Annotated in this window: 57 protein-coding genes (1 of these 57 only partly in view); 29 read left to right on the top strand and 28 right to left on the bottom strand. The window is 64.7% G+C overall.

Features of this window, described 5'->3' with window-relative positions:
- Positions 1–38 precede the first annotated feature (38 nt).
- The 3 genes from moaA to AC07VL_RS16695 form a co-directional block, all read right to left on the bottom strand.
- Positions 39–1160: a GTP 3',8-cyclase MoaA gene (moaA, locus tag AC07VL_RS16705; RefSeq protein WP_494806833.1), complete on the bottom strand. Its 1122-nt coding sequence runs from the start codon at positions 1158–1160 to the stop codon at positions 39–41.
- Positions 1161–1195: 35 nt separating this feature from the next.
- Positions 1196–2536, bottom strand: coding sequence for a chromate efflux transporter (chrA, locus tag AC07VL_RS16700; protein ID WP_494806832.1), 1341 nt, complete (start codon positions 2534–2536; stop codon positions 1196–1198).
- A gap of 89 nt (positions 2537–2625) precedes the next feature.
- Complete coding sequence (locus AC07VL_RS16695) at positions 2626–5814, bottom strand: Rne/Rng family ribonuclease (protein WP_494806831.1); 3189 nt, start codon at positions 5812–5814, stop codon at positions 2626–2628.
- Between the two features lie 699 nt (positions 5815–6513).
- Here AC07VL_RS16695 and AC07VL_RS16690 point away from each other — a divergent pair.
- The 4 genes from AC07VL_RS16690 (at position 6514) to AC07VL_RS16675 (ending at position 9670) form a co-directional block, all read left to right on the top strand.
- Positions 6514–7509, top strand: a complete 996-nt coding sequence (locus AC07VL_RS16690) for an RluA family pseudouridine synthase (protein WP_077407877.1) — start codon at positions 6514–6516, stop codon at positions 7507–7509.
- Between the two features lie 88 nt (positions 7510–7597).
- Positions 7598–8257: an HAD-IIIA family hydrolase gene (locus AC07VL_RS16685; RefSeq protein ID WP_494806830.1), complete on the top strand. Its 660-nt coding sequence runs from the start codon at positions 7598–7600 to the stop codon at positions 8255–8257.
- On the top strand, positions 8254–8631 hold the full coding sequence (locus AC07VL_RS16680) for a Rieske (2Fe-2S) protein (protein WP_290604340.1): 378 nt from the start codon (positions 8254–8256) through the stop codon (positions 8629–8631). The genes AC07VL_RS16685 and AC07VL_RS16680 overlap by 4 nt, the downstream gene beginning before the upstream one ends.
- 40 nt (positions 8632–8671) lie before the next feature.
- Complete coding sequence (locus AC07VL_RS16675) at positions 8672–9670, top strand: S49 family peptidase (protein ID WP_494806829.1); 999 nt, start codon at positions 8672–8674, stop codon at positions 9668–9670.
- A 374-nt stretch (positions 9671–10044) separates the two neighbouring features.
- Here the strand turns inward: AC07VL_RS16675 and AC07VL_RS16670 are convergent, their stop codons facing one another.
- A complete protein-coding gene (locus AC07VL_RS16670) occupies positions 10045–10422 on the bottom strand; it encodes a hypothetical protein (RefSeq protein WP_494806828.1) in 378 nt (125 codons plus the stop codon).
- 256 nt (positions 10423–10678) lie between these two features.
- Between AC07VL_RS16670 and AC07VL_RS16665 the strand changes: the two genes are divergently transcribed.
- From AC07VL_RS16665 to AC07VL_RS16615, 11 genes are all read left to right on the top strand, one after another.
- Positions 10679–11389, top strand: coding sequence for a pseudouridine synthase (locus AC07VL_RS16665; protein ID WP_290604346.1), 711 nt, complete (start codon positions 10679–10681; stop codon positions 11387–11389).
- Between the two features lie 89 nt (positions 11390–11478).
- Positions 11479–12477, top strand: a complete 999-nt coding sequence (locus tag AC07VL_RS16660; RefSeq protein ID WP_494806827.1) for a fumarylacetoacetate hydrolase family protein — start codon at positions 11479–11481, stop codon at positions 12475–12477.
- A gap of 139 nt (positions 12478–12616) precedes the next feature.
- Complete coding sequence (gene flhB / locus AC07VL_RS16655; RefSeq protein ID WP_494806826.1) at positions 12617–13810, top strand: flagellar biosynthesis protein FlhB; 1194 nt, start codon at positions 12617–12619, stop codon at positions 13808–13810.
- The gene (gene flhA, locus AC07VL_RS16650; protein ID WP_494806825.1) at positions 13807–15903 is read left to right on the top strand and encodes a flagellar biosynthesis protein FlhA; all 2097 of its coding nucleotides are present in this window, start codon (positions 13807–13809) and stop codon (positions 15901–15903) included. Before flhB ends, flhA begins: the two co-directional genes overlap by 4 nt.
- Before the next feature lie 326 nt (positions 15904–16229).
- Positions 16230–17558, top strand: a complete 1329-nt coding sequence (gene flhF / locus AC07VL_RS16645) for a flagellar biosynthesis GTPase FlhF (protein WP_494806824.1) — start codon at positions 16230–16232, stop codon at positions 17556–17558.
- Complete coding sequence (locus tag AC07VL_RS16640) at positions 17551–18414, top strand: MinD/ParA family ATP-binding protein (protein WP_290604356.1); 864 nt, start codon at positions 17551–17553, stop codon at positions 18412–18414. The genes flhF and AC07VL_RS16640 overlap by 8 nt, the downstream gene beginning before the upstream one ends.
- A 45-nt stretch (positions 18415–18459) precedes the next feature.
- Complete coding sequence (locus AC07VL_RS16635; RefSeq protein ID WP_071322371.1) at positions 18460–19191, top strand: RNA polymerase sigma factor FliA; 732 nt, start codon at positions 18460–18462, stop codon at positions 19189–19191.
- Positions 19173–19919 carry a flagellar motor protein gene (locus AC07VL_RS16630; protein WP_494806823.1) on the top strand — a complete coding sequence of 249 codons (747 nt, stop codon included), beginning with the start codon at positions 19173–19175 and terminating at the stop codon, positions 19917–19919. The genes AC07VL_RS16635 and AC07VL_RS16630 overlap by 19 nt, the downstream gene beginning before the upstream one ends.
- Positions 19920–19935: 16 nt before the next feature.
- A complete protein-coding gene (motD, locus tag AC07VL_RS16625) occupies positions 19936–20718 on the top strand; it encodes a flagellar motor protein MotD (protein ID WP_494806845.1) in 783 nt (260 codons plus the stop codon).
- Between the two features lie 50 nt (positions 20719–20768).
- The gene (locus AC07VL_RS16620) at positions 20769–21131 is read left to right on the top strand and encodes a translation initiation factor Sui1 (RefSeq protein WP_494806822.1); all 363 of its coding nucleotides are present in this window, start codon (positions 20769–20771) and stop codon (positions 21129–21131) included.
- A 72-nt stretch (positions 21132–21203) separates the two neighbouring features.
- On the top strand, positions 21204–22058 hold the full coding sequence (locus AC07VL_RS16615) for a hypothetical protein (protein WP_494806821.1): 855 nt from the start codon (positions 21204–21206) through the stop codon (positions 22056–22058).
- Between the two features lie 53 nt (positions 22059–22111).
- Here AC07VL_RS16615 and AC07VL_RS16610 read toward each other — a convergent pair whose 3' ends face one another.
- From AC07VL_RS16610 to flgA, 3 genes are all read right to left on the bottom strand, one after another.
- The gene (locus AC07VL_RS16610) at positions 22112–22579 is read right to left on the bottom strand and encodes a flagella synthesis protein FlgN (RefSeq protein WP_290604364.1); all 468 of its coding nucleotides are present in this window, start codon (positions 22577–22579) and stop codon (positions 22112–22114) included.
- Between the two features lie 7 nt (positions 22580–22586).
- The gene (gene flgM / locus AC07VL_RS16605) at positions 22587–22895 is read right to left on the bottom strand and encodes a flagellar biosynthesis anti-sigma factor FlgM (protein ID WP_290604366.1); all 309 of its coding nucleotides are present in this window, start codon (positions 22893–22895) and stop codon (positions 22587–22589) included.
- Between the two features lie 122 nt (positions 22896–23017).
- Positions 23018–23713 (bottom strand): flagellar basal body P-ring formation chaperone FlgA, encoded by a 696-nt coding sequence (gene flgA / locus AC07VL_RS16600; protein WP_494806820.1) that lies wholly within the window; start codon positions 23711–23713, stop codon positions 23018–23020.
- Positions 23714–23904: 191 nt separating this feature from the next.
- Here flgA and flgB point away from each other — a divergent pair, with 191 nt between their 5' ends.
- The 13 genes from flgB to AC07VL_RS16535 all read left to right on the top strand — a co-directional run bounded on the left by flgB (position 23905) and on the right by AC07VL_RS16535 (position 36727).
- Positions 23905–24345 carry a flagellar basal body rod protein FlgB gene (flgB, locus tag AC07VL_RS16595; RefSeq protein WP_290604369.1) on the top strand — a complete coding sequence of 147 codons (441 nt, stop codon included), beginning with the start codon at positions 23905–23907 and terminating at the stop codon, positions 24343–24345.
- Between the two features lie 2 nt (positions 24346–24347).
- Positions 24348–24749, top strand: coding sequence for a flagellar basal body rod protein FlgC (gene flgC, locus AC07VL_RS16590; RefSeq protein ID WP_196854753.1), 402 nt, complete (start codon positions 24348–24350; stop codon positions 24747–24749).
- 15 nt (positions 24750–24764) lie between these two features.
- Positions 24765–25460, top strand: coding sequence for a flagellar hook assembly protein FlgD (locus AC07VL_RS16585; protein ID WP_494806819.1), 696 nt, complete (start codon positions 24765–24767; stop codon positions 25458–25460).
- Positions 25461–25511: 51 nt separating this feature from the next.
- Positions 25512–27059 (top strand): flagellar hook protein FlgE, encoded by a 1548-nt coding sequence (locus AC07VL_RS16580; RefSeq protein ID WP_494806818.1) that lies wholly within the window; start codon positions 25512–25514, stop codon positions 27057–27059.
- Positions 27060–27116: 57 nt separating this feature from the next.
- Positions 27117–27860, top strand: coding sequence for a flagellar basal body rod protein FlgF (locus AC07VL_RS16575; protein WP_494806817.1), 744 nt, complete (start codon positions 27117–27119; stop codon positions 27858–27860).
- Positions 27861–27932: 72 nt separating this feature from the next.
- Complete coding sequence (gene flgG, locus AC07VL_RS16570; RefSeq protein WP_071322383.1) at positions 27933–28715, top strand: flagellar basal-body rod protein FlgG; 783 nt, start codon at positions 27933–27935, stop codon at positions 28713–28715.
- Positions 28716–28764: 49 nt separating this feature from the next.
- A complete protein-coding gene (locus tag AC07VL_RS16565; RefSeq protein WP_494806816.1) occupies positions 28765–29415 on the top strand; it encodes a flagellar basal body L-ring protein FlgH in 651 nt (216 codons plus the stop codon).
- A gap of 2 nt (positions 29416–29417) precedes the next feature.
- Positions 29418–30533 carry a flagellar basal body P-ring protein FlgI gene (locus AC07VL_RS16560; protein WP_494806815.1) on the top strand — a complete coding sequence of 372 codons (1116 nt, stop codon included), beginning with the start codon at positions 29418–29420 and terminating at the stop codon, positions 30531–30533.
- 10 nt (positions 30534–30543) lie between these two features.
- Positions 30544–31458: a flagellar assembly peptidoglycan hydrolase FlgJ gene (flgJ, locus tag AC07VL_RS16555; protein ID WP_290604378.1), complete on the top strand. Its 915-nt coding sequence runs from the start codon at positions 30544–30546 to the stop codon at positions 31456–31458.
- Positions 31459–31546: 88 nt separating this feature from the next.
- On the top strand, positions 31547–33514 hold the full coding sequence (gene flgK / locus AC07VL_RS16550; protein ID WP_494806814.1) for a flagellar hook-associated protein FlgK: 1968 nt from the start codon (positions 31547–31549) through the stop codon (positions 33512–33514).
- A gap of 47 nt (positions 33515–33561) precedes the next feature.
- On the top strand, positions 33562–34803 hold the full coding sequence (gene flgL, locus AC07VL_RS16545) for a flagellar hook-associated protein FlgL (protein ID WP_494806813.1): 1242 nt from the start codon (positions 33562–33564) through the stop codon (positions 34801–34803).
- 159 nt (positions 34804–34962) lie between these two features.
- Entirely contained in the window at positions 34963–35415 is a 453-nt protein-coding gene (locus AC07VL_RS16540; RefSeq protein ID WP_494806812.1) for a MarR family winged helix-turn-helix transcriptional regulator, read from the top strand.
- A 52-nt stretch (positions 35416–35467) separates the two neighbouring features.
- Positions 35468–36727 carry an MFS transporter gene (locus tag AC07VL_RS16535; RefSeq protein WP_494806811.1) on the top strand — a complete coding sequence of 420 codons (1260 nt, stop codon included), beginning with the start codon at positions 35468–35470 and terminating at the stop codon, positions 36725–36727.
- 8 nt (positions 36728–36735) lie between these two features.
- Here the strand turns inward: AC07VL_RS16535 and fliR are convergent, their stop codons facing one another.
- The 13 genes from fliR to fliF all read right to left on the bottom strand — a co-directional run bounded on the left by fliR (position 36736) and on the right by fliF (position 48025).
- Positions 36736–37590 carry a flagellar biosynthetic protein FliR gene (gene fliR, locus AC07VL_RS16530; RefSeq protein WP_494806810.1) on the bottom strand — a complete coding sequence of 285 codons (855 nt, stop codon included), beginning with the start codon at positions 37588–37590 and terminating at the stop codon, positions 36736–36738.
- A gap of 22 nt (positions 37591–37612) precedes the next feature.
- Positions 37613–37882, bottom strand: a complete 270-nt coding sequence (gene fliQ, locus AC07VL_RS16525) for a flagellar biosynthesis protein FliQ (protein ID WP_290604388.1) — start codon at positions 37880–37882, stop codon at positions 37613–37615.
- 9 nt (positions 37883–37891) lie between these two features.
- A complete protein-coding gene (gene fliP, locus AC07VL_RS16520) occupies positions 37892–38671 on the bottom strand; it encodes a flagellar type III secretion system pore protein FliP (RefSeq protein ID WP_494806844.1) in 780 nt (259 codons plus the stop codon).
- Between the two features lie 7 nt (positions 38672–38678).
- Positions 38679–39254 (bottom strand): flagellar biosynthetic protein FliO, encoded by a 576-nt coding sequence (gene fliO / locus AC07VL_RS16515; RefSeq protein WP_494806809.1) that lies wholly within the window; start codon positions 39252–39254, stop codon positions 38679–38681.
- Positions 39251–39685, bottom strand: a complete 435-nt coding sequence (fliN, locus tag AC07VL_RS16510; RefSeq protein WP_034754038.1) for a flagellar motor switch protein FliN — start codon at positions 39683–39685, stop codon at positions 39251–39253. The genes fliO and fliN overlap by 4 nt, the downstream gene beginning before the upstream one ends.
- A 50-nt stretch (positions 39686–39735) precedes the next feature.
- The gene (gene fliM / locus AC07VL_RS16505) at positions 39736–40722 is read right to left on the bottom strand and encodes a flagellar motor switch protein FliM (protein ID WP_034754035.1); all 987 of its coding nucleotides are present in this window, start codon (positions 40720–40722) and stop codon (positions 39736–39738) included.
- Positions 40723–40728: 6 nt separating this feature from the next.
- Positions 40729–41241 carry a flagellar basal body-associated protein FliL gene (fliL, locus tag AC07VL_RS16500; protein WP_290604400.1) on the bottom strand — a complete coding sequence of 171 codons (513 nt, stop codon included), beginning with the start codon at positions 41239–41241 and terminating at the stop codon, positions 40729–40731.
- A gap of 186 nt (positions 41242–41427) precedes the next feature.
- A complete protein-coding gene (locus tag AC07VL_RS16495; protein ID WP_494806808.1) occupies positions 41428–42675 on the bottom strand; it encodes a flagellar hook-length control protein FliK in 1248 nt (415 codons plus the stop codon).
- 19 nt (positions 42676–42694) lie between these two features.
- The gene (fliJ, locus tag AC07VL_RS16490) at positions 42695–43135 is read right to left on the bottom strand and encodes a flagellar export protein FliJ (RefSeq protein ID WP_494806807.1); all 441 of its coding nucleotides are present in this window, start codon (positions 43133–43135) and stop codon (positions 42695–42697) included.
- Positions 43136–43167: 32 nt separating this feature from the next.
- The gene (gene fliI / locus AC07VL_RS16485) at positions 43168–44484 is read right to left on the bottom strand and encodes a flagellar protein export ATPase FliI (RefSeq protein WP_494806843.1); all 1317 of its coding nucleotides are present in this window, start codon (positions 44482–44484) and stop codon (positions 43168–43170) included.
- 89 nt (positions 44485–44573) lie between these two features.
- On the bottom strand, positions 44574–45275 hold the full coding sequence (locus tag AC07VL_RS16480) for a flagellar assembly protein FliH (protein ID WP_494806842.1): 702 nt from the start codon (positions 45273–45275) through the stop codon (positions 44574–44576).
- 43 nt (positions 45276–45318) lie between these two features.
- Positions 45319–46317, bottom strand: coding sequence for a flagellar motor switch protein FliG (fliG, locus tag AC07VL_RS16475; RefSeq protein ID WP_101482390.1), 999 nt, complete (start codon positions 46315–46317; stop codon positions 45319–45321).
- The gene (gene fliF / locus AC07VL_RS16470; protein ID WP_494806806.1) at positions 46310–48025 is read right to left on the bottom strand and encodes a flagellar basal-body MS-ring/collar protein FliF; all 1716 of its coding nucleotides are present in this window, start codon (positions 48023–48025) and stop codon (positions 46310–46312) included. The genes fliG and fliF overlap by 8 nt, the downstream gene beginning before the upstream one ends.
- Before the next feature lie 297 nt (positions 48026–48322).
- On the opposite strand from fliF, the gene fliE reads away from it, so the two are divergent.
- Complete coding sequence (gene fliE, locus AC07VL_RS16465) at positions 48323–48664, top strand: flagellar hook-basal body complex protein FliE (protein WP_494806805.1); 342 nt, start codon at positions 48323–48325, stop codon at positions 48662–48664.
- Between the two features lie 140 nt (positions 48665–48804).
- On the opposite strand, the gene AC07VL_RS16460 is transcribed toward fliE, so the two are convergent.
- The 8 genes from AC07VL_RS16460 to AC07VL_RS16425 form a co-directional block, all read right to left on the bottom strand.
- Positions 48805–49551: a flagellar brake protein gene (locus AC07VL_RS16460; protein ID WP_494806804.1), complete on the bottom strand. Its 747-nt coding sequence runs from the start codon at positions 49549–49551 to the stop codon at positions 48805–48807.
- Between the two features lie 25 nt (positions 49552–49576).
- Positions 49577–49903 (bottom strand): EscU/YscU/HrcU family type III secretion system export apparatus switch protein, encoded by a 327-nt coding sequence (locus AC07VL_RS16455; RefSeq protein WP_494806803.1) that lies wholly within the window; start codon positions 49901–49903, stop codon positions 49577–49579.
- A complete protein-coding gene (gene fliK / locus AC07VL_RS16450) occupies positions 49896–51092 on the bottom strand; it encodes a flagellar hook-length control protein FliK (protein ID WP_494806802.1) in 1197 nt (398 codons plus the stop codon). The genes AC07VL_RS16455 and fliK overlap by 8 nt, the downstream gene beginning before the upstream one ends.
- 26 nt (positions 51093–51118) lie before the next feature.
- Positions 51119–51445 carry a flagellar protein FliT gene (locus AC07VL_RS16445; protein WP_494806801.1) on the bottom strand — a complete coding sequence of 109 codons (327 nt, stop codon included), beginning with the start codon at positions 51443–51445 and terminating at the stop codon, positions 51119–51121.
- A 3-nt stretch (positions 51446–51448) separates the two neighbouring features.
- Positions 51449–51895 (bottom strand): flagellar export chaperone FliS, encoded by a 447-nt coding sequence (fliS, locus tag AC07VL_RS16440; protein ID WP_290604420.1) that lies wholly within the window; start codon positions 51893–51895, stop codon positions 51449–51451.
- Positions 51896–51917: 22 nt separating this feature from the next.
- A complete protein-coding gene (gene fliD, locus AC07VL_RS16435) occupies positions 51918–54599 on the bottom strand; it encodes a flagellar filament capping protein FliD (RefSeq protein ID WP_494806800.1) in 2682 nt (893 codons plus the stop codon).
- A 252-nt stretch (positions 54600–54851) separates the two neighbouring features.
- Positions 54852–55220: a flagellar protein FlaG gene (locus AC07VL_RS16430; RefSeq protein WP_494806799.1), complete on the bottom strand. Its 369-nt coding sequence runs from the start codon at positions 55218–55220 to the stop codon at positions 54852–54854.
- 84 nt (positions 55221–55304) lie between these two features.
- Positions 55305–55573, bottom strand: the 3' portion of a protein-coding gene (locus AC07VL_RS16425; RefSeq protein ID WP_494806798.1) for a flagellin N-terminal helical domain-containing protein. 1204 nt of this gene lie beyond the right edge of the window; only the last 269 of its 1473 coding nucleotides appear in the window; its start codon lies beyond the right edge, outside the window; its stop codon occupies positions 55305–55307.

The following is a 55573-nucleotide window of genomic DNA, read 5'->3' as shown; positions in this document are numbered from 1 at the left end:
CGCCATGGTAGCAGCGGCGGGCGGGCGCCGTGCCCGATTCAGCCGCCGATGTACGACATTTCCACTTTCTTTTTACCGCGCTCAAGCGTGCCGCCCGTCAAGTCCGTCTGGCTGGTGCGCAATGCCGAATAGCGGTCGCCGCGGCCGCGCCACAGCTGCGCCACCACGGTGGAAATTTCCAGGTCGCTATTGCCGCCGCGCAGCAGGCTGCGCAGGTCGTGGCCGCTGGTGGCGAACAAACAGGTGTACAGCTTGCCTTCCGTCGACAGGCGGGCACGGCTGCAGTCGCCGCAGAATGCTTGCGTGACGCTGGAAATGAGGCCGATTTCGCCCTGGCCATCCGCGTAGCGCCAGCGCGCCGCCGTCTCGCCCACATAGTTCGGGTCAATGGGCAGCAGGGGCATGTGGGCGGCGATGCGCCGCACGACGTCGGCCGAAGGGATGACTTCCTGCAAGTTCCAGCCGTTCGAGGCGCCCACGTCCATGTATTCGATGAAGCGCAGGATGTAGGGCGTGTCCTTGAAGTGGCGCGCCATGGGCACGATTTCCTGCTCGTTCATGCCGGCCTTGACGACCATGTTGATCTTGATGGGTCCCAGGCCCGCCGCGTGCGCCGCGTCGATGCCGTGCAATACGTCGGCCACGGCAAAATCGACGTCGTTCATGCGCTTGAAGGTGGCGTCGTCGAGCGAATCGAGCGACACGGTGACGCGGTTCAGCCCGGCCTCCTTCAAGGCTTGCGCCTTGCGCGCCAGCAAGGAACCGTTGGTCGTCAGGGTCAGGTCCAGCGGCTGGCCCGATGGCGTGCGCAGGGCGGCCAGCATGGCGATGAGCTTTTCGATATTCTTGCGCAGCAGCGGTTCGCCGCCTGTCAGGCGGATCTTTTCCACGCCGTGGGCGACGAACAGGCGCGCCACGCGCGTGATTTCCTCGAAGGACAGCAGATCCGTGTGCGGCAGGTAGACGTGGTTCTTGTCGAACACGTCTTTCGGCATGCAGTAGACGCAACGGAAATTGCAGCGGTCGGTAATCGAGATGCGCAGGTCGTGCAGGGGCCGGCCCAGGCGGTCGGCGACGCTGCCGCTGGGGCTTTCCAGCCGGTCGGGTATCGCCAGGGCCCCATTGCGGGCCTCGGCGAGGTAGATGATCTTGTCAGCCATAAAAGTGATGCCAGTTACTAGTTACGTTAGGTCGTTCAAGGCAGATACGATAGCACGAGGCCGAAGATGGCACAGGCGAGCAGCAATTTGATGGTGCCCGTTTGATACCGGATCAGCGCCACGCCGGCCGCCAGCGCGATGGCCATGGCCAGCCAGTCCCAGTGCGGCAGCGGGTTTGCCTGCCAGAAGACGTGGCGGCCAAAGAACAGGGCCAGGCTGGCGATGACGCCCACCACGGCGGCCGAAATGGCGTTCAGGGGGCCGCTCAGGCGCAAATTGCCCCGCGTCGCTTCCACCAGCGGCGCGCCGGCCAGGATGAAGATGAACGAGGGCAGGAAGGTGAACCACGCCGTCACCAGGGCGCCGCACACGCCCGCCAGCCACAGGTTGCTGCCCAGCACGGCCTGGCTCCAGCCGCCGACAAAGCCGATGAAGGCGACGATCATGATCAGGGGGCCGGGCGTCGTCTCGCCCAGGGCCAGGCCATCCATCATCTGCGTGCTCGTCAGCCAGTGGTACTGGTCGACGGCGCCCTGCACCAGGTAGGGCAGCACGGCATACGCGCCGCCGAACGTCAGCAGGGCCGCCTTGCTGAAGAACACGCCCATTTGCGCCAGCGGCTGGTCTGCCCCGCCTGCCAGCGCCAGGGCCAGCCAGGCGAGCAAGGCCAGGGCCAGGCCCGTGGCGGCCGTGGCCAGCAGGCGCGTCCATTTGAACTGCGCGTGGGCCGGCGTGGGCGTGTCGTCATCGATCAGGGCGGGCGCGTGCCGGGCGGCGGCGCCGTGTGGCGTGCCGGCGGCCTGGAAGTGGCGGGGCAGCCAGTGGCCGCCCGCCATGCCGAGTACGGCGGCGCCGAGCACGATGAGCGGGAATGGCAGACGTAGCGCGGCGATGGCGACAAATGCGGCCACCGCGATGGCGATCAGGCCGGCACTACGCAAGGTGCGCCTGCCCAGCCGCCAGGCGGCCGCCACCACGATGGCGACGACGGCCGGCTTGATGCCATAGAGCACGGCGGCGATGGCGGCCACGTGGCCGTAGGCCATGTACAGCCAGGACAGGGCAATCAGCAGCAGCAGCGAGGGCAGCAGGAACAGCAGCCCCGCCACGATGCCGCCGCGCGTGCGGTGCAGCAGCCAGCCGATGTAGATGGCCAGCTGGGTCGCTTCCGGCCCCGGCAGCAGCATGCAGTAGTTCAAGGCATGCAGGAAGCGCTGCTCGGAGATCCAGCGCCGCCTTTCCACCAGTTCTGCATGCATCATGGCGATCTGTCCGGCCGGTCCGCCGAAGCTGACGCAGCCCAGCTTGAGCCAGTACCAGAAGGCGCTGCGCAGGCTGACGGGGGCAGGGCGGGGAAGGTTGGTGTTCTCGTGCATGGCGGCGGGCTGGCAAAAGGTGGGGACGTAAAAAAGGGGAAGCCTGAGCTTCCCCTTTCATCATGGACGGCTGGGCGAACCCGGCGCGCTTATGGACGCTGCGTGTTGACCTGGATCAACGGCTCGTCCGATGGCGGCGGCAATGGCTTGCGTTCGCGCGGCTTGCGGACCGGGGCGACAGCCTTGGCGGCAGCTTCCTGCGCCAGGCGCAGTTTTTCCGGATCGGTGGCGGCCAGGGTCAGGCCGGCCGAACCGAGCACCGCGTTCAAGTCCAGCGGCGCGGCCACGGGAGCCGGTGCAGGCGCCGTCACCGGTGCAGGAGCAGCCACGGGGGCGGCTTCGGCAACGGCCGGGGCGGCTGCGGCCGGCGCTGGCGCTGCTTCCACGACGGCAGGCGCCGCTTCAGCCGCCGGTGCGGCCACTGGCGCTGCGTCTTCGATCACGGCGATGGCTTCGACCAGCGGCGCCGCTTCCACCACCGGGGCGGCTTCCACGATGGCGACCGGCACGGCTTCGACGATGATTTCCGCTGGCGCAGCAGCGGGAGCCGGTGCAGGAGCAAGGGCTTCCGGCGCGGCTTTCTCCGCAAAGCTGTACTCGGCGGCTGGTGCCGGCTCGGCAGCGGCTGGTTCAGCTTGCGCTGCAGCAACGACTGCTTCGGCCGGGGCTTCCGGTACGACCACTTCGGCGGCCGGTGCGGCAACTGCTTCCACCTTGGCGATGTCTACCACCTTGGCCACTTCCACCACTTCGACCACTTCCACGACGGCCGCTGGTGCGGCGTCGGCGGCAGCTTCCACCGGCGCGGCGACGGCGACGACCGCGGCGGCTACTACGGCCACAGGCGCGGCAATGCCTTCGGCTTCCGGCGCCGGAGCGACCGTAAAGCTGATGACCGGCGCGTCCTGGCCTTCGTTCTCACCGTTTGCCGATTCGATCAGCTCGCCCGTTTCGCGGTCGCGGCGGTTGCGGTTACGGCCACCGCGGCGGCGGCGGCGGCGCGGTTCTTCGCCTTCGATGTCGTTTTCCGTCTCTTCGCCTTCAGGACCGGCATTCGCCGGCGCTTTCAGCAAGCTCGTTGGCGCGGCGTCGGCGGCAGGACCGCTGGACGGCACGACGACATTGACGGCGGTGGCGGTAGCGCCGACCAATGCCAGCTCTTCCGTTTTCACTTCAGCAACAACAGCCTTGTCGGCGCGTGGTTCGCGCGCTTCGCGTGGCTGGCGTGGCGGACGCTCGGCGCGCTCGGGACGTTCCGCGCGTTCAGGACGCTCGCCCCGTTCGCGTGGTGCTGCCGTGGCGTCGCCGGCTTCGCGCGCTTCACGCGGTTCGCGTGGCGGACGCGGCGGACGTGGCGGACGGGCCGCTTTTTCCAGTGCTTCCGCTTCTTTCGCGGCATCGTCCTGGGCTGGACGGCCCTGGCCAGGTTCGCGCTCTTCGCGGCCAGGCTTGCCGTTGCGGCCACGGCCACGGGGACCACGGCTGTTGCGGTCGCCACGGTCGGCAGTGCCGGCCGGCTTGACGGGCGCGACAGGCGCTGGCGCCGGTGCCACGGGGGCAGGGCCGCCCGTGAAGAAGCTGATGATCTTGGCGATCAGGCCTTGCGGCGCGGCGGGTACGGGCGCCGGGGCGGCCTTCACTTCCACGGGCTTGCGCTCGACCAGCGGTGCCGGCTGGTCAGGGGTGATCGTCTTGACGACGGCTTCCTGGCGCGGCTTGGCTTCTTCCTTCTGGCGCTTGCTGTAAGCCATGTCGGTTTCCGCGTGTTCGGCCAGGTTGTAGCTGGCCTGGCTGTCTTCCAGACGCGGATCGTCGTGCTTGATGCGTTCGAGCTTGTAGTGCGGCGTTTCCAGATGCTTGTTCGGGATCAGGATCACGGCGATGCGGTGGCGGTTCTCGATCTTGAGCACTTCGCCGCGCTTTTCGTTGAGCAGGAAGGCGCCCACGTCCACGGGCACCTGCACGTGGATGGTGGCCGAGTTTTCCTTCATCGCCTCTTCCTGGATGATGCGCAGCACCTGCAGGGCGGACGATTCCGTATCGCGGATGTGGCCCGTGCCGGAGCAGCGCGGGCAGGTCACGTGCGAGCCTTCGGACAGCGAAGGGCGCAGGCGCTGGCGCGACAGTTCCATCAGGCCGAAGCGGGAAATCTTGCCCATTTGTACACGGGCACGGTCATGGTGCAGCGCATCCTTGAGGCGCTGTTCCACTTCGCGCTGGTTCTTCGCCACTTCCATGTCGATGAAGTCGATGACGATCAGGCCGCCCAAGTCGCGCAGGCGCAGCTGGCGGGCCACTTCTTCGGCCGCTTCGCAGTTGGTGTTGAAGGCGGTCGTCTCGATGTCCGAGCCGCGCGTGGCGCGGGCCGAGTTGACGTCGACGGAGACCAGGGCTTCCGTGTGGTCGATGACGATGGCGCCGCCCGATGGCAGCGGCACGGTGCGGCTGTAGGCCGTTTCAATCTGATGTTCGATCTGGAAGCGCGAGAACAGCGGCACGTCGTCGCTGTAGCGTTTCACGCGGTGCACCATGTCGGGCATCACGTGGCTCATGAACTGGTGCGCCTGGTCGTAGATCTCGTCGGTGTCGATCAGGATTTCGCCGATGTCGGGCTGGAAGTAGTCGCGGATGGCGCGGATGACGAGCGACGATTCCTGGTAGATCAGGAAAGCGCCGTTGGCCGACTTGCCGGCGCCTTCGATGGCGCGCCACAGTTGCATCAGGTAATTCAAGTCCCACTGCAGTTCATCGACGTTGCGGCCGATGCCGGCGGTGCGGGCAATGACGGACATGCCAGCAGGCAAGTCCAGTTTATCCATGGTTTCGCGCAATTCCTGACGCTCTTCCCCTTCCACGCGGCGCGATACGCCACCGCCACGCGGGTTGTTCGGCATCAGGACCAGGTAGCGGCCGGCCAGCGAGACGAAGGAGGTCAGGGCGGCGCCCTTGTTGCCGCGCTCTTCCTTTTCCACCTGGACCATGATTTCCTGGCCTTCGCGCAGCGCTTCCTTGACGGAAGCGTTACGCACGTCCACGCCTTCGCGGAAATACGTGCGGGCAACTTCCTTGAAGGGCAGGAAGCCGTGGCGGTCTTCGCCATAGCTGACGAAGCACGCTTCGAGCGATGGCTCGATGCGCGTGATCACGCCCTTGTAGATGTTGGATTTGCGCTGTTCGCGCCCGGCTGTCTCGATATCGATGTCGATCAGTTTTTGTCCGTCGACAATCGCTACGCGCAGTTCTTCTTGCTGCGTGGCATTAAACAACATGCGTTTCATTTTTATAACTCCGCGACCCGTAGGCCATCTCAAAGCCGCTTCCGGGGAAGCGGCGAAGTACAGGGATATATGCGAGAACGGGAGTGCTGGCGGGGGAAATGCCTTAGCGTGCGGAGCAACAACGCGTACGAGGTATACGTTACGGCCGCAACAGGCGCGGTGAGGTCGATCGTCATGCCGAGTGCACAGGACACTTGCAACTCATCTGAAACAGCCCGAATGGGAATGAACTGCATCGGGGGCAGAGAATGCAAGTGGTCAGCAAATTCAGAGCCAAATCGTAAGCCGGCTTATTACAGGGATCGCGATGGCGAGGCTTGGCCTCAGCCTATTCATCGACAACCCTCAGTATTGTGGCCGCATACGGGGTTTGGCGAAAACGGCAAGCGTTATCAACTTCATCAACCCGCGAGCCCGACTCGATAAGTCGCGCTAACGGGTACTTATCCTTATAATCCAATACACTCACTTCAGCATCTCCACGCGTTATCCGATTACAACTACGGTGCAACCTTGATTCGCGCAGGGATGGTGCATATACATTTTTTTCCACCGAATTTGCAATTTGGCGAGGCCGGTGGAGACGCCCCTGTGTAAAATGTGCTTTTATTCTTACACTCGCAGCAGCCAGGGCCGCAGCAAAAACAATTATATATTCAAAATGAAGGACTTAGAGAGATTTCTGGGAAGACATAGTAAATGAAGAGTCAAAATGATGTTGTTCCCCCTTCAACACCCCCGGTTCAGCCGCAAGCCCAATTCGTAACGATCGCCGAAGAAGAAGCAGGCCAGCGCATCGACAACTACTTATTAAGAGTGTGCAAGGGAGTGCCTAAAAGCCACATCTACCGGATCTTGCGATCGGGAGAAGTGCGGGTTAATAAAGGCCGTATCGATCAGCTGTACCGTCTCGCCGCCGGCGACGTGGTGCGCATTCCACCCGTGCGCGTGGCCGAAAAGGCCGCCACGGGCGCGCCGGCGGCCGAATTCAAGATCATCTTCGAAGACGCGCAGCTGCTCGTCATCGACAAGCCGGCCGGCGTGGCCGTGCATGGCGGCTCGGGCGTGTCGTTCGGCGTGATCGAGCAATTGCGCGCCTCGCGCCCCGACGCCAAGTTCCTGGAACTGGTGCACCGTCTGGACCGCGACACGTCCGGCCTGTTGTTGCTTGCAAAGAAACGTTCTGCCTTGACGAATCTGCACGAGCAGATGCGCGACGGCGTCACGGACAAGCGCTACCTGGTGCTGGTGGCCGGCGACTGGAAGAATGCGCGCCAGCATATCAAGTTGCCATTGCACAAATATACGACGGCCGAAGGCGAGCGCCGGGTGGCCGTGCAGGCCGATGGCCTGGCCTCGCACACGGTGTTTTCACTGTTGCATAAATATCACAACTTCGCCTTGCTGGAAGCGGAATTGAAGACGGGACGCACGCACCAGATCCGCGTGCATCTGTCCTCGTCCGGTTTCCCCATCGCCGGCGACGATAAATATGGCGACTTTGCCCTCAACCGTGCCCTGCTGAAAGCGGACAGCACGCGCGGCGCCCTCAAGCGCATGTTCCTGCATGCGCACCAGATCACGTTTACGCATCCGGAAACGGGCAAGACGATGACTTTGAATGCGCCGCTGGCTGCCGAATGCGAGCGTTTCTTGGTAAGCTTGGGCAAACCATTGGCCGTTGCCGCACGCTAAATAGTCACCGTGCGCGCGACACTACCCACAAGGTAGTCAGTCGCCATCATTCATTCTCAAGGAGCCGGCGGCTATGCCGTCGGGAAACATGGCAAGAAAGCAATTTGATCTGATCGTCTTCGATTGGGACGGTACCCTGATAGACAGTACCTCGACCATCGTCAAGTGCATCCAGGCGTCAGCCAAAGACCTGGGCTTGCCAATTCCCACCGAGTTGCTGGCCTCGCACGTGATCGGCCTGGGCTTGCAGGAAGCCATGCAACTGGTGATGCCCGACGTGGAGCCGAAATACCATGCGCGCATGGCCGAACGCTACCGCTATCACTATCTGTCGCGCGACCATGAGCTGGCCCTGTTTCCCGGCGTCTACGAGATGCTGCAGGAACTGTCGCAGCAGGCGTACTTCCTGGCGGTGGCCACGGGCAAGAGCCGTGTCGGCCTCAATCGTTCATTGAACGCCGTCAAGCTGCTGTCCCTGTTCGATGCGACGCGTTGCGCCGATGAAACCTTTTCCAAGCCCCATCCGGCCATGCTGCAGGAGCTGACGCGCGAACTGGGGCAGGATATGCGCCGTACCGTGATGATCGGCGACACCAGCCATGATTTGTTGATGGCAAGCAATGCCGGCGCGGCAGGTATTGCCGTAGAGTATGGGGCGCATCCCGTGGAGCAGCTGCAGGCTTGCAACCCGCTGTATTCGGCCGCCACGGTGGCCGACCTGCATCAATGGCTGAGCGAGCACGCATGATGAACGATGTTGTCGATGTCTTCATTTGTGCCGCCGATGCCGTGGCCGACGGCGGCAAGGGTGTGCGCTTTCCCGTCCTGGCCGGCGGTGAAACCACCACGGGATTTGTCGTGCGCCATGGCGGCAAGGCCTACGGCTATTTGAACCGCTGCGCCCACGTACCCATCGAACTCGATTGGGCCGAGGGCGAGTTTTTCGAGTCCAGCGGCCTGTACCTGATGTGTTCCACGCATGGCGCCATCTACGTGCCCGAGAGCGGCTATTGCGCGGGCGGTCCCTGCAAGGGCGGCCGGCTGCGTCCGATTCCCGTGGACGAGCGCGATGGCCAGCTGTACTGGCAGCCCGATGACTATGTCAGGCCCGTGCCGGCCTGATCCCCGGTGCGGTCTTGTTGTAATTTAAGCAAAGTGAACTATGAGCGATAACACGAATGACAAGGTGGACGGCGGCGTAGCCGGCAGCGGCGGCGCGCCCGCCGGCAACTGGGAACGCGACGTGCTGGAAAAGCTGGTATTTGCCACCTTGCAGGAACAGCGCGCGCACCGCCGCTGGAGCGTCTTCTTCAAGGTCTTCAGCCTGCTGATCGTGCTGTTCGCCCTGTGGGTGTTCTATGACTACAACTCGGCCGACGACAGCGAGACCCTGGGCCGCCACACGGCCCTGATCGACATCAGCGGCAGCATCGAGTCCGAAGGCAGCGGCTCGGCCGCCGTCGTCATCCCCGCGCTGGACAAGGCGTTTTCCGATGCCGGTTCCGTGGCCGTGGTGCTGCATATTAATAGCCCTGGCGGCAGTCCCGTGCAGGCGGGCATGATCGTCGACGAAATGCAGCGCCTGCGCAAGGGCTATCCGGACAAGCCTTTATATGTGGTGGTCGATGAAATGTGCGCCTCGGGTGGCTATTACATCGCCGCCGCCGCCGACCGCATCTACGTCAACAAGGCCAGCGTCGTCGGCTCCATCGGCGTGCTGATGGATGGCTTCGGCTTTACGGGCGTGATGGAAAAGGTGGGCGTCGAGCGCCGCCTGCTGACGGCGGGCGAGAACAAGGGCTTCATGGACCCGTTCAGCCCCCTCACGGAAAAGCACAAGGCATATGCGCAGGGCATGCTCAATGAAATCCACCAGCAGTTCATCGAGGTGGTGCGCGCGGGACGGGGCAAGCGCCTGAAGGAAACGCCGGACACCTTCTCCGGCCTGTACTGGACGGGGGCAAAAGCCGTGGAAATGGGCCTGGCCGACGACTTCGGCACGGTCGACAGCGTGGCGCGCGACGTCGTCAAGGCGGAAGACATCGTCGACTATACGCAGCACGAAGGATTGCCGGAGCGGGTGCTGAAGAAATTCGGCGCGGCCATGGGCGCCGGCGCCATGAAGGCGGCCGTGCAGCAGTCACAACCGGCGTTGCGCTGAAGCTATTTCTCGTAATAACTTGGCAAGCCAATCGAGAATGATTTTCAATAAGGTGGGGATTTGCCTTGAAAATCGACCCCCTTGGGCTATAGTGAAAGCGTAGTTCTTTTCAAGGAGGGGCGATATATCTACTATGTTGTCAGTACTAACTTGATTGGCAGGTCCTGGAACTACTCGCCGCATCGCAGATGTGGTTTTGAGTGAATTTACATTCCTCACTGAAGTCCCGTTGGGGCTTGGGAACGGCGGCGCAATGCCGCCGTTCCCTTTTGCGCGCCGTGTTGGCGCGGGGGACGTGGGGCGGCGTGGCGCGGGCCGGCCGGCATTGGTGGACAGGCATGCAAGGGCAGGGCATGGTGGCCGGGTGTGGCGCCTCAGGCGGCGCAGTCGTTGCAGTGCGCAGGCAGGATCGGGGTGGCGGATGGCCTAGCCTGCGCAGTTGCCCCCTTTGCGGCGGGCGCGGCGGGAGCCAGCGGTGCCGCCTGTTCCAGCGGCTCTTCCTCCATCAGGGCAAAGCCGCCCTGTTCCAGCCAGCACATGAAATGGCATTGGGCTTCGGCATGCCAGCGCACCTGGCTTGCGGGGGAGGGGGCATCGCCCGGCAGCAGCCCATCCCCGTCCTGCGGGGGGAGGGCGCCGCGCCAGCGCGCCATGCCGAGTTGAACTTTATGCATGGCGCTCTGTTCGGCGGCGATGCGGCTGCGCATGTCGGCGATGCTGCCCTGTAAGGCAATGGTGTCGATGTGCTTCATACAATGTCCTTGTGAGTCGTTGCCTGGTTATTATTCCTAAAGCTCGTTAGGTGGATTCCTAACGAAGTTTCAGTCTATCAATGCGATATTCCGAGCGCTTGATATATCTCAAAGGAATCAGCCATTTGTCGCCAAATCTCACCTTGTTCTTTTTGGTATTTCTGCCTGCGCCATGGTTTCGCGGGGCGCACACCGTCGCGCAGGGCGCGCGGGCCGCCGCTTCACGCTGCCGGCCGCTTCTGGTAAAGTCACGCCCATGAGTAAATTATCCCTAGACCGCATCCTGCAATCGCAGGGTTTTGGCACCCGTAAATATTGCCGTTCCCTTATCGACGATGGCGATGTCGTCATCGATGGCGTTACCCAGACCAATTACCGCACCACCGTCGAGACCGACGGCCTGGTACTGCACGTGTTCGAGGAAGAGTGGGTGTACCGCCAGCACCTGTACCTGGCGCTGTACAAGCCCGCCAACTTCGAATGCTCGCGCAAGCCCAGCCATCATCCGGGCGTGCTGACCCTGCTGCCGGAACAGTTCACCTGGCGCGAAGTCCAGCCCGTCGGCCGGCTCGACCACGACACGACCGGCATGCTGCTGATGTCCGACGATGGTCCGTTTATCCATGCGCAATCGTCGCCGAAGCGCCACGTTCCGAAGATTTACCAGGCCACTACGCAAGAGCCCGTGACCGATGAACTGGTCGCATTGCTGCTGGCCGGCGTGCAATTGCACGACGAACCGGCCCCGCTGGCCGCCCTCGTCTGCGTCAAGCGCGGCGAGCACCAGCTGGAAATCGTGCTGGAACAGGGCAAATACCACCAGGTCAAGCGCATGCTGGCCGCCGCCGGCAACCATTGCAGCGCGCTGCACCGTTCCGCCATCGGCAGCCTGACCCTGGAGTCGCTGGGCATCGCCGAAGGCGAGTGGTGCTACCTCACGCCGGAGCAGATCGCACTGCTGGCCTGACCCTCTCGCTGACCGCCAAAGCCGGGGATTTCCCGGCTTTTTGGCGTCTTTGGCTCCCTATTGCCTGCATTTGACGAAGTTTCCCCGACATGAAATTAGCTACACTGAAGGATGGCACGCGCGATGGCCAGCTGGCTGTCGTCTCGCGCGACCTGAAAACGGCGCACCTGGCCGACGGCATCGCCCCGACCCTGCAAAGGGCGCTCGACGACTGGAGTTTCATCGCGCCCCAGCTCGATTTGCTGTACCAGACCATCAATAGCGGCCGCGGCCACCGCGCCTTCGACTTCGACCCCGCCAACTGCATGGCACCCTTGCCGCGCAGCAGCCTGCGCGTGGCTGGCGTCTCCTACCTGCAGCAGGTCGAACGGGCCTGCAAGGCGGCGGGAACGGCGGTGCCCGCCAATCTGCGCGAATCGCCGCGCCTGTACCAGGGTGCCAGCGACGACTTCCTCGGCGCCCACGACGACATTGCCCTCGCATATGAGCAGTGGGGCATCGACTACGAGGCGGGCATCGCCGCCATCACGGACGACGTGGCCATGGGGGCCACGCCGGACCAGGCGCACCTGAACATCAAGCTGTTGATGCTGGTCAACGACATCACCCTGCGCAACTTGGCGCCCGACGAGCAGGCCGGCGGCTACGGCTTTTTGCAGGCCAAGCCGGCCATGGCGTGCTCGCCTGTCGCCATCACGCCCGACGAACTGGGCGACGCCTGGCGCGGCGGCAAGGTGCATTACGCCGTGCGCTGCAGCCTGAACGGCAAATTGACGGGCCAGCCCCACGCGGGCGCCGACATGGCCTTCAATTACCCGCAGCTGCTGGCCCACCTGTGCCAGACGCGCAAGGCGGGCGCCGGCGCCGTGGTGAGCGCGGGCGGCATCGCCAACAAGGAAATCAAGAAGGGTTTTTCCAGTATCGTTGAGCGACGTAACCAGGAGATGATCGCCGATGGCGTCGCCAGCACACCGTACCTGCTGTTTGGCGATGTCGTCCGCCTGGAGATGCTGGGCGATGACGGCAAGTCGCTGTTTGGCGCCATCGAGCAGGTGGTAAAACAGGCCGAAGCGCGCAAGTCCCGCTAAGGTTTCTGGAGAGCAAAGGAAAAGCAGGGGATTCGCCCCCCTTTTCCCTTGATGGCGTTGTGCTGATTGAACCGATAATGCTCCATGCCCAGTCCGTATTGCGCCTAGCCAGGCCGCAGGACTTCACCGGAGTTGATTGATGTCGGAAGACAGCGACGCAGAAAAGACCGAAGCCGCGTCACCGAAGCGCCTCGAGCAGGCGCGTGAGGAAGGCGACGTTCCGCGATCGCGTGAAGTGGCGACGTTCACGGTGCTGATGGCGTCCGGCTGCTGCCTGTGGTTTGCCGGCGATGCCATCGTGCGCCGGCTGACGGCCGTCATGGTCTCCGGGCTGACCCTGGACCGCGAGCAGATACTCAATCCCGATGCGATGATGCTGCGCATCGGCTACGACGTGGGTTCCGTCCTGCTGACCTGCCTGCCGTACGCGCTGGCCATCATGCTCGTTGCCCTGGCCTCGCCCGTGCTGGTGGGCGGCTGGCTGTTCAGTGCCAAGGCGTTCACCCCCAATTTTGGCAAGCTCAACCCGATTCGCGGCCTGGGCAATATGTTTTCGAAGAATGCGCTGGTGGAGTTGCTGAAGGCCATCGCCAAGACCCTCGTCGTCGGCATCGTGGCGTGGATGGTGATGCAGCACCAGAAGGACGCCGTGCTGGGCCTGTCCGTGGAATCCTTGCGCGCCGGTTCCGCGCACCTGATCAGCCTGCTGATCACGGCCTTTTTGCTGATCGTCGGCGCGCTGGGCTTCATCGCCGCCATCGACGGCCCCTACCAGATGTGGCATTACGCCAACAAGATGAAAATGACCTTGCAGGAAGTCAAGCAGGAATCGAAGGAGTCGGACGGCAATCCGCAGATCAAGGCGAAGATCCGCCAGATGCAGCATGAGATGTCGCGCCGCCGCATGATGGCCGACGTGCCCACGGCCGACGTGGTGGTGACCAACCCGACGCACTATGCGGTGGCGCTGAAATACGGCGAGAATTCGCGCGGCGCGCCGCAGGTGGTGGCCAAGGGCGTCGACGAGGTGGCGGCGAAGATCCGCGAACTGGCGGGCGAGCACAAGGTCGCCATCCTGGAAGCGCCGGCCCTGGCCCGCGCCCTGTACAAGCACACGGACATCGGCGACGAGATTCCCGAAGCCCTGTACGGCGCCGTGGCCGAAGTGCTGGCCTATGTGTTCCAGCTGCGCAGCTACGGCAAGGGCCAGGGCCAGCGTCCGGACAAGCCGAAGGCGCTGGCAGTGCCGCCCGAGCTCGATCCGCTCAACCCCGCATCGCAGACACCACCGGCAGCAGACGCCGCAGACAAGAATAAGGGAAGTACACCATGAACGGCCTGAGAATGCCAGCCTGGCTCAGCGGAATGGGCAACAACGCCAGCAAGGGCATCGCCGCGCCGGTCATCATCATCATGCTGCTGGCGATGATGGTGCTGCCGCTGCCGGCCTTCATCCTCGACATCTTCTTCAGCTTCAATATCGCGCTGTCCATCATCGTGCTGCTGACGGCGCTGTACACGGTCAAGCCGCTCGATTTCATGGCGTTTCCGACCATTTTGCTCGTCTCGACCATGCTGCGCCTGTCGCTGAACGTGGCGTCCACGCGCGTGGTGCTGACGGAAGGCCATACGGGCGCCGACGCGGCCGGTAAAGTGATCGAGGCCTTCGGCCACTTCTTGATTGGCGGCAACTACACGGTCGGTATCGTCGTGTTCATCATTTTGACCATCATCAACTTCACGGTGGTCACCAAGGGTGCGGGCCGTATCGCCGAGGTGGGCGCCCGCTTCGCGCTGGACGCCATGCCCGGCAAGCAGATGGCCATCGATGCCGACCTGAACGCGGGCCTGATCGGCGAAGACGAAGCGCGCCGCCGCCGCACGGAAGTGGCGCAGGAAGCGGAATTCTATGGCGCCATGGACGGTGCCAGCAAATACGTGCGCGGCGATGCCATCGCCGGCATCATGGTCACCGTCATCAACATCGTCGGCGGCCTGCTGGTGGGCCTGCTGCAGCATGACATGGGCTTTGCCGATGCACTGAAGAACTACACCCTGCTGGCCATCGGTGACGGCCTGGTGGCGCAGATTCCTTCGCTGATCATTTCCACGGCGGCCGGTATCGTCGTCTCGCGCGTGGCCAGCGAACAGGACATCGGCACCCAGCTGGTGGGGCAATTGTTTGCGAAACCGCAAGTGCTGTACATTACCGCCGGCATCATCGGCGGCATGGGCCTGATTCCCGGCATGCCGAACATGGTCTTCATCCTGCTGGCGTCCCTGCTGGCCGGGGCTGCCTACCTGATCAGCAAGAAGCGGGCGCAGGCGAAGGAGGCGGCCGAGAAGCCGGCCGAGGTGCCGCAAGCGACCGTGGCGCCCGAGCAGGAAGAGGCCAGCTGGCAGGACATCATGCCCGTCGATACCCTGGGCCTGGAAGTGGGCTACCGCCTGATTCCCCTCGTCGACAAGACGCAGGGCGGCGAATTGCTCAAGCGCATCAAGGGCATCCGCAAGAAGTTCGCCCAGGAAGTGGGCTTCCTGGCGCCGCCCGTGCACATCCGCGACAACCTGGAATTGAAGCCGTCCGCCTACCGTATCACCCTCAAGGGCGTGGAAGTGGGGACGGGCGAGGCCTTCAACGGCCAGTTCCTGGCGATTAATCCCGGCATGGCCAGCGGCACCTTGCCCGGCCTGGCCACGAGCGACCCCGCCTTCGGCCTGCCGGCCACGTGGATCGAGGCGAACCTGCGCGACCAGGCGCAGTCGATGGGCTACACGGTGGTCGACGCGGGCACGGTGGTGGCCACCCACCTGAACCACCTGATCACCTCGCACGCGTCCGAGCTGCTGGGCCGCGCGGAAGTACAATCCTTGCTGGACCACCTGGGCAAGGAATCGCCGCGCCTGGTGGAAGACCTGGTGCCGAAGATGCTGTCGCTGTCGACCCTGCAGAAGGTGCTGCAGAACCTGCTGTCCGAAGGCGTGCACATCCGCGACATGCGCACCATCATCGAAACCCTGGCCGAGCACACGGTGCACACGCAGGACCCGAACGACCTGACGGCGCTGGTGCGCGTGGCCCTGGGCCGCGCCATCGTGCAGCAACTGTTCCCCGGCGCGGCGGAACTGTCCGTGATGACCCTGGACAGCCGCCTGGAACGCCTGCTGATGCAAGCCATGGGCAATGGCGGCGATGGCGCCGGCATCGAGCCGGGCCTGGCCGACACCATCGCGCACCAGGCGGGACTGGCGGCGCAGCAGCAGGAAGCGCTGGGCCTGACGCCCGTGCTGCTGGTGCCGGCGCCGCTGCGCGCCCTGCTGTCGCGCTTCCTGCGCCGCGCCTTGCCGCAGCTGAAAGTGCTGTCGCATGCGGAAGTGCCGGAAACCAAGACGATACGGGTGACGAGCCTGGTAGGCGCGCAATAAGGCAAACCCAAATGAAAGGCCGGGGTCGAACCCTCAGGGGTCGATCCCAGTTGTCGCCTTGGGGTGTCGAAGCGGGTATGTCGACCGCCTGCCGACAGCGCCCGCCTGCCGTTTTTGCTTATTTTTTCATCAATTTCTTCGCGGCAAACTGAATAACGGGGACTTTCCCGTCCTGTTCCTTCGATCATTTCCTCCAAGCATCGCTAATAATGGAAACTGTCCGGGTGATCTGTGTCCATGTGGAAGACAGCACCCAAGCAACAGGAGTCGATGATGGTCACACAGTTCAGCCCATATTGCGCCACACCCGCCCCGGGAGGCCGGCCATGAATGTGAAGAAATTTACGGGTGCCTCGTCGCGCGATGCGCTGCGCAAGGTGCGCGAGGCGCTCGGCCCCGACGCCGTGATCCTGTCGAACCGCCAGGCCGATGGCGTGGTGGAAATCCTCGCGCTGGCCAATGACGATGCCGCCTCGCTGGCCTCGCCGCCGGCCGCCTCCGAAATGGCCCAGCCCCGTCCCCAGTTGCAGACCCAGTTCGCCACGCCGCAGCGTGCCGCCGCCCCGGCCCAGCGCCCGGCCGCGCCCCGTCCCGCCGCCCCGCGCCAGGCTGCCGCCGAGCCGGTGGACATGGCCCGCATGCAGCAGATGATGGCCAGCGCCCTGGCGCACGTGAAGGAAAACGCCGCCGCCGAGATGAGCGGCATGATGAATGAAATCCGCGCCATGCGCGGCATGATGGAAACCCAGCTGGCGGAAATCTCCTGGGGTTCGACCCAGCAGCGCGAGCCGCAGAAGGCCGTCGTGCTGCGCGAAATGCTGGCCGCCGGCTTCTCGGCCAGCCTGGCGCGCTACCTGATCGACAAGCTGCCGGCCGGCTTGGATGGCGCACAAAGCATGCGCTGGATCAAGACGGTCCTGAGCCGTAACCTGAATACGGTGGCCAATGAAGACGCCATGCTGGAGCAGGGCGGCGTGTTCGCCCTCGTCGGTCCGACCGGCGTCGGCAAGACCACCAGCACGGCCAAGCTGGCTGCCCGCTGCGTGATGCGCCACGGTCCGGAAAAGCTGGCCCTGATCACCACGGATGCCTACCGTATCGGCGCGCACGAGCAATTGCGCATCTACGGCAAGATCCTCGGCGTGATGGTGCATTCCGTGAAGGACGAGGCGGACCTGCGCATCGCCCTGAAGGAACTCAAGAACAAGCACACGGTGCTGATCGATACGGTGGGCGTGAGCCAGCGCGACCAGATGGTGACGGAACAGGTGGCCATGCTGTCGGGCGCCGGCGCCGACGTGAAGCGCCTGCTGTGCCTGAACTCGACGGCGACGCAGGAAACCCTGAACGAAGTGGTGCGCGCCTACCAGGGCAGCGGCCTGGCCGGCTGCATCATGACCAAGCTCGATGAGGCGGCGTCGATTGGCAACGTGCTCGACGTGGTCATCCGCCAGAAGCTGAACCTGTTCTATGTGTCGAACGGCCAGCGCGTGCCGGAAGACCTGCACCTGGGCGACCGCGCCTACCTGATCGACCGCGCCTTCAAGCTCAAGCGCGACTCGGCGGCGACGCAGTTTTCCGATGCCGAACTGCCGCTGCTGATGGCGCAGGCGGCCGCCCGCAACAATGAAGCGCGCGGGGTGCACCTTGGCTAACTTCGATTTCGACCAGGCCGAAGGCCTGCGCCGCATGCTGGCTGGTCCGCAGCCGCGCGTCATGACCTTCCTGTCGGCCACGCCGCAGGACGACAAGGGCGCCATGCTGGTCAACCTGGGCGCCTCGCTGGCCTACGGCGGCAATGAAGTGCTGCTGGTCGACGCCAGCGGCGGCAGCGATGGCGTGGCGTCGCGCCTGGGACTGGCGCATGGCGCCAGCCTGCTCGACGTGGCGCGCCAGCAGTGCGGCCTGAACCAGGTGATCCACCAGGTGCCGCAAGGCTTCGGCGTGGCCAGCCTGGGCGCGCGCAACCACCTGATGGACAGCATGGACTATGCGGGCGACGACGACACGCGCCGCCTGGGCAAGACCTTCGAGGTGATGGCGCGCCAGAGCGGCATCGTGCTGGTCGACGGCGTCGTGGCGGAGCAGGGCGAGTGCTTCCCCGTGCCCCTGATGGCGTCCTCGGATATCGTGGTGCAGGTGTCGAACAGTGCCAATTCGATCAAGGCGGCCTACTGCCTGATCAAGCGCCTGAACCAGGAACTGGGACGCCGCCCCTTCGGCATTCTTGTCACGGGCGCTTCCGAATCCGAGGCAAAAGTGGTATACGATAATATGGCGCAGGCGGCGAGCCGCTACCTGGCCGTGAAACTGACGTCGATGGGTTCCGTGCCGGCCGATGAGTACCTGCACCGCGCGGCGCGCCTGGGCCGCAGCGTGGTCGATGCCTTCCCGCTGGCCGGTGCCTCGGTGGCGTTCCGCGGGCTGGCCGAGCGGCTCGTGCGGTCGGCGGCGCCGGTGCTCGGTTCCACCTTGTACCAGACGGGGAGCGCCCACCATTTCAGCGCCTGAATCCAACCGTAGCACCAGATAAGACGAGAAAACAATAAGCAGCCTATGTACACGGTCAAAGGGAAATCGAACAAGGACTATTTGCTGACGGAGCATATTCCGCTGGTGAAGCGTCTGGCGCACCATATGAAGGCGAAATTGCCGCCTTCGGTCGAGGTCGATGACCTGATCCAGGCCGGCATGATCGGCCTGCTGGACGCCATCAGCCGCTATGAGGAAACCCATGGCGCGCAGTTCGAGACCTATGCCGTGCTGCGTATCCGCGGCGCCATGCTCGACGAACTGCGCACCAGCGACTGGCTGCCGCGCAGCATGCGCCAGAACATGCGCAAGATCGAAGAGGCGATGAGCATCCTGCAGCAGCGCCTGGGCCACCCGCCGACGGAGTCGGAAGTGGCCAAGCTGCTGAAAATGTCGCTGGCCGACTACCAGGAAATGCTGGGCGACGGCGGCGGCCACCAACTGGTGTACTACGAAGACTTTCATGACCCGGACGGCAATGACAGCTTCCTCGACCGCCACTGCGTGGACGAGGACAGCGACCCCTTGCGTTCCCTGCTCGATACCGATTTCCGGCAATCCGTGATCGATGCCATCGACGCGCTGCCGCCACGCGAGAAAATACTCATGGGCCTGTACTACGAAGAAGAGCTGAACCTGAAGGAAATCGGCGCAGTGATGGGCGTGTCGGAATCGCGCGTCTCGCAGCTGCATACCCAGGCCGTCGCGCGCCTGCGCGCAACCTTGAGGGAGCAGGCGTGGACTGGTCCAGCATAATCGGGCTGGCGCTGGCGCTGGCGGGCCTGCTGGTCGGCCAGGCACTGGAAGGCGGCAAGATGGCCTCCCTGCTGCAGCCGGCCGCCTTCGCCATCGTCATCATCGGCACCTTCGGCGCCGTGCTGCTGCAGACGCGGCTGCGCACCTTCGTGCGCGGCCTGGAAATGCTGCGCTGGGTGTTCCTGCCGCCGGCCGACACGCGCGCCGCGCTGGCGCGCGACATCGGCGCCTGGAGCCTGACGGCGCGCCGCGACGGCCCCCTGGCGCTCGAGCGCCTGATGGAAAACACGGCCGACCGCTTCAATGCCAAGGGCTTGCGCATGATCGTCGACGGCATCGCGCCCGACAAGCTGCGCCAGCTGCTCGACGTGGAAATCTCCGCCTACGAAATGGCCGAGCGCCAGGCCGTCAAGGTGTGGGAATCGGCGGCCGGCTATTCGCCCACCATCGGCATCCTGGGCGCCGTGCTGGGCTTGATCCACGTCATGGAAAACCTCACCGATCCGAGCAAGCTGGGTAGCGGCATCGCCGTCGCCTTCGTCTCGACGATTTATGGCGTCGGCCTGGCCAATCTGCTGTTCCTGCCGGTGGCCAATAAACTCAAGGCCATCGTTTCGCGCCGCGTGCTGCAGTATGAAATCACGGCCGCCGTGCTGTACGACATCGCCACGGGCGACCACACGCGCATCATCGAAGAGCGCGTCGCCAGCCTGCTTCACGAGCACTGAGCGAGCACTGACCATGATGCGGCGCGCGCGCAGGAAGTATGACGAGGAGCCGGACAACCAGGACCGCTGGCTGATCTCGTACGCCGACTTCATCACCCTGCTGTTCGCTTTCTTCGTCGTCATGTACGCCATTTCGCAAGTCAACGAGGGCAAGTACCGCGTCTTCCAGAATGCCATCGGCCAGGCCTTCAGCCTGGAAAAGGGCGCGCCGCCCATCATCATGGAAGCGCCGCAGGCGATCCCGCTGCCGAACCCCGCCCTGAAGCGCCGCACGGAAGCCATCCGCCGCGAGCGCGAACACATGACGCGCCTGGCGCAGGACCTCACATCCACGCTGGCGCCGCTGGTCAAGGAAGGCAAGGTGCGCGTGACGCAGACGAGCCGCGGCGTCAGCGTGGAAATCAATGCCAGCGTGCTGTTCGACCCGGGCGCGGCGCGCCTGACGCCGGAATCGGACCAGGCCCTGCGCGCCGTCGCCGTGCTGCTCAGGGACGACACGCACGACGTGCAGGTGGAAGGGCACACGGACGTCCAGCCGATCAGCAATTCGAATTTTGCCTCGAATTGGGAATTGTCGGCCGCGCGCGCCAGCGCCGTCGTGCGCCTGTTCATCGCCAGCGGCGTGCAGGCCGCGCGCCTGACGGCCGTGGGCCACGCCGACAACATCCCCGTGGCGCCGAACGACACGCCGGAAGGGCGCGCGCGCAACCGCCGCGTGGCCGTGACGATCCTGTCGGGCATCCCGGAAACGGTGACGGAAGTGCCGACGGCGCCCGTGGCGCCGGCACCGGCCAACTGAACCCCGCCGCTTGCTACAATCGCGGCCTTGCCATTCTTTCTCTCTCGACCATGAAAAGCAGTTCCCAGGGCGGTCTCGTCTACTCCACCGAAACGGGCCGCATGTGCCCCGCCTGCCGCCAGCCGCTGGCGCAGTGCGCGTGCAAGGCGCAGGCCAGGGCGGCGCCCGCGGGCGACGGCGTGGTGCGCGTGTCGCGCCAGACCAAGGGCCGCGGCGGCAAGAGCGTCACCGTCGTCAAGGGCTTGCCGCTGGACGCCATCGCCCTGGCCCTGCTGGGCAAGCAGCTGCGCGCGCAGTGCGGCTCGGGCGGCACCGTCAAGGATGGCGTGATCGAGGTGCAGGGCGACCATGTCGACACCCTCCTGGCCGCGCTGGCCAAGCTGGGGCACCAGCCGAAGAAGGCGGGCGGCTGATTTTTTCCGCTGCGCGCGGGACAGCCGCGCGCGCCTGTGGTAACGTGCCTTTCCCGTGTCAGGCGTGCCCCCATGATGCATATCAAACTTACCGGCCTGGCCATTGCCGTGCTCGCGGCAGCGCTGGCGCTGGCGTACTGGTTTCTGCCCGATGACGGCGCGCCCGTGGCGGCGTCCGCCGTGCCGGCGCCCGCCCAGGGGCGCAGCCTGGCCGCGTATTTCACGCTCGATGCGTCCGCCGTGCCCGATCCCGTGGCGCCGCCCGTTCCCCTGGCGCAGCAGCTTGCGCGCCTGGCCGCCAGCGGCCGGCCGGAAGACGCGTATGCGGCCTACAATCTGCTCGACGACTGTATTTCTTTTGAGAAAGAGGGCCGCCTGCCGGGGCTGGAATTCGAGCTGGGACGCGAGATGACGGCCGAGGAAAAAGCCGCCCAGCGGCAGCTGTGCGCGGGCCTGACGCAGCGGCAGCGCGAGGACCGCCTGGCCTACCTGGCCACGGCGGCGAAGGCGGGCGTGCCGGGCGCGGCCACGCTGTTCCTGTCGGAAGGCCCGTTCGGCGACCGCAGCGCCCTGCGCAACCGTCCCGACGATCCGCTGGTGCAGGCGTGGAAGCGGCAAGCCATCGCCCAGCTGACGGCGCAGGCGGACGAGGCGGAACTGAGCAGTGTCTCGACCCTGATGATGGCCTACCTGCGCGATGGCGACGTGGTGCGCAAGGATGCGCCGCAGGCGTATGGCTACCTGCTGGCCCTGCGCCTCGTCTACGACGACATCCTCGCACCCGGCGTCACCAATCCCTACCAGGATGAGTACTGGCACTGGCTGCAGGACGAGCTGACGCCGGCGCAGCAGGCCGCCGCCGCAGCGAAGGGGCAAGCCATCGCGGCGAAGTTCCGCCAGCATGCGGGGCGGCCCGCGCACGGCTGAGCTGGCAAGGCCGCGGCGCCTTGCCGGAGAGTATTGTTGTTAAATAAGGGGAATCAGCCGATGACGACGCGCCGGCTGGCCGTGTTCGTCGTTGGCTGGCCGCTGGGGCCGTAGAAGTTGCCGCTTTGGGCGGCGGGGCGCATGGCGTTCAGGGCGCCCTGCGTGTGCAGCATGTGCTTGTTGACCAGCAGGCTGTTCAGGCGGTTCTGTTCCTTGGCTTCGCGCGTCGTCTCGAGCAGGGCTTTCCACAGGGGCGCCGCTTCCGCTTCGCTGGCGCCGACCAGCCAGTCTTCCATGCCCGCTTCGGCTGCCGTGTAGCCCGCTGCCGCCAGCGCCTGGTGGCGTTGCGCCGCCAGCTGGCTCAATTGTCCCACCAGTGCCGTCTTGCGTACGGTGAGCTCCGCGATTGCATCGATGTCAGCGGCAACCAGATGCCGCTGTTCTTCTTTCATCAATGCCAGCAATGTGGTCATGAGCTGTTGCTCGTCGCGCAGGCTGGAAAACGGAGTCACTGATTGCATTGGGAACCTATCTATTTCGTGAGTGCAGCAAGTCCTTGACCGTGTCGAGGAGACCGTCCGCCACTTTTTCAGAGTTGACCTGGAACTGGCCGTCGGCGATCGCCATCTTGATGCGTTCGACTTTTTTCGTGTCGAACACGGCGCCGCTGCCGGCAGTTGCACTGGCCGCTAATGCCTGTCCTTGCGGCGACAGGCGTACATTGTCCGACGTCGTCGGTGTTGCCTGGGCTTTCTCGGCATTGCGGGCGCCGGACGTACTCGCGGGCGCTACCGGCAGGCCGGGATTGCTTTTAATGGTGTTGTCGGTAATTTTCACAGCGTGATCCTCGTCTGGTCGAAGTCAAGAAACTCCGGGATATGTGTCATTATCGGCACCTTCTTCCGAAACTTTAGTGCGCCAGACCACAATATCGCTGTCCATATCGGTTTCACAAGGGATTAAAACGCCACCTCCACCAGGCCGCCTGCGCGCGCCACGCCGCTGATCTGCTGGCCGCTCTGCGTGCGCACCTGCACCGTCTGGCCATCGCCGGCGCTGCCGATGGCGCGGCCTTCTGATGCCACCTGGAAACCGTTGCCGCTGGAAACGACGCGCACCAGCTGGCCCTGCATGACGACGGGCTTGCGGCGCAGGGTGTCGAGGCGCATCGGCGTGCCCGGCGGCAAGGAAATAGTCGTGCTGGCCCCCACCACCTGGGCCATGTCGGTGGCTATGCCTGCCGGCAAGGCCGCCAGGTCGCCCTGCATCGTCACCAGCTGGCTGGCGTCGATGGCTTGCCCCTGCGCCAGCGGCACGGCGCTGGCCACGTAGTCGCCGACGACGGCCACGTTGGCTTGCAGATAGATGGTCCAGCTGGCCGGGGCCGTGCAGCGCACGCCCACGGTGGTCTTGCCCCAGGCGCGGGCGCCCGGTGCCATGAACGCTTGCGGCGCGGGGCAGGCGGCCAGGTTGAGGCGCGGATCGACGGCGCCGACGGTGATCGTCACCTTGCCCGGCAAGCCGTTGCTTTGTACTTGCAGGAACTGTTCCACGCTGGCGCGCAGCGCTTCCGGCGTCTGCCGGCCGGCGTTTTGCGCCTGCGCCAGGGACGTCAGTGCGGCAAGGGCGAAGAAGAAAGCGAGCGGTGTTTTCATGGTGATAGGCCTCTGGAATAGTGCCATGATAGTGCGCGCCGCCCCGTTCGAAGCCCGGATTAAGGGGTAAAAGTACGGTCTGATCCGGCGATGGCCTTGCCGGTGGCCGCCGTACTATGTTTCCTGTCATCACTATACCGCCATCCTTCCGCCATCTCAGGCGCCAGTGGCAGATCTTTCCGGAGCCTGACATGATAGGGAAACTCGACGATTACATGCGCTTCAACGAGACGGCGCTGAGCCTGCGCTCGACGCGCCAGGAATTGCTCGCCTCGAATATCGCCAATGCCGACACGCCCAACTACAAGGCGCGCGACGTCGATTTCGCCAGCGCCCTGAAAGGCGCGCTGGCGCGCAGCGACGGCACGCCCCCGGCCCTGAAGGGCACGGCGCCGCAGCACCTGGCGGGCAAGGGCACGGCGGCCGCGGCTGGCGGCAAGGTGGAGACGCTGGCCGATGGCACGCCGCTGCTGTACCGCGCGCCGGCCCAGGGCGCCGTCGATGGCAATACGGTGGACATGGACCTCGAGCGCAACGCCTTCGCCGACAATTCCATCCGCTACGAAGCGAGCATCACGCTGCTCAATGCGCAGATCAAGGGCATGCTCACGGCCATCCAGGGAGGACAGTAATCATGTCGCTGTTTAATATCTTCAACGTTTCCGGTTCGGCCATGAGCGCCCAGGCGCAGCGCCTGAACACGGTGGCCAGCAACCTGGCCAATGCCGACAGCGCCACCAGCGCCAGCGGCGAAGCCTACCGCGCCAAGCAGGTGGTCTTCGAAGCCGTGCCCATGGCCAACGGCGCCACGGCCGTCAAGGTGCAGAAGGTGATCGAGGACCCGTCGCCGATGAAGCTCGTCTACGACCCGAAGAATCCGCTGGCCGACGAGAAGGGCTACGTCACCATGCCCAACGTGAACACGGTCGACGAGATGGTCAACATGCTGTCCGCTTCGCGCTCCTACCAGACCAACGTGGAAACCATGAACGCGGCCAAGTCGCTGCTCCTGAAAACCCTTACGCTCGGCCAATAAGGCTGACTGATCATTATGGCAACCATCGATACCAGCAACACCGTCACCACCGATCTGATGGCGACGATGAATCCGAAGAAGACCACGGCCGAACCTGGCAGTGTCGAGGCGGAAACAAACAAATTCCTGACCCTGCTGGTCACCCAGCTGAAAAACCAGGACCCGATGAATCCGCTCGACAATGCGCAGCTGACCAGCCAGCTGGCGCAGCTGTCCACGGTGACGGGCGTCAACAAGCTCAACACGACCCTGGAAACCCTGAAAACCAGCTACCAGCAAGCCGAATCGATGCAGGCGGCCAACATCATCGGCCATGGCGTGTTGACGGCAGGCAAGGATATCAACCTGAGCAAGAGCGCTGCCCTGCTGGGCGTGGACCTGGCCACGGCCGCCGACAAGGTCAAGGTCGTCATCTACAAGGATGGCAAGGAAGTCCATTCCATCGACCTGGGCGCGCAGGAAGCGGGCACCTTGCCGCTGGGCTGGAATGGTTCCACGGCGGACCTCGATGCGGAAGGCAAGAACATCGTGCTGCCCGACGGCGCCTACACCTTCACGGTGGAAGCGACGCGCGGCGGCACCGTGCTGAAGGATGCGACGGCGCTGATGTTCGGCTCGGTCGCCAGCGTCTCGACGGGCGCGAATGGCGTGAAATTGAATGTACCGGGCGTGGGCAGCATCACCATGGCCGATGTGAAGCAGATCCTGTAAGCCGCTCGATCGTAGCGTGACCCCCCCCCTAATTTCTACCAGGAGAACACAATGTCTTTCCAACAAGGCCTGAGCGGCTTGAATGGCGCCGCCAAATCGCTGGACGTCATCGGCAACAACATCGCCAACTCGTCGACCGTGGGTTTCAAGCAGTCGCAGGCCCAGTTCGCCGACATCTATGCCAACTCGCTGTATGGCGTGGGCGGCAACCAGGCGGGGATCGGCGTGTCGGTGTCGCAAATCGCCCAGCAATTTAACCAGGGCAACCTGGAAACGTCGTCGAATCCCCTCGACATCGCCATCAATGGCGGCGGCTTCTTCCGTACCAGCGTCAACGGCGCCATCCAGTACTCGCGCAATGGCCAGTTCCAGGTCGACAAGAGCGGCTTCATCGTCAACGCCCAGCTGGCGCAGCTGACCGGCTATGCGGCCGACGCCAACGGCAAGATCGTCGCCGGCGCCGTCGTGCCCCTGCAGATCGACCAGTCGGACATGAAGCCCCAGGCGACGACCAAGATCGACACGCAGGTCAACCTCAATTCCAACACGACCATGCCGACGACCGTGCCGTTCAAGGCCGGCGACGATTCCTCGTACAGCAAGTCCTTCCCTGTCGAAGTCTTCGATTCGCTGGGCAATTCCCACATCATGTCGAATTTCTACGTCAAGACGGGCACCAACACCTGGGACGTCTACTCGGCCATGGATGGCACGGAAGTGACCAGCATGAAGGCCGCGGCGGCCCTGCAGACGGACCCCGCCTCGCTGGCCGCGCGCGCCGCCTACCAGGCGGCTGTCACGGCCGTGCCGCTGGTGCCGGCCAATGTGACGGCCGCCGCCGTCGCCTATGGCAATGCGGCCGGTGCCGCCGTCTCGGCGGCGGCCGCCGCCGCGGGCGCCACGCCGGCGCAGCTGGCCGCCATCGCCGCCACCTACGGCAGTGCCGTGCCGGATGGCATCAACTCGAGCCGCACGCCGGACCAGATCGACGCGGCCATCCGCGCCGTGACCGAAGTGCCCGCCGTCAAGACCGGTTCGCTGGTCTTCAACACGGTCGGCAGCCTGGACCGGGCAGCCATGCTGGCCCTGACGCCGCCGCAAACCCTGCCCGTCACCGTCAATCTGCCGATCTTCCCCGCCACGGGCGCCAATGCCACCCTGTCGGTGCAGGTCGATTTCAGCAAATCGACCCAGCTGGGCACCGCCACGGCGGAAAAGAAAACGGAAGCGGACGGCTACAAGGCCGGCCAGCTGAGCCAGTTCATCGTCGGTGATGACGGCGTCATCCAGGGCCAGTACAACAATGGCAAGACGCGCAGCCTGGGGCAAGTGGTGTTGAGCAACTTTACCAACCCGAATGGCCTGGAGCCGCTGGGCAATAACGCCTGGGTGGAAAGCTCGGCCTCGGGCAAGCCCATCACGGGCGAGCCGAAGACGGGCACCCTGGGCAACCTGCGTGCCTCGGCCGTGGAAGTGTCGAACGTCGACCTGACGGCGGAACTGGTCAACATGATCACGGCCCAGCGCGCCTACCAGGCGAATGCGCAAACCATCAAGACGCAGGATTCGGTTTTGCAAACCTTAGTCAACCTCCGCTAATAAGTTGACCGGGGGCATATGCCCCCGATTTTATTGTTGGTTTGGGAGAAATAAAAAATGGACCGTCTCATCTACACCGCCGCCTCGGGCGCCAAGCACATCCTCGACAAGCAGGCGACCACGGCGAACAACCTGGCGAACGCCACCAGCACGGGCTTCCGCGCCCAGCTCGACTCGTTCCGCGCCGTGCCCGTCGTGGCCGATGGCATGATGCCCACGCGCGCCTTCGTTGTCGATTCGACGGTCGGTTCCGATTTCACGCAAGGCCCCATGCAGCACACGGGCCGCGCGCTCGACGTGGCCGTGGAAAATGGCGGCTGGATCGCCGTGCAGTCCGCCGACGGCTCCGAAGCCTACACGCGCAACGGCGCCCTGAAGCTCAATGAAAACGGCATGCTGCAGACGCAATCGGGCCTGATGGTGCAGGGCGACACGGGGCCCATGGCCATTCCGCCCGGCGTGACGGTGGCCATCGCCAGCGACGGCACGGTGGGCACGATTTCCACGGACGTGCCGCCGGGACCGTCGACGGTGCTGGGGCGCATCAAGCTCGTCAACCCGCCCGAGCAGCAGCTGGTGCGCGGCGACGACGGCCTGTTCCGCCTGAAGGATGGCACGACGGCCCAGGCCGACCAGGCCGTCAAGCTCACCACGGGCGCGCTGGAGGGCAGCAATGTCAGCCCCGTCGACTCCATGGTCAGCATGATCGCCCTGGCGCGCCAGTTCGAAACGCAAATGAGCCTGTTGAAGAATGCCGAGAATAACGCGGCGAAAGCCACCCAGATCCTCGCTTTGAATTGATGGGGATCGCCGCATAATGGTCACATGGAAATAGTCTACAGGGCTGGTTAGCGCTGTTATTGGAGAAAAAACATGATTCGTTCCCTTTGGATAGCCAAGACCGGCCTGGAAGCGCAGCAGACGCAGATGGACGTGATCGCCAATAACCTGGCCAACGTCAGCACCACGGGCTTCAAGAAGTCGCGCGCCGTGTTCGAGGACTTGCTGTACCAAAACGTGCGCCAGCCGGGCGCGCAATCGTCGCAGCAAACCCAGCTGCCATCGGGCTTGCAGATCGGCACGGGCGTGCGCACCGTGGCCACCGAACGCATCCATACCCAGGGCAATCCCCAGGCGTCCGGCAATTCGCGCGACGTGATGGTCAACGGCACGGGCTTTTTCCAGGTGCTGATGCCGGATGGCGCCACCGCCTACACGCGCGACGGCTCCTTCCAGACGGACAGCAACGGCCAGCTCGTCACTTCCGAAGGCTTCGTCATCCAGCCCGCCATCACCGTGCCCACCAATGCGCTGAGCCTGACCGTGGCGCGCGACGGCACCGTTTCCGTCACCCTGCCCGACACGGTGGCGCCATCGCAGATCGGCTCGCTGCAGCTGACCACCTTCGTCAACCCGGCCGGCCTGGAATCGAAGGGCGAAAACCTGTACATGGAAACGGGCGCCTCCGGCGTGGCGCAGACCAACACCCCGGGCACGAATGGCGCCGGCGTGCTGATGCAGGGCTATATCGAGACGTCGAACGTCAACGTGGCCGAGGAAATGGTCAATATGATCCAGACGCAGCGCGCCTACGAGATCAACAGCAAGGCCATCACCACATCCGACCAGATGCTGCAGAAGTTGTCGCAACTTTAATTTTTTTGTCGTCATGCCATCCCTCGCCGGGTGGCAGCGGAGGTTCGTCATGCACTACCCCATCATCGCCCTGTTGTCCGCAGTCCTGCTGTCCGGCTGCGCCATCACGCCCACCTCGATCGTGCAATACCCGACCACCACGCGCGCGCCGATGCCGGAACCCGTGGTCGTCAACAACGGCTCCATCTACCAGCCGTCGACCTACCGTCCCGCCTTCGAAGACCGCCGCGCGCGCCACGTGGGCGACACCATGACGATCGCCATCACCGAGCGCACGAATGCCGTCAAGGCCGGCGCCAGTTCCGGCAACAAGTCCGGCAGCGTGGGCTTTTCCACGCCCGGCATCGCCCAGGGCCGCTTCGGCGCCAGCGTGGCGGCGAATGGTGCCACCAAATTTGCCGACGGCGACAACCAGTCCGCCAGCAACACGTTTTCCGGCACGATCGGCGTGACGGTGATCGAGGTATTGCCAAACGGCAACCTGATCGTCGCCGGCGAGAAGCAGATCGCCATGAACAAGGGCACGGAATTCATCCGCTTCTCCGGCATGGTCAATCCCGATACCATCGGCATCGGCAACGTCGTGCCGTCGACCCAGGTGGCCGATGCGCGCGTCGAGTATCGCACCAACAGCCAGATCGACCGCGCCGAGATGGCGTCGATGGCGTCGCGCTTCTTCCTCAGCCTGTTGCCGTTCTGATCATGGCGACCCTGACCTTTCCCCGCCTTTTCGCCGTCTGCGGCCTGGCATTGTCCCTGCTGGCGCCCGTGGCCCAGGCCGAGCGCCTGAAAGACCTGGCCAGCATCGCCGGCGTGCGCCAGAATCAGCTGATGGGCTATGGCCTCGTCGTCGGTCTCGACGGCAGCGGCGACCAGACCACGCAAACCCCGTTCACCATCCAGAGCGTGGCGGCGATGCTGCAGCAGCAGGGCATCAACTTGCCGCAAGGCACGAGCTTGCAACTGAAAAACGTCGCCGCCGTGATGGTGACGACGGCCTTGCCCGCGTTTGCCCAGCCGGGCCAGTTGCTCGACGTGACGGTGTCGTCGATGGGCAATGCGAAAAGCTTGCGCGGCGGCACTTTACTGATGACTCCGCTGAAGGGCGCCGATGGCCAGGTCTACGGCATGGCGCAGGGTAACGTGCTGGTGGGCGGCGTGGGCGCGCAGGCGGCCGGCAGTTCCGTCGTCATCAATCACCTGTCCGTGGGGCGCATCTCGGGCGGCGCCACCGTCGAGCGCAGCGTGCCGTCGGCGCTGGGCGCCAACAACACCGTCCGCCTGGAATTGAACGCCACCGATTTTGCCACCGCCAGCCGCGTGGCCGACGCCATCAACAGCCGCTTCGGTCCCGGCACGGCAGCCGCGCTGGACGGGCGCGTGATCCAGGTGCAGTCGCCGGGCGGCAGCGACCAGCGCGTGGCCTTCCTGGGCCAGTTGGAGAGCATCGAAGTCAATCCGGCCCGCCTGGCGGCCAAGGTCATCATGAATGCGCGCACGGGTTCCGTCGTGATGAACCAGTCCGTGACCCTGGAAACGTGCGCCATTTCGCACGGCAACCTGTCCGTCACCATCAACGTCGAGCCGCAGGTGAGCCAGCCGGCGCCCCTGTCGGGCGGGCGCACGGTGGTGACGCAGACGGCGCAGATCGACATCAAGAAGGAACCGGGCAAGGTCATGCTGGTCAAGGGTGGCGCCTCGCTGTCGGACGTGGTGAAGGCCCTGAACGCCATCGGCGCCTCGCCGCAGGACCTGCTGGCCATCCTGCAGGCGATGAAGGCGGCCGGTTCGCTGCGCGCCGAACTTGAAATCATTTGATGGGCACGCCATGATCAGCCAAACCGACCTCAGCAATACCGCCGCCTACGACGTCAAGGGCATGGATGGCTTGCGCCAGTCCGCCAAGGCGAAGGATCCTGCCGCGCTGAAGGAGGCGGCGACGCAGTTCGAGGCCATGTTCATCAACATGATGATGAAAAGCATGCGCGACGCCACGCCGCAGGACGGCATCATGGATAGCCAGCAAAGCAAGATGTACACCTCGATGCTGGACCAGCAGACGAGCCAGAACCTGGCCAAGCGGGGCACGGGCCTGGCTGACGTGCTGATCCGCCAGTTGTCGTCCTCGGGCCAGGCGCTGGCGGCCGATGGCGCCGAGGCGCCGTCGCCCCGCTCGTCGAGCATTGCGCAGGCGCTGGCCGCCTTCCGCCAGCAGCAGGGCGCCATCGCCGACGGCGCCACGGGCGGCAAGACGCTCAGCGACAAGGCCAACGCAACGCAGGCGCCGCACGTGCGCGCCTTCCAGGAAAAGCTGGGCGTGCATGCGGAAGAAGCGAGCCGCGCCACCGGCATCCCGGCCAAGTTCATGCTGGGCCAGGCGGCGCTGGAAACGGGCTGGGGCAAGCGCGAAATCATCAGCCGCGACGGCAGCAGCAGCCACAACCTGTTCGGCATCAAGGCGACCAGCGACTGGAAGGGCAAGGTCACGGAAGCCGTCACGACGGAATACGTGAATGGCAAGGCGCAGCGCAAGGTGGAAAAATTCCGCGCCTACGACAGCTATGCGGACAGCTTCAAGGATTATGCGCAGTTGATTACCAACAACAAACGCTATGAAAAAGTGCTGGCCAGCGCCGGCGACGCCAGCACCTTTGCCCAGGGCCTGCAAAAGGCAGGCTATGCGACGGACCCGAATTACGCTGCCAAATTGACAAAGATTATCAAGAATTCGCTGGTCGGCTAATTCCCCGCCTGTCCCCTGCGCAAGCCGCGCGCTTCAAGTTTTCGCCGCGGCTGCCGTAAATACTTTTGACGGTAACCAATAAAACACCATGACTTCGAATCTCCTCAGCATCGGTAAGAGCGGTTTGCTTGCAGCGCAGGTGGGCCTGTCGACGACCGGGCATAACATCACCAATGCCAACGTGGACGGCTACAACCGCCAGGTGGTGCTGCAGCAGACGGCCCAGTTCAACAATGCCGGCTATGGCTTCGTGGGCAACGGTACCGAGGTATCGCAAGTCAAGCGCCAGTACGACAGCTTCATGGCTTCCCAGGTGAATGGCGCGCAGGCGACCACCAGTTCGCTCGACGCGTATTACACGCAGATCAGCCAGATCGACAACATGCTGGCCGATCCCACGGCCGGCCTGTCGCCGGCGATGGCCGATTTCTTCAAGGGCGTGCAGGATTTCAGCTCGAATCCGTCGTCCGTCGCGTCGCGCCAGGCATTGCTGTCGAGCGCAAACTCGCTGACGGCGCGCTTCCAGGGCCTCAGCGCGCGCCTGACGGAAATCGGCGATGGCGTCAATTCGCAGATCACCTCGAACGTGAAGGTGATCAATTCCTACGCCAAGCAGATCGCGGACCTGAATACCTCGATCACCAACCTGACGGTGAATGAAAGCAATCAGCCCAACGATTTGCTGGACCAGCGCGACCAGCTGATCACCGAGCTGAACAAATACGTCAAGGCAACGGTTCAGCCTGGCGCAGGCAACTCGATTACCGTCTCGATCGGCTCGGGCCAGCCGCTGGTGGTGGGCAGCAAGAACTTTGAACTGGCCGCCACGCCATCGCCGACGGACCCGAACCGCCTGGACGTGGGCTATGTGACGGGCACCACCGTCACCAAGCTGTCGGAAAGTTCCCTCAGCGGCGGCGCGCTGGGCGGCTTGCTGGAATTCCGCAGCGGCAGCCTGGACCGCATCCAGAATTCCCTGGGCAAGGTCGCCATCGCGCTGGCCTCCACCTTCAACGAGCAGCACAAGCTGGGCCAGGACTTGAACGGCGACATGGGCGGCGACTTCTTCAAGCTGCCCGACCCCGTCATCGGCGCCGACTACCGCAACAACGCGACCAGCACGACCGCGCTGTCGGCCAAGATCAGCGATCCGACCCAGCTGACGGCCAGCGATTATGCCGTGAAGTACGACGGCTCGAACTACGTCGTGACGCGCCAGAGCGACGGCACGAAAACCACCATCAACCCGTATCCGCAGACGGTGCCGCAAACCATCGACGGCGTGGATTTCTCGATCACGGGCACGGCTGCCGAAGGCGACAACTTCATGGTCAGGCCGACGGCGCACGGCGCGTCTGACCTGGCCGTGGCGATTACCGACCGCAACAAGCTGGCCGCCGGCGCGCCGATCGCCACGGGCGCGCCCGTCAGCAACACGGGCAGCGGCAAGCTGGGCGCGGGCAGCGTGGACAGCGCTTATTTGACGCCAGGCAATGCCCTGACGGCGCCCCTGACCTTGACGTACGACAAGGCAACCACTTCGCTGACGGGCTTCCCCGCTGGCCAGGCGGTGACGGTGAAAGGCTTGAACGGCGCCACCACCACCTATCCGGCCGGCACGGCGAACATACCCTATACGGAAGGCGACAGCTTCAGCTTTGGCGGCATCAACGTCAACATGACGGGCGCGCCCGCGCAGGGCGATACCTTTACCATTTCGCCGAACTCGGGCGGCGTGGGCGACAACCGCAATGCCGCCTTGCTGGCGGGATTGCAGACGAAAAACATCCTCGACGGCGGCAAGGCCACGTTCCAGGGCTCGTACGCGGAAACCGTCAGTTTTGTCGGCAACAAGACGCGCGAAGTCCAGGTCAGCGGCCTGGCCAGCATGGCCTTGCTGCAGCAGACCAGCACGCAGCAGCAGGCCGTGTCCGGCGTGAATCTCGATGAAGAGGCGGCCAACCTGCTGCGCTACCAGCAAGCCTACCAGGCTTGCGGCAAGGTCATGCAGATCGCCAGTACCCTGTTCGACGTGGTCATCGGCCTCGGACGTTAATTATTTGAGCGGCGGCCTCGGGCGCCGCCACCTGGAAGGGCAGCATCATGCGCATCAGTACCAAAATGATCTATGACGCGGGCAGCTCGCAGCTGAACACGCTGCAGGGCGCCCTGAACCGCACGCAGATGCAGCTGTCGGCCAACCGCCGCAACCTGACGCCGGCGGACGACCCCATCGCCTCGTCGCGCGCGCTGGAAGTGACGCAGTCGCAGTCGATCAACACGCAATTCGTGACGAACCGCTCGAATGCCAAGAATTTCCTGTCGCAGGAAGACCTGGCGCTGGCCAGCACTACCTCGCTGATCGCCGACGTGCAGGAATTGGTGTTGAAGGCCGGCAACCCGGCATTGAAGGACGTCGACCGCCAGAGCCTGGCCACCGAACTGCAGGGCCGGCTGACGGACCTGATGGGCATCGCCAACACCTCCGACAATGCGGGCGGCTACCTGTTTTCCGGCTACAAGTCGACCACGCAGCCGTTCAGCCAGACCCCGGGCGGCGCCACCTACGTGGGCGACCAGGGCCAGCGCGAGCTGCAGGTGGGGTCGGCGCGCTACCTGGCCACCAGCGACTCGGGCGCGGCCGTATTCGAGAACAACCTGACGGGCAATGGCAAGTTCACCACGGCACCCGACGCGGGCAACTTCACGCGCGGCGGCGCCGGCATCATTTCCGGCGGCACCGTCACCGATCCCACCAAGTTGACGGGGCACAAGTATTCCATCGATTTCCAGGTGACGGGCACGGGCACCGACGCCACCACGACCTACACCGTGACGGACGTGACCCTGGGCCAGACGATACCGAATCCGGCCGTGCCCGTGGCCTACAAGGCGGGCGACGCCATCAACTTTGACGGTCAGCAAGTGTCCATCACGGGCAAGCCGGCCGACCAGGACAAGTTCACCCTGGAGCCGAGCGGCAAGGAATCGATCTTTACCACCATCACCAACCTGATCGGCGCACTGGGCCAGCCGGCGTCGGGCGACGCGGGCCAGGCGCGCCTGACGGCCAGCCTGAACGCCGCGCACAACATTCTCGACACGGCCTATGACAACGTGCTGTCCGTGCGCGCGGAAGTGGGCTCGCGGCTGAAGGAGCTCGACACGCTCGACAGCGCCGGCGACGACCTCGACCTGCAATATGCGAGCACCCTGTCCGGCCTGCAGGACCTGGACATGGTGAAGACGATTTCCCTCTTCAGCCAGCAGCAGATCACCCTGCAGGCGGCGCAGAAATCGTTTACTTCCATTTCGGGCCTGTCGCTGTTTAATTACATCAGCTAAGCCAGCCGTTTCAAGGCCAGGCCGGGGCAGGGAAGCCATCTCCCGCCCCGGCTTTTTTGCGCCCGCAAGATGGCCATCCTGGCAAGATATACAGGCAAACTGTGCAGTCTACCTGTCTATCTGTTATACTTGGGCCTGTTGATCCACCACGCGGCCCCCATGACCACCCCACAAGAAGACCATCAAAGCCACGAGCAAGTGCTGCAGCTGGCCGGCGAATTGCGCATCCTCATCGGTAAGCTGCGCCGCCGCCTGCGCGAGGAATCGCAGCTGGGCGACGTCAGCATGTCGCAGCAATCCGTGCTCAGCCGTTTGGAGCGCGAAGGCCCGGCCACCGTCAGCAGCCTGGCGCGCGCCGAAGGCATGCGACCCCAGTCGATGGCTGCCACCGTGCTGGCCCTGACGGAGGCGCGGCTGGTGACGGGCGCGCCCGATCCGCTCGACGGCCGGCAAACCATCCTGACCCTGACGGACAGCTGCCGCGCCTGGATCGCATCCAGCCGCGCGGCGCGCGAAGACTGGCTGGCGCGCACCATGGAAACCCGGCTCACGCCGGCCGAAGTCACCGAACTGGACAGGGCGGTGACGCTACTCAAACGTTTGGCGCAATGACCCCGGTGATTGCGACCCTGAAACCCAAGGCAAGGAGGCCTTTCCCCCACAGATGAAAAACACATTCCGTTCGCTACGCAATCCCAATTACCGTATCTGGGCCGGCGGCGCCCTCGTGTCGAACGTCGGCACGTGGATGCAGCGCACGGCGCAGGATTGGCTGGTGCTGAGCGAATTGACGCAGCACAAGGCCAGCGCCGTCGGCATCGTCATGGCCTTGCAATTCGGCCCGCAGCTGCTGTTGCTGCCCCTGACGGGCATGGCGGCCGACCTGCTCGACCGCCGCAAACTGCTGCTGTGCACGCAGGCGGCCATGGGTTTGCTGGCGCTGGGCCTGGGCCTGCTGTGCATCAGCGGCCTGGTCCAGCTGTGGCACGTGTATGTGTTTGCCTTCCTGCTGGGTTGCGTGACGGCCTTCGATTCGCCCGTGCGCCAGACCTTCGTTTCCGAGATCGTCGAGGAGGACGACCTGACCAACGCCGTGGCGCTCAACTCCACCTCGTTCAATGCGGCGCGCATGCTGGGCCCGGCCGTGGCGGGGCTGCTGATCAGCAGCGTCGGCAGCGGCTGGGTCTTCATCATCAACGCCGTCTCGTTTGCCGCCGTGATCGGTTCGCTGTTGCTGCTGCGCGTGGAACTGCTGCGCCGCGCGCCGCGCCTGAAGGCCACGCGCGCCAGCCTGGGCGAGGGTTTCCGCTACGTGCGCCAGCGGCCCGACCTGATGGCCATCCTGCTGATGCTGTTCCTGATCGGCACCTTCGGCCTGAATTTCCCGATTTTCCTGTCCACCATGTCGGTGACGGCCTTCCATGCGGGCGCCGGCCAGTATGGCGTGCTCAGTTCCATCATGGCCTGCGGCTCCGTGGCGGGCGCCCTGCTGGCGGCGGGCCGCGGCCGGCCCACGCTGGCCTTGCTGCTGGGCGCGGCCGCGCTGTTCGGCTTTGGTTGCGCGCTGGCCGCCGTGATGCCCAACTACTGGCTGTTCGGCATCATGCTGGTGGTCATCGGCATCGCCGCGCAAACCTTTACCACCAGCGTCAACAGCAGCGTGCAGCTGTCCACGGCGCCCGCCATGCGGGGCCGGGTGATGGCCATCCTGCTGGCGATCTCGGCGGGCGGCACGCCGCTGGGCGCGCCCATCGTGGGCTGGGTGGCGGACACCTTCGGCCCCCGCTGGGCGCTGGGCATCGGCGCCGTGTCGGGCCTGGCGGCGGCCCTCGTCGGCGTGCGCTACCTGGTGAAACACCACCAGTTGAAGCTCCATCTCGACGTGCGGCGCTGGCGCGTGGCGCTGAGCACCGACCAGCGCTGAAGCCGGCCTTAGCGTGCCGGCGGCGCCGGCGGCGCTGGCCGCAGGGGATGCGGCGGCACGGGCGGCGGCGGCCGCTCGCGCGCGGCGAAGCCGCGCGGCAGCAGACGCGCCGTTTCTATGCCGCGCAGGAACATGTTCTGGAAGGGCGTGGCCAGGTAGGGCAGGACCATGCCGATCACCAGCAAGCCCACGCCCAGGGTGACGGGGAAGCCGATGCCGAAGATGTTCAGCTGCGGCGCGGCCCGCGTCAGGATGCCCAGCGCCACGTTGGTCAGCAGCAGGGCGGCGATGACGGGCAGGGCGATCTGCAGGCCGGAACGGAAGATTTCGCCGCCCCAGGCGGCCAGTTGCTGGAAGCCGCCGCCGCTGATGGGGCTGGCGGAAATGGGCAGGCTGACGAAGCTTTCCGCCAGCGCCGCCAGCAGCACCAGGTGGCCATTGACTGTGAGAAACATCAACGTGGCCAGCATGACGAGGAACTGGCTGATGGCGGACGAGCGGCCCTTGGTCTGCGGATCGAAGAACGAGGCGAAGCCCAGGCCCATGGTCAGGCTGCTGATCTCGCCTGCCATCTCGATGGCGGAAAACACGATGCGGATGGTAAAGCCCATGGCCAGTCCCACCAGCATCTCCTGCGTGAGGATCAGCAGGCCGGCCAGCGACATCGGATTGACGGCTGGCAAGGCCGGCACGGTGGGGGCGATGATCATGGCCAGCAGCGTGCCCAGCGCAACCTTGACGGTGGCCGGCACGGCCGCGTTGCCGAACAGGGGCGCCGCCGCGATCAGGCCGAGGATGCGGCTGAGTGGCCACAGCAGCGCCGCGATCCACGTGTTCAGTTCGATGCTGGACAGGGTCAGCATGGCCTATGCCCTTGCCGCATGCCTAGCCGACCAGGTTTGGGATGCCCGTGAAGACCTGGCGCATGTAGTCGAGCATGACGGACAGCATCCACGGTCCCGCCACGACGATGGCGATGAAAATGCCCACCAGCTTGGGGATGAAGGACAGGGTCGCCTCGTTGATCTGCGTGGCGGCCTGGAAGATGCTGACGACCAGGCCGATGATGAGCGCGACGAGCAGCATGGGCGCTGCCACCATCAGGGTGATTTCCATCGCCTGGCGGCCCAGGGTCATGACGCTTTCGGGTGTCATCGTCTTCCCCTAGTAAAAACTCTGTGACAGCGAACCGAGCAGCAGCTGCCAGCCATCGACCAGCACGAACAGCATCAGCTTGAACGGCAGCGAAATCGTCGCCGGCGACATCATCATCATGCCCATCGACATCAGCACGCTGGCGACCACCATGTCGATGATCAAAAACGGGATGAAGATGGCAAAGCCGATCTGGAAGGCCGTTTTCAGCTCGCTCGTGACGAAGGCGGGCACGAGGATGCGCAGGGGCACGTCTTCCGGGCCTTGCAGGGCCGGCGTGCGCGACATCTTGGCGAACAGGGCCAGGTCGGCCTGGCGCGTCTGCTTGAGCATGAAGGTCTTCAGCGGTTCGACGCCCTTGTCCATCGCCTGCTGCATGCTGATCTTGTTTTCCTGGTAAGGCTGGTAGGCATCCGTATAGATCTTGTCGAACACGGGTCCCATGACGAACAGGGTGAGGAACAGGGCCAGGCCCACCAGCACCTGGTTCGGCGGCGCCGACTGCGTGCCGATGGCCTGGCGCAGCAGGGACAGCACGATGATGATGCGCGTAAAGCAGGTCATCATCAGCAGGGCCGCCGGCAGGAAGGTGAGCGACGTCATCAGGATGAGCGTCTGTACGGGCAGCGAATAGTTCTGGCCGCCGCCCGGCGCCGGCGTGCTGGTGAAGGCCGGGATGCCCGGTTCGGCCAGGGCCCACAGCGGCAGGGCCAGGGCGACGGCCGCCAGCAGCCAGGTCAGGGGAGTCTTGATATTGCTCAATACCTGCGCTTGCGTCTGCTGCTTCATTGCCTGCTTATTTTCCATTGCGTTTTTCGATGGTCTGTTTCAGCCACTCGGAAAAGTTGGCGGCGGCAGGGCCGTTCTGCGCGGCGGCCAGCGGCGGCACGTCGCCTTCCTGGCGCGGCAGCGTCGCCAGCGCATTCACGCGGCCGGGCGAGGCGCCGACGACGATCCACTGGTCGGCCACTTCGACGAGGACGATGCGTTCGCGCCCGCCCAGGTTGAGCGAGCTGACGACGCGCATGCGGGCGTTGCCGCCCATGGCTTTCGGGCCGTAGCGCTTCATGAACCAGGCCAGGCCGATCAGCAGGGCCAGCACGAAGACGAGGGCAACAATGGTCTGCAGCAGGCTGCCGGCCGAGGTCGCCGGTGCCATCGTCATCGGCGCGCCCGGCGGCATGGCGGGCAGGGTGGCGGCGGGCGCGGGGACCGCCGCGGCTTTTTCAACAACGACCTCGGCAGCGGCGCTGGCCACCGCCGTTTCGGCCGGGGCCGAAGCTGGTACAGGCGCCGACGCGGGCGCTGCCAGGGCAATGCTGCATGCCGCCAGGAGCGGCAGCACGGTGGAAATCAACAGGCCAGGCTTCATTTATTCAATTTTCGGATGCGTTCGGAAGGCGTGATGATATCGGTCAGGCGGATGCCGAACTTGTCGTTCACCACCACCACCTCGCCCTGGGCGATCAGGCAGCCGTTGACCAGCACGTCCATCGGCTCGCCGGCCAGGCCGTCGAGCTCGACCACGGAACCCTGTGCCAGTTGCAGCAGGTTCTTGATGGCGATCTTGGTGCGGCCCAGCTCGACCGTCAGCTGCACGGGGATATCGAGGATGAAATCGATATCGTTGTGCGTTTCCGACTTCGACGCCTGCTTGGAAAAGTCCTTGAACACGGCGGCGCTGGCCGCGCTGGCCGTATTGGCGGCCTGGTTCTGCAGCGCTTCCGCTTCGGCCTTGGCCTGCTCGGCGATGGCCGCGCCCCAATCGTCTTCCGCGCTTTGGTCGTCTTGGTTGTCAGACATGTGTTTCTCCTGTTGTACGGATGCGGGCCGCAGCACGGCCCGTATATTTCTTAATGGTTGTTCATGTTATCGGCATTGGCGAGGAGTTTCTCCACCTTCAATGCATATTGTCCGTTCAACACGCCATACGTGCAATCCATCACGGGCACGCCGTCGACGGTGGCGGCGATCAGTTCGGGAATATTCAGCGGAATGATGTCGCCCACCTTCATGTTCAGGATCTCGTCGAACGAGACGCGGGCCGTGCCCAGCGAGGCCACCAGTTCCACTTCGGCGATCTGGATCTGCTGCGTCATCAGGCGGATCCAGCGCTTGTCCACTTCCAGCGCCTCGCCCTGCAGGCTGGAGGTGAGTGAATCGCGGATCGGCTCGATCATCGAATACGGCATGCAGAAGTGGATTTGTCCGGAAACGGAGCCCAGTTCCACCGTAAACGTGGACGCCACCACCACCTCGTTCGGCGTGGCGATGTTGGCGAACTGCGTGTTCATTTCTGAACGGATATATTCAAACTCGACGGGGAAGACCGGCTCCCACGACTTGGTGTAGGCCTCGAAGACGATGTCGAGGATGCGCAGGATGATGCGCTGCTCCGTCTGCGTAAAGTCGCGGCCCTCGACGCGCGTGTGGAAACGGCCGTCGCCGCCGAACAGGTTGTCCACCAGCAGGAACACGAGGCCCGGATCGAAGACCATCAGGGCCGTGCCGCGCAGCGGCTTCATGTGCACCAGGTTCAAATTGGTCGGCACCACCAGGTTGCGGATGAATTCGCTGTACTTGGATACGCGCACGGAACCGACGGACACTTCCGCGCTGCGGCGCAGGAAGTTGAACAGGCCTACGCGCAGCAAGCGGGCGAAGCGTTCGTTGATAATTTCCAACGTCGGCATCCGGCCGCGCACGATGCGCTCCTGGGTCGCCAGGTTGTAGGTGCGAACTCCCGTGACGTCTTCCGGCGCCTGCGCGTCGTCCTGGTCTCCGTTGACGCCCTTCAGAAGGGCATCGACTTCTTCCTGGGAGAGGAAATTATCGGCCATGGCTGCTTATTGAATGATGAATGCGGTAAATAATACGTCCGTCACGTCCTGCTCCGGCCCCTTGTCCTCGAACGGCTGGTTGACCTGGCCGATGATTTCGGCCGCCAGTTGCTGCTTGCCTTCCACGGTATTGAGTTCCGATGCTTTCTTGCCAGACAGCAGCAACAGCAAACGGCTGCGCACCTTGGGCATGTTGAGCTTGATCAAGTCCATTTCTTCCGGACTGCTCGCTTGCAAGGTGAAAGCGATCTGCAGGTATTGCTCGCCATTTTCCGGCTGCAGGTTGACGGTGAAGGCATCGATGGGCACGAAGACGGGCGGACCGGCCTTGGACGCCGCGTGTTTTTTCTTGCTGGGCGCGCTGTCTTCCTTGTCGGCCTTGCCATGCAGGAAATACCAGGCCGCACCGCCACCGACGCCGCCGGCGACCAGCACCGACGCCAGCACTATGATCAGAAGCTTCTTTTTTGACGCGCCGGCCGGTGCCAGGGCTGCATCTGCTTTCGGATCTGCTTTCATTTTTGGATTTGCTTTCAATGGTACTCGAGTGCATGGAAGTGGATCACGACGCCATTATGTCATTATCGGCAAATTCTGCGCAGAAGGATGCAGCGAAAAGAGGGACGAAGCGCCCTCAACTCGATGTTTCTGCATGAAAAGTTCCAGCGCAAGGTGCCGCTGTGGCCTGCGGGCGACGAATTGCCTCTAGGCAAACGTGTCCACGGCGCCCAGGGTGGCCCGGCCCCGCGTGCCCGTCGCCGGGGCGATGGCGATCTCGCCGCTGGAAACGCCGCCGTGCTGGCCGCCGCCACGCCGGCCGCCGGACGCTTCACGGCTGCCCTCGCCTTGCTGTTCCGGCGTGCCGGCCGAGACCGTGGCGCTGCCGAAGGCGATGCCGGCGTCGCTCATCATTTCGCGCAGGCGCGGCATGGCCGCTTCCAGCGCCTGGCGCACTTCCGGCTGGGCCGACATGAAGGCCGCATCGGCCTGGTCGTTGGTGACCGTCAGGACCACCTGCACGGGACCGAGGTCGGGCGGATTCAGGGTCAGGGTGGCGCTCTGGTCGCCGCCGGCCGCCATCCACACGACTTTCTGCCCCAGCTGCTGATCCCAGGCGGGCGTGCCGACCCGGCCGGCCAGCTTGTCCGTGGGCACGGCCGCCGCCGCTGCCGCCTGCTGCAGCGCGGCCGGCTGCAACTGGGCCGCCAGGCGGCTCAGGTCGGCCGGTGTTTCCTTGAGGAGCGGTTCGGCCACGGCCGTGCCAGCCTTGGCGGTGGCGGCCAGCTGGGCGTCGATGGCCAGCTTGCTCGCTTCGGCCTTGCCGCCCGCCAGCTGCGTGGCAGCCGCCTTGCCCTGGGCCTGGCCCAGGCTGGCGGCAAAGTCGCCGCTGTCCGCAGGCGCGGCGCCCGCCTTGCCGTTGCTCTGGCCTGCAGCCAGCAACTGGGTTGCCGCCAGGCTCTTGCCGTCGGCCTTGACGCCGCTGCGCGCCGCCAGTTCCCCGGCCGGCCTGGCGGTGGCCGGCGACTGCATGGCCAGCTGGATGCTGCCCACCAGGGCCAGCATCTCGGCGGCCGGATCGGCCGGCTTCTGCGCCGTCGTCGCGGCCGCTTCGCTTTCCTCGGCCGGGACGCCATCCTTGGCGGCCGGCGTGGCCGTTTCGCTGGCGGACGCCGCCTGCCTGTCCTGCGTGGCTTGCTCGGCCGGTCTGGCGTCGCTGCCGGGCGTCCTGGCGGCGGGCGCGGGCGTGGCCGCCGGTGCCGGCGTGTTCGCTGGCGGCCGGGCCGCCTGCGTCTGCGCCTGCGTGCGGCTCGCCTGCCGCTGTTCCAGCTGGCGGTTCAGGGTGCGCTGGAAGTCGCCATCGCCGCTGCCGGCGGGCGGCTGGCTGCGGTTGGCTGGACCCGGCGTGGCGTTCGGCGAGACAATCTGGGAAATTGGGGTTGGCTGGGTTTGCATGGTGTTGCCTCAGTGTTGCTTAGCGTTTGTAATAGGCCAGTCTCGCCGCGTGCTCATCCATTGCCTTCTGATCGCGCTTGTTTTCCAGCTTCAGGGCCTGTTCCTGCGCCCGGTTGTTCAGCGTGGTGTAGGACATGCGCTTGCGTTCGGCATCCTGCCAGCGCAGCTTTTCATTCTCGCTGCGCGCCTGCGCATGCTCGACCACTTGCTGCTGGCCCAGGATGGCGCTGTCGAGCTTGAGCATGAAGGCCTGGAAGTTGCGGTAGGCCATGGGCGTGATGCCGCTGCTCATGGTCGTTTCGAAGCGCTGCGCGTAATCGTCGCGGTAGCCGGTCAGCATGTCGAGCTTCTGGCGGCAATCGTCGAGCGCTTTCAGGGCCGCGCCCAGGCGCTTGGCGCAGTCGTCCGTTTCACGCTGGGCAAGGTCGATCAGGGTGGCAAGTTGGGAAGGAGAGGCCATGGCTGATTATATTCCCCGTGTGCAAGCCCCAATCAGTCGAATAGAGCGGTAAGTTGCCCCAAGCTCTCGTCCATGCTGACCCGCTCCGTGATCTGCTGCTGCAGGAAGGCTTCGATCTTTTCATGCAGGGCGATGGCCTGGTCCAGCACGGGGTCAGTGCCGGCGCTGTAGGCGCCCACGCTGATCAGGTCGCGGCTGCGTTCATAGCGCGAATACAGCTGTTTCAGCTTGCGGGCCTTTTGCTGGTGCTCGTGCGAGGTGATGGAGTGGGCGGCGCGCGAAATCGACTGTTCGATGTCGATGGCGGGATAATGGCCCGCCTCGGCCAGGCGGCGGTTCAGCACGATATGGCCGTCGAGAATCGCGCGCGCCGAGTCGGCGATCGGGTCCTGCTGGTCGTCGCCCTCCGTCAGCACGGTGTAGAAGGCGGTGATCGAGCCGCCGCCTTCCTCGCCATTGCCGGCCCGCTCCACCAGCACGGGCAGCTTGGCGAAGACGGACGGCGGATAGCCCTTGGTGGCGGGCGGCTCGCCGATGGCCAGGGCGATTTCGCGCTGTGCCATGGCGTAGCGCGTCAGCGAATCCATGATCAAGAGCACGTTCTGCCCCTGGTCGCGGAAGTATTCGGCGATCGCCGTCGCATACGCGGCCCCTTGCAGGCGCATCAGCGGTGGCGTGTCGGCCGGCGCGGCGACGACGACGGAACGGGCCAGGCCTTCGGCGCCGAGAATTTGCTCGATGAATTCCTTCACTTCGCGGCCCCGTTCGCCGATCAGGCCGACGACGATGACGTCCGCTTCCGTGTAGCGGGCCATCATGCCCAGCAGCACGCTCTTGCCGACGCCGGAACCGGCGAACAGGCCCATGCGCTGGCCACGGCCCACGGTCAGCATGGCATTGATCGAGCGCACGCCCACGTCGAGCGTATCGACGATGGGCGCGCGGCCCAGGGGATTGGCGGGGCGCACGTTGATGGGGGCGCTGTCGACCGTGTGCAGCGGACCCAATTGATCCAGCGGCCTTCCTGCGCCGTCGAGCACGCGGCCCAGCAATTGCGGCCCCACGGGCAGGTGGCGCGCGCGGTCGCTGGGGCGGCGGCGCGGGTGCGCCACGCTGCCCGGGCGGGGGATGGCCGGTTCGACGGAAAACACGCGCGTGCCGGGGACGATGCCCTCGACGTCGCTTTGCGGCATCAGGAACAGGCGGTCGCCCTCGAAACCGACGACTTCCGCCTCGACCCGGCCGCCATTGGGCAGGGGCACGGTGCAGGCGGCGCCCACGGCCAGGCGCAGGCCCACCGCTTCCATCACCAGGCCTGCCACGCGCGTGACGCGGCCCGACACCTGCATCGGTTCGACGAAGCCGACGACGGCCGTGCAGTCGTTCAGGTAGGCGCGCCAGCGCGCCGCATGGGCCGCCGGACCTTTGACGGGTTCGCTCACGGCGCCAGCCAGTCCAGGTCCTTGCCCAGCGCATGCATCAGGCGCTGCCAGCGGGTGGACGTCTGCGCGTCGATCTGGTTGCTGGCCGTGTCGATCTTGCAGCCGCCGCGCTCCACGCCGGGGTCTTCGATGACTCTCCAGCCACCCTTGTCGAGCTCGTCGCCGATGCCGTCGCGCACCACTTGCGCATCGTCCGGGTTGAGCATCAGCAAGGCCGGTTGTTGCAGTACAGGCAAGTACTCGATGGCTTCGCGCACCATGGGCAGCATCAGCTCGGGACGCACGGGCAGGGCCGTCTTCAGCATGCCCTTGGCCAGCTGCAGGGCCAGTTCCATCACTTCATGGGAGATCAGTTCGTCGGCCTGCTGCACGGCCGTGCCGAAGTCGACGGCGATGGTCTGCAGGTGCGCCAGTTCCACGCCGGATGCCGCCTTGCCTTCCGCGTACGCCTGTGCGTGGCCATCCGCATGCCCGGCCGCATGGCCTTGCGCATAGCCTTCGGCGCGGCCTGCCTCGAAGGCGGTGGCGCGCGCTTCCTGGCGGATGGCGTCGAGTTCTTCCTGCGTCGGGTATTCCAGGGGCGGCGCCAGCTCTTCCTCGTGCAGCTCGGCAAAGGGATCGATTTCCGGCTCGGGTTCCGGTTCCAGCAGCTTGCGCGCCGCCACCACGCTGGGGCGCTCGTCGCCAAACGAGGTCATTTCCCAGCGCTGGTAGGCGGTTTGTTGCTCTTTGGGAATTAAATTAGACAAACGAATCCTCGCCTTTTCCGCCTAGGACAATCTGCCCTTCGTCCGCCAGGCGGCGCACGATCTGCAGGATCTGCTTCTGCTGCGATTCCACTTCCGACAGGCGCACGGGGCCTTTCGATTCCAGGTCTTCGCGCATCATCTCGCCGGCGCGCTGCGACATGTTCTTGAAGATCTTGTCGCGCAACTCCTGCGAGGCGCCTTTCAGGGCGATGATCAGCATTTCCGACTGCACTTCGCGCAGCAGCAGCTGGATGCCGCGGTCGTCGATATCGATCACGTTGTCGAACACGAACATTTCGTCCATGATCTTTTGCGCCATGTCATTGTCGTAGTTCTTGATATTGTCCATGACGGAGCCTTCCTGCTCGCCGCTCATGAAGTTGAGGATCTCGGCTGCGGCGCGCACGCCGCCCAGCGACGATTTCTTGATGTTCTCGTTGCCGGAAAGTAACTTTGTCAGCACGTCGTTGAGTTCGCGCAAGGCGGCCGGCTGCACGCCGTCCAGGGTGGCGATGCGCAGCACCACGTCGTTGCGCAGGCGGTCCGTGAAATGGCCGAGGATTTCGCAGGCCTGGTCGCGCTCCAGGTGGACGAGGATGGTGGCGATGATCTGCGGGTGCTCGTTGCGGATCAGCTCGGACACGGATTGCGAATCCATCCATTTCAACGATTCGATGCCGGACGCGTCCTTGCCGCCCAGGATGCGCGACAGCAGCACGGAGGCCTTGTCGTCGCCCAGCGCCTTGGTGAGGACTTGCCGGATGTATTCGTCCGAATCGAGGCCGACGGTGGAATTGAGCTCCGTCTGCGAGCGGAAGTCGTCGAGCACCTCGACCACCTGCTCGTGCGCGATGCCCTTCATGGTGGCCATGGCGGCGCCCAGCTTCAGCACTTCGCGGGGGCCGAGGAATTTCATCACTTCGGCCGCTTCGCTCTCGCCCAGCGCCAGCATCAGGATGGATGCTTTTTGCAATCCCGTTGTCTCAGTCATTATTGCCTATCCATGCTTTGATCACGTTGGCCACCACGCGCGGGTCTTCCTGCGCCAGTTTCTTGGCCATCGCCAGGTTCTCGCGGTAACCCCGCGCCGTGTCTTCTTCCAGTTCTTCCAGTTCCGCTTCGCTGAGCAGGACCTCGTTTTCATCCTCGGATTTCACCAGTTCCGGCTCGACGGCCGGCGGCGGGGCGCCGAAATCGTCGATCTTGCGCATCACGGGGCGCAGCATCGGGCGCACGATCTTGATGAAGATATACAGCAGGATCAGGGCCGTGATGAGGAATTTTGCCAGTTCCTTGGCCAGCGGCAAGTTGGCGGGGTCGCGCCACCACTCCAGCTTGCCTTCCGGCGCGCGGTCGATGCCATCGAACGGCGAATTGGCCACGCTGAAGCTGTCGCCGCGCTCCTTGTTGTAGCCCATCGCTTCCTTGACCAGGTTATTGATCTGGACCATTTCGGCAGGGGAAATCGGCGTGACGGTGACCTTGCCATCCTTGCCGATGCTGCGGCGGTAGTTGACGACGACGGCCACGGACAGGCGGCGCAGGCCGCCCATGGATTTCTGTTCGTAGCGCACGGTCTTGTCGACTTCATAATTGGTCGTCGATTCCTTTTGCGTGGGCGCCGTCGGTGCGCCGGCCGGCGCGCCCGGCGCCTCGGCCGTCAGCGGCGCCGTGGCCACGCCGGGCGGCTGGTTCGACAGCGCGCCGGGCACGCCGGACGGGTTGGCATTGCCGGCGCCCGTCGATTCGCTCGTCTGCTGGCTGCGGATGGTGGACGCTTCCGGCGGCGAGTTCGGCTTGTAGGTTTCGGCTGCCTGCTCGCTTTGCGAAAAATCCACGTCCGCCGTCGCCTCGGCGCGCACATTGCCTTCGCCGACGATGGGCAGCAGGATCGATTCGACCTGCTTGATCACGCTTTGCTGCAACTGTTGCACGTATTTCAACTGGTTCGGGTCCAGGCTTTTCACGCCGTTGGCGCGGTCCTTGTCCTTTTCCTGGTTCGACAGCAGGTTGCCCGCCTGGTCCACCACGGTGACATTGATTGGCAGCAATTCCGGCACGCTGGACGCCACCAGGTGCACGATGGCGCTCACTTGCAGCTGGTCCAGGCCGCGGCCCGGATGCAGGTTCAGCAGCACGGAGGCCGTCGGTTTTTGCTGTTCGCGCACGAAGACGGACGGTTTCGGCAGGGCCAGGTGGACGCGCGCCGTATCGACGGCGGACACCGATTCGATGGATTTGGCCAGCTCGCCTTCCAGCGCGCGCTGGAAATTGACCTGTTCCAGGAACTGCGACACGCCCAGCTTCTGGTTTTCCATCAGCTCGAAGCCCACGTTGCCGCCTTTCGGCAAGCCTTGCGCGGCCAGTTTCAGGCGCGCATCGTGGACTTGCTCGGATGGCACGAGGATGGCGCCGCCCCCTTCGGAAAACTTGTGCTTGATGCCCAGCTGGTCCAGCGAGGCCGTGATGGCGCCGCCGTCGCGGTCCGTGAAGTTGGAAAACAGCACCTTGTACTCGGGCGGCTGGTTCCACATGTACAGGGCCACGCCGATGGCGATCAGCGCCGCCACGCCCAGGCCGCGCAGGAAATTCTTGCCCATCGGCGTCTTGGCGAAGGCTTGCACGGATTCCACGGGCGAACGGGCAGGCGCCGGTTCCGGTGGTATGCGGTTTACATCGATTTCTTCGGCTACAGCCATGATTGCCTTCCAGGGCGCGTGGTTTGACGGTATGGGGTGATGCGTGGCGGCCGCATCCTCGGGAGGAGGGGCGATAGGCAGAATTATCCGCCACTGTCACGCGCTTCAATCGTCCAAACAGAAGGTGCTTTTGCCGCTTGCTCGGCCGAGCGGCTGGCGCTGGCGCTGGTATTGTGGAACCCTGGCAGCGTGTGACGGAAGTTATTGTACCCGCCGTTGCCTTGCTGGCCAGGGTTTTGTTCTCTGGAAGCAACACGCATGGAACAGTGATGAAACGCACAAGTATCGGGAGGCAAGGTGAAAACAGGCGGTATCGATAGCAGCAGGATCGAGGCGATGATCGCGCAACTGAAGTCGGCGGCCACGCGGCCGGAGGCGAAAGTCCCCGCGATCCAGACCGAGGCCCCGGCGGCCAAGGTGAACTTCGCCGATGCCTTCAAGGGCGCGCTGGACTCCGTCAGCGCCTCGCAAACGGCATCGTCGAACCTGGGCAAGCGCTTTACCATGGGCGACGACAAGGTCAGCCTGTCGGACGTGATGGTGTCGATGCAGAAGTCCAGCATCGAATTCCAGGCGACGGTGCAGGTGCGCAATAAATTAGTGTCGGCGTATCATGAAATCATGAACATGCAGGTGTAAACGTCGCACCAAAGCTACTGCGCGGCGCCCTTTGCGGCCTGCGATGCTTGCTGTACTTCAGTACAGCTGCGCGTCTCGGCCGCAAATCATCGCCGCTCGCTACGCTTTGGCGAAACGTTAAGCTTTGACTCTGGATTGAATTAACCCAGTCCAGCCATGCGCGCATTGCGCTCGCGCTCCAGCCGCGTGATGTAGCGTTGCACGTGCGCCAGCATGCTGCGCGGCAAGTCGACGAACTGGCAGCCGAGGCGGCGGTTCAGCTTATTGTTGAGCAATGTCATGTCCAGCGAGTTGCGGATCTGCAAAGTCGCCGTGACGATGCCGACGTCGGGCAAGTCGATGCGGCAGCCGGGATAGTCCCTGCCGATGGTTTCCCCCAGCATCAATTTATTGTCGAGGATGGCGATGCCGCCGCAGCTGATGTCGGCCAGCGGGAACAGGGTGTCGGCGCCGCCCAGCGAGGGCGGCAGGGGAATCGAGACGCGCACGGGATTGCTGACGGGCGTCGTCATGCGGTAAAACTCGCGCCGCTGCAGGCGGATCAGGGTTTCCGGTACGGCAATCTTCAGGGCCGGCGTGCCGCCATAGTTGCACTCTTCCACCAGGGCGCTGGCGAACAGGATGCGGATCTTGTCGAGCGAGGTTTCAAACGAGATGCCCGTGGCGGCCACCATGCGCCGGTTCTGGTCGGCATTCACGGAGCGGTCGAGGATGACGGTGTTGCGTTCGGCATCGACTTCCAGGATCGAGGTGACGCACACATCGGATTCGCCGTGGATCAGCATGCGGATCAGCTGGTTCTTTTCGCTGATGCTGCGCAGCAAGGCGATGATTTCCCGCCGCGATTCCACTTCAAAGTCATGCCAGTTTTCGAGGCCGGAATCCATAATATGTGCTTGCATTGATGCCTGTCTATGTATCGGTGGAAAGTGCGCTGGTGTCGGGCGGCGGCGGGATCGGCCCGCCATTCGCAGATTCAATATGATATAACCAGGCCAGCAGTTCCGCAATCGCCCGATACAGGCCAGGCGGAATCTGGCGGTCCAGGTCCACATCCATCAGCAGCGCCACCAATTCCTTCGATTCATGCACGAAGACGCCGTGTTCGCGCGCCGTGCTGATGATCTGCTCGGCGATCAGGCCGCTGCCCTTGGCGACCACCTTGGGCGCCGGCGTGCCGCTCTGGTAGGCCAGAGCGACGGCCGTCTGCGGCACCTTGCGCTTGCTGTCGTCAAGCATCGTCGTCTCCCGGCGCCGCAGGCGGTGCCGCTGCCGCGTCCGGCTTGCCGGCGATGCTCAGGGAGGTCAGGGGCCAGCCGGCCGCATCCAGCGCCGCTTCCAGCCGCGCCGCATGCTGGCGCAGGGTGGCGGCGCTGTCCTCGCTGCCGGCCTGCAACTGGATGGCCACGCGCCCGCCCTGCAGCACCACTTGCGCGGCCAGGTCGCCCAGCAGGGGAAACTGGAAGCGCACGCTGCTGCGCCAGGCCGTCGCCTCGTCCGCTTCCGCGCCGTCCTGCTGCTGGCCTTCCGGCGCATCCCGGCTGATATCCCACTGCATCTGCTGGCCGGGCCACGCTTCGCCCTGCCACTGCACGCGCGCCTGCTCGTGCGTATGCAGCTGCAAATTGATCAGTTGTGCCGCCGCCAGGTCCGTGCCCGTGCGGGCCGCGTCGCCCTGGGCGGCCCGCTGCATCTGCGGTTCCAGCAGCAGCGAGGCCAGCGGGCGCTTGCCTTCGGCCCATTCGGCCACGTGCGATTCATAGAACAGGCCGCTGCTGGCGACGGCATCGCGCAGCTTTTGCGCCACGCCGGCCGGGTCGGCGCCGGGCGAGGCCATCAGCGCGGCTTTGCCGACCAGCGACAGGGGCGCGCCGGGCACGCTCTCGGCCTGCACCAGCACGCTGCTGATGGCGCGCGCCGTCGTGCTCAGCTCGGGCGCGGGCGTGTCGCCGGCCAGGTCGGGCAGCAGGTTGGCCGGCGTCAGCGGTGCCCGGCCGAGCAGGGTGGCGGCCGCGCTGCTGGCGCGCGTGCCCGCCTGGGCCGCACCGGCCTGGGCGCCGCGCGCCGCGGCCGCCTCCGGTTCCGCTTCGGCGTCCGCGTAGGTCAGCAGGGGATGGGGCGCCTGGTCGCGGGCATTGCCGATTTGAAAGGAGGGGCGGGGATTGATGCCGATCAAGGTCAGCGGGATTTCCGCGCCCGGCTGGGCGCCGGCGGGCAGCTGCATGCGGGCCGGCGTGCCGGCCACGCGCACGAGATAGCTGCCGTCGCCCATGCGGGCCAGCACCTGTCCCTGCATGGATTTGCCGATCAGCCCCTGCAGCGAGCGCTGGAATTCGGCCTGGCGCGGGTCGGCGACGGTATCGGCCGGGCGCGTGCCCTTGATCGGGGTCAAGGGCGTCATGCCGATGGCGTCCATCTTCGGCAGCATGCTGGCTCGCCCTCGCCGGCGGGCGCTTAGACGCCGTAGGCGTTGGCCAGGCGCCGTTCGGTGCCGGTGCTATTGATCAGCTTGGACAATTGCGCCATCCACGGCATGGTCAGGTCGCGGATCTTGCGGTCGTCTTCGAGGATCTGCTTGATCAGCGCCACCTTGCGCAGGCGGCCGGCGCTTTCCAGCACGACTTTTTCCTCGTTCGCCTTCAGGGCGGCCACATGCGCGCTGATGCGCTGCTCCAGCACTTCCAGCTGGTCCCAGTCGGCATTCGTGGCGGCGGTGACCATCTGGCCCGTCAGGGCTTGCATGGCTTCGTAGGTGGTCAGGACTTCTTGATTCGTCATCATGGATCAGGCGCTCGCAAGGCTGGGCATACGTTTCAGGTCGGCGCCAGGGGTGGCGGCGGGCGTGGAACCAATGGCGTTCCAGGTTTCGCGCAAGTCGGTCAGCAGGCGCTGCACTTCTTCCAGCACGGTGATATCGTTGTTCAGGTTGGCCGCCAGCAGGCGCGCGCCCATGTATTCGTACAGGGCGTCCAGGTTTTCGGCGATCTCGCCGCCCACTTCCTTGTCCAGGCTGGCGCGCAAGCCATTGTCGATGATCTGGATGGCGCGCGAGATGGCCTTGCCTTTTTCCGGCACGTTGCCCGATTTCATGTGCATCTGCGCGCTGAGCACGGCCACCAGGGCGCCGTCGTACAGCATCACGATCAGCTTGTGCGGCGACGCCGAGACGATGCCCGTTTCCAGGCCGACCTTGGCATAGGCGTTGACGCCGCGTTGTTGGGTTCCAAACATGTGATTCTCCTGATGATTGGGCTTAGCGGTTGGCGGCGATGGCGGCCAGCTGCTGGGTCAAATAGGTTTGCGTGCTTTGCAGGCTGCTCAGGGTGACGTCGAGCCGCGTGAACTGCGCACGGTAGCGCGCTTCGATGTCGGTGAGTTTGGAGCTGAACTTGTCGCGCTGCGTCGCCACGTCCTTGATGCTGTCGTTGATCCCCTTGCTGCGGTTGGTGAGGATGCCGTCGGTGCCCAGGAAGGAGGTCGCCAGGTTGTTCAGCTGATAAGCATAGCCCTGGGAAAAACTGACCGTGCCCCGTTCGCCGACCGTGCCGCCCGTAATCTCGACCTTCAGGCCTTCCGTCGCCGAGCCGGGCGCGCCGGTCAGCGTCTGGCCCGAGCCGACGACGGGCTGGCCGCCCAGCGTGCCGGCGACATCCTTGCCTTTTTCCGATGTCGCCGTGCCGAACAGATCGGAAACGGGCGTGCCCGTCAGGCTGGCCAGGGAAAAGTTCGACACGGAACCATAGCGGGCCGAGGCGATTTTCAGGCTGCCGTCCGCTTCGACGGAGGCTGCCACGGTCGAGCCGGTATCGGAAAAGGCCTTCACGCCGTTGATGGACGATTGCAGCAAGGTCGCCAGCTCCTTCTGCGAGTAGGTGCCGGCCGGCACGGTGACCGTTGCCGTGTTCTTCGGCGACGACGGGTCGCTGTCGTTCAGGGTCACGCTCCAGGTGGTGTCGCTGGCGATGGTCGTCGAGGCGCCCAGGGGCGCGCTACCCTTCAGGCTGCCCTGGCTGGCCATGGTGCTGACCACCAGCGCATAGGTGCCGGGCTTGGTGGCGGCCGTCGAGCTGGTGAACGACACCGTGCTGTCCGTCGTCTTGCCGAGCGCCGCGAACAGGCCGCCGATGTCGGTGAAGTTGCTGCTGATTGCCTTGTCGAGCTTGCCGCTATCGAGGGCCAGGCTGCCATCCTTCTGGAATGAGATGCCGACCTGGCTCAAGGTGGTAAGGCTGGTGCTCAGGCCGGAAATGGAGCTGCTGAGCTGGCGGCGCAGCTGGCTCTGGATGGATTGCGCCGTCGAGTCGCCCACCAGCACGCCCGCATTCTTGGTTTCCGGATCGTAGGCCGTCAGTTTGGAAATCGACGCGTTCAGGTCGTTGTAGGCCTTGACGAAGGCATTGATGCTGGTCTTGACGGTCGAGGTGTCCTTGGCAACGGACATCGAGGTGCTGCCCACCTTGATGACGTTCAACGTCACGCCCTCGATGGCCGTATCGATATTGTTGGAGCTGCTGGTGATCGGGATGCCGTTGACGCTCAGGGCCGTATTCTGCGCGGCGCTGTTCTGCTTCAGGTTCTGCACGCCGGCCGGGTCATAGGACAGCAAGTCGCTCAGGGCCTGGTCCACGGGCTGGCCGGCGGCGGCCGACAGGGTGATTTTCATGGCCGAATTGGCGCCCGTCTTGGTCGAGCTCAATACCAGGTGATACGGGTTGTCGCTGCCGTCGGAGACGATGCTGGCCGTGACCCCCAGGCCGGCGTTGTTGATGGCGTCGCGGATGCCCTGCAAGCTGTTGTTGGTGGCGTCGATCACCACCGACCCTGTCGCTTGCGTGCCGTCCTGGGCGAACGAGGTGCCCATGTAGGCGCCGCCCGAGCCTGCCGTGAGGCCGGCGGCGGCCGGATTGCTGCCGGTCACGGCGATGGGGCTGGCATTGCCCGAGCTGAGCGTCACCGAACTGCCGAAGGTCGCATTCGAGCCATCCGTCGTCACGCCCGCCGCATGGCCGATGCCGCCCTGGACGTCGCCCGTGACGACTTCCTCGATGTTGAGGTTGGAGCCGTCCGCCCGGGTGAACTTCAGGGTGCCGTCGGCGGCCTTGCCGCTGACGGTGATGTTGGCGGCCGCCAGCGCGTTCGAGACAGCGTTCGGGCCTTCCAGCGTGGTATCGAGCGAGGCCGCCGTGATGCCGGCGCCGCCGGCGACGCCATTGCCCTGGGTGACGATCTCGATGCCGCCGACCGACAGCGCATACGTGCCGTCGGCGCCCGTGGAGACGTTGCCGAAGCCGCTGAACAGGCCGGCGCTGCTGGCGGTTGGCTGTGCCGTGGCCGTCACGCCGGTGGTGCTGCTCTTGGCATTGATGGCGTCGGCCAGGGCGCGCGCGCTCTTGGTGCCGCTGTCCGTCGGAATGGCGGTGCCGTTGATCACCAGCGAGCCGTTGCTGATGCCGTTGAGCATGGTCCCGCTGGACAGGCTGCTGCCCACCACGCCGAAGTTGCCGCCGCTCAAGGAACCGAGCTGGAAAGAAATGGTCGTCTTGGCGCCGCTGCCGATCGTCGACAGCTTGTTCGCCATGCCGCCCGAGGTCAAGGTCTGCGACTGGGCCAGCTGGGTGACGTTGATGTTGTAGTTGCCGGGCACGGCCTTGGCGCCGGCCGATGCCGTGAGGACCGTGAGGTCGCCCGGCGTGGCGCTGACGGCGCGGAAGCTCGACGTATTGCTCAGGCCCGTCAACGAGCCCTGGAAGGCACTGACCGCGCCGCTCAGGGTGCCCATGGCGCTCAGCTTGGCCTGGTACGATGCTGTTTTCTTGTCATAGGTAGCCAGCGGCATCGATTCCGCATTCATCAGCTTGTCGATAATGGCGTTCACATCCAGGCCGCTGGCGCCGGCGCCGATACCCGGGGATGATAAGGTTGGTGAGATAGCCACTGAATGCTCCTAGGAAAACATTAATATAAGCTGTTATCGGCAGAATCAATCAGGACTTGAGAGGGGGATTTAGGCCCCTGTTTTCAGCGCGGCGCCGGGATGGCCGGGCAAAGGGGCGCAGGGCGTGGACAGGCGCGGCCGCTGCCCGCTGCGGGGCGCGCAAAAAAAACAGGGACCCGACGGTGCTTACCGGCGGATCCCGTGGTGGTGCTTGCGGTGCGGTGGCGGCCCTGCATGCAGCGAGGGCATGTTTCAGGCGCTCTGGCTGATGAGGTTGCCCTTGGCCGATTCGAACGACTTGGCAATTTCCAGGGCTTCCTTGGTCGGTATCTGCCGCAGGACTTCTTTTGTTTCCTGATCAATCACCTTGACCACCGTGCGCTGGCTATCTTCGTCGATGGAAAATTCCAGGCCCTGGGTCTTGATTTGCGGCGACTGATTCAGCTCGGAAACGGCCTTGTGTAATTGATCACGGCTGGGTTCCCGGTTTTTTTCTGCCTGGCCCGCCTGCTCGGCAGCCGTTGCTGCGCGCGCCGGCACGGGACGTGCAGTCGGTGTGTCCGTCGAGTAACTTTTCTCAACTCTGGCCGCGGAGGCGGCCGCTATCGCGTCGATAGTCATGGTGCTCTCCTAGTGAAAATTCCCCTGCCGAAAAAATTCGGCAGGGGAACCTGAGTCCAGCGATGTAGCGAGGCTAATCGGGGATTAGCCGCGCAGCAGGCTCAGGACACCGTTCGGCAGCGAGTTTGCTTGCGCCAGCATGGCGGTACCAGCTTGTTGCAGGATCTGGCCACGGGTCAGGCTGGCCGTTTCTGCAGCAAAGTCGGTATCGACGATGCGGCTGCGCGACGAGGACAGGTTTTCCGTGGTCGATTGCAGGTTCGAGATCGCCGACGAGAAGCGCGATTGCAGAGCACCGTACTGAGCGCGCTGGCTGTTCACCGTGGCCAGGGCCGAGTCGGCGATTTTCAGTG

This window comes from Janthinobacterium sp. GW821-FHT03C08, assembly GCF_059420905.1.
The sequence above is the reverse complement of the archived record's forward strand: the minus strand, read 5'-3'. Positions and strand labels throughout refer to the sequence as shown.

Excerpts from the sequence above, each read along its gene's own strand:
- AC07VL_RS16565 (WP_494806816.1), top strand. The coding sequence starts at position 28,765 with ATGCACTACCCCATCATCGCCCTGTTGTCCGCAGTCCTGCTGTCCGGC.
- AC07VL_RS16685 (WP_494806830.1), top strand. The coding sequence starts at position 7,598 with ATGGCAAGAAAGCAATTTGATCTGATCGTCTTCGATTGGGACGGTACC.
- flgJ (WP_290604378.1), top strand. The coding sequence starts at position 30,544 with ATGATCAGCCAAACCGACCTCAGCAATACCGCCGCCTACGACGTCAAG.
- flgB (WP_290604369.1), top strand. The coding sequence starts at position 23,905 with ATGATAGGGAAACTCGACGATTACATGCGCTTCAACGAGACGGCGCTG.
- AC07VL_RS16455 (WP_494806803.1), bottom strand. The coding sequence starts at position 49,903 with ATGCTTGACGACAGCAAGCGCAAGGTGCCGCAGACGGCCGTCGCTCTG.
- flhF (WP_494806824.1), top strand. The coding sequence starts at position 16,230 with ATGAATGTGAAGAAATTTACGGGTGCCTCGTCGCGCGATGCGCTGCGC.
- fliM (WP_034754035.1), bottom strand. The coding sequence starts at position 40,722 with ATGGCCGATAATTTCCTCTCCCAGGAAGAAGTCGATGCCCTTCTGAAG.
- AC07VL_RS16495 (WP_494806808.1), bottom strand. The coding sequence starts at position 42,675 with ATGCAAACCCAGCCAACCCCAATTTCCCAGATTGTCTCGCCGAACGCC.
- AC07VL_RS16585 (WP_494806819.1), top strand. The coding sequence starts at position 24,765 with ATGGCAACCATCGATACCAGCAACACCGTCACCACCGATCTGATGGCG.
- AC07VL_RS16575 (WP_494806817.1), top strand. The coding sequence starts at position 27,117 with ATGGACCGTCTCATCTACACCGCCGCCTCGGGCGCCAAGCACATCCTC.
- fliR (WP_494806810.1), bottom strand. The coding sequence starts at position 37,590 with ATGCTGACCCTGTCCAGCATCGAACTGAACACGTGGATCGCGGCGCTG.
- AC07VL_RS16430 (WP_494806799.1), bottom strand. The coding sequence starts at position 55,220 with ATGACTATCGACGCGATAGCGGCCGCCTCCGCGGCCAGAGTTGAGAAA.
- AC07VL_RS16670 (WP_494806828.1), bottom strand. The coding sequence starts at position 10,422 with ATGAAGCACATCGACACCATTGCCTTACAGGGCAGCATCGCCGACATG.
- motD (WP_494806845.1), top strand. The coding sequence starts at position 19,936 with ATGCGGCGCGCGCGCAGGAAGTATGACGAGGAGCCGGACAACCAGGAC.
- fliP (WP_494806844.1), bottom strand. The coding sequence starts at position 38,671 with ATGAAGCAGCAGACGCAAGCGCAGGTATTGAGCAATATCAAGACTCCC.
- fliN (WP_034754038.1), bottom strand. The coding sequence starts at position 39,685 with ATGTCTGACAACCAAGACGACCAAAGCGCGGAAGACGATTGGGGCGCG.
- AC07VL_RS16690 (WP_077407877.1), top strand. The coding sequence starts at position 6,514 with ATGAAGAGTCAAAATGATGTTGTTCCCCCTTCAACACCCCCGGTTCAG.
- flgA (WP_494806820.1), bottom strand. The coding sequence starts at position 23,713 with ATGAAAACACCGCTCGCTTTCTTCTTCGCCCTTGCCGCACTGACGTCC.
- fliK (WP_494806802.1), bottom strand. The coding sequence starts at position 51,092 with ATGCTGCCGAAGATGGACGCCATCGGCATGACGCCCTTGACCCCGATC.
- AC07VL_RS16660 (WP_494806827.1), top strand. The coding sequence starts at position 11,479 with ATGAAATTAGCTACACTGAAGGATGGCACGCGCGATGGCCAGCTGGCT.
- AC07VL_RS16695 (WP_494806831.1), bottom strand. The coding sequence starts at position 5,814 with ATGAAACGCATGTTGTTTAATGCCACGCAGCAAGAAGAACTGCGCGTA.
- fliF (WP_494806806.1), bottom strand. The coding sequence starts at position 48,025 with ATGGCTGTAGCCGAAGAAATCGATGTAAACCGCATACCACCGGAACCG.
- AC07VL_RS16480 (WP_494806842.1), bottom strand. The coding sequence starts at position 45,275 with ATGACCTCGTTTGGCGACGAGCGCCCCAGCGTGGTGGCGGCGCGCAAG.
- fliJ (WP_494806807.1), bottom strand. The coding sequence starts at position 43,135 with ATGGCCTCTCCTTCCCAACTTGCCACCCTGATCGACCTTGCCCAGCGT.
- flgL (WP_494806813.1), top strand. The coding sequence starts at position 33,562 with ATGCGCATCAGTACCAAAATGATCTATGACGCGGGCAGCTCGCAGCTG.
- AC07VL_RS16620 (WP_494806822.1), top strand. The coding sequence starts at position 20,769 with ATGAAAAGCAGTTCCCAGGGCGGTCTCGTCTACTCCACCGAAACGGGC.
- AC07VL_RS16540 (WP_494806812.1), top strand. The coding sequence starts at position 34,963 with ATGACCACCCCACAAGAAGACCATCAAAGCCACGAGCAAGTGCTGCAG.
- AC07VL_RS16665 (WP_290604346.1), top strand. The coding sequence starts at position 10,679 with ATGAGTAAATTATCCCTAGACCGCATCCTGCAATCGCAGGGTTTTGGC.
- AC07VL_RS16680 (WP_290604340.1), top strand. The coding sequence starts at position 8,254 with ATGATGAACGATGTTGTCGATGTCTTCATTTGTGCCGCCGATGCCGTG.
- flgC (WP_196854753.1), top strand. The coding sequence starts at position 24,348 with ATGTCGCTGTTTAATATCTTCAACGTTTCCGGTTCGGCCATGAGCGCC.
- moaA (WP_494806833.1), bottom strand. The coding sequence starts at position 1,160 with ATGGCTGACAAGATCATCTACCTCGCCGAGGCCCGCAATGGGGCCCTG.
- AC07VL_RS16675 (WP_494806829.1), top strand. The coding sequence starts at position 8,672 with ATGAGCGATAACACGAATGACAAGGTGGACGGCGGCGTAGCCGGCAGC.
- AC07VL_RS16580 (WP_494806818.1), top strand. The coding sequence starts at position 25,512 with ATGTCTTTCCAACAAGGCCTGAGCGGCTTGAATGGCGCCGCCAAATCG.
- fliQ (WP_290604388.1), bottom strand. The coding sequence starts at position 37,882 with ATGACACCCGAAAGCGTCATGACCCTGGGCCGCCAGGCGATGGAAATC.
- flhA (WP_494806825.1), top strand. The coding sequence starts at position 13,807 with ATGAACGGCCTGAGAATGCCAGCCTGGCTCAGCGGAATGGGCAACAAC.
- AC07VL_RS16560 (WP_494806815.1), top strand. The coding sequence starts at position 29,418 with ATGGCGACCCTGACCTTTCCCCGCCTTTTCGCCGTCTGCGGCCTGGCA.
- AC07VL_RS16615 (WP_494806821.1), top strand. The coding sequence starts at position 21,204 with ATGATGCATATCAAACTTACCGGCCTGGCCATTGCCGTGCTCGCGGCA.
- chrA (WP_494806832.1), bottom strand. The coding sequence starts at position 2,536 with ATGCACGAGAACACCAACCTTCCCCGCCCTGCCCCCGTCAGCCTGCGC.
- flhB (WP_494806826.1), top strand. The coding sequence starts at position 12,617 with ATGTCGGAAGACAGCGACGCAGAAAAGACCGAAGCCGCGTCACCGAAG.
- AC07VL_RS16635 (WP_071322371.1), top strand. The coding sequence starts at position 18,460 with ATGTACACGGTCAAAGGGAAATCGAACAAGGACTATTTGCTGACGGAG.
- fliO (WP_494806809.1), bottom strand. The coding sequence starts at position 39,254 with ATGAAGCCTGGCCTGTTGATTTCCACCGTGCTGCCGCTCCTGGCGGCA.
- fliI (WP_494806843.1), bottom strand. The coding sequence starts at position 44,484 with ATGCAGGTGTCGGGCCGCGTCACGCGCGTGGCAGGCCTGGTGATGGAA.
- fliS (WP_290604420.1), bottom strand. The coding sequence starts at position 51,895 with ATGTTTGGAACCCAACAACGCGGCGTCAACGCCTATGCCAAGGTCGGC.
- AC07VL_RS16535 (WP_494806811.1), top strand. The coding sequence starts at position 35,468 with ATGAAAAACACATTCCGTTCGCTACGCAATCCCAATTACCGTATCTGG.
- flgG (WP_071322383.1), top strand. The coding sequence starts at position 27,933 with ATGATTCGTTCCCTTTGGATAGCCAAGACCGGCCTGGAAGCGCAGCAG.
- fliL (WP_290604400.1), bottom strand. The coding sequence starts at position 41,241 with ATGAAAGCAGATCCGAAAGCAGATGCAGCCCTGGCACCGGCCGGCGCG.
- AC07VL_RS16460 (WP_494806804.1), bottom strand. The coding sequence starts at position 49,551 with ATGGATTCCGGCCTCGAAAACTGGCATGACTTTGAAGTGGAATCGCGG.
- fliG (WP_101482390.1), bottom strand. The coding sequence starts at position 46,317 with ATGACTGAGACAACGGGATTGCAAAAAGCATCCATCCTGATGCTGGCG.
- flgK (WP_494806814.1), top strand. The coding sequence starts at position 31,547 with ATGACTTCGAATCTCCTCAGCATCGGTAAGAGCGGTTTGCTTGCAGCG.
- AC07VL_RS16610 (WP_290604364.1), bottom strand. The coding sequence starts at position 22,579 with ATGCAATCAGTGACTCCGTTTTCCAGCCTGCGCGACGAGCAACAGCTC.
- AC07VL_RS16445 (WP_494806801.1), bottom strand. The coding sequence starts at position 51,445 with ATGATGACGAATCAAGAAGTCCTGACCACCTACGAAGCCATGCAAGCC.